This is a genomic window from Streptomyces sp. NPDC004111 (assembly GCF_042874215.1).
In the GTDB taxonomy this organism is placed as follows: domain Bacteria; phylum Actinomycetota; class Actinomycetes; order Streptomycetales; family Streptomycetaceae; genus Streptomyces.
In genome coordinates, this window is record NZ_JBIAMU010000014.1 from 1 (window position 1) to 54,269 (window position 54,269).

Below are 54,269 nucleotides of genomic sequence, written 5' to 3' on the forward strand. Positions count from 1 at the left end.
GGGATCCGGCACCCCGAAGTACCACGGGCGCCCCCCGCCGTGACCGCCACGCCAAACCTGCCCCCGCGGCCGCCACCGGCGGGGGCGCCGGCCCCCCCCCCCCGGGGCCGCCCCCGCCCCCACGGCAGGTGCCGAACGGACTCTAGAAGTCGTCGTCGAAGCCCACGGTGCCCTCCACCGCGACCTGGTACGCCGACGGGCGGCGTTCGAAGAAGTTGGTCAGTTCCTGGACGCCCTGGAGCTCCATGAAGGAGAAGGGGTTGGCGGAGCCGTAGACCGGGGCCAGGCCCAGGCGGGTCAGGCGCTGGTCGGCGACGCACTCCAGGTACTGGCGCATGGACTCGGTGTTCATGCCGGGCAGGCCGTCGCCGCACAGGTCGCGGCCGAACTGGAGCTCCGCGTCGACCGCTTCCTTGATCATGTCGGTGATCTGCCGGCCGAGCTCGTCGTCGAAGAGGTCCGGCTCTTCCTTGCGGACGGTGTCGACGAACGCGAAGGCGGCGTCCATGTGGCAGGTTTCGTCCCGGAACACCCAGTTGGTGCCCGTCGCCAGCCCATGCAGCAGCCCCCGCGACCGGAACCAGTACACGTACGCGAACGCGCCGTAGAAGAACAGGCCCTCGATGCAGGCCGCGAAGCAGATCAGGTTGAGCAGGAAGCGGCGGCGGTCGGCCTTCGTCTCCAGGCGGTCGATCTTCTCGACCGAGTCCATCCACTTGAAGCAGAACTGCGCCTTCTCGCGGATGGAGGGGATCTCCTCGACGGCGTCGAACGCGGCGGCGCGGTCGTCCGGGTCGGGGAGGTAGGTGTCCAGGAGCGTCAAGTAGAACTGGACGTGCACGGCCTCCTCGAAGAGCTGGCGCGAGAGGTACAGGCGCGCCTCGGGGGAGTTGATGTGCTTGTACAGGGTGAGGACGAGGTTGTTCGAGACGATCGAGTCGCCGGTCGCGAAGAACGCGACGAGGCGGCCGATCATGTGCTGCTCGCCCGGGGTGAGCTTGGCGAGGTCGGCGACGTCCGAGTGGAGGTCGACCTCCTCGACGGTCCAGGTGTTCTTGATCGCGTCCCGGTAGCGCTCGTAGAAGTCCGGGTAGCGCATCGGGCGCAGGGTCAGCTCGAAGCCGGGGTCGAGGAGGTTCTTCTCGGAGTTGGTGGTGCTCATTACTGGCAGGCCTCGCAGGACTCGGGGTTTTCCAGGGAGCAGGCGAGCGCTTCGGCGTCGGTGGCCTGCTGGACGGGGATGGGGGCGGTGGCCGCGGCCTGGGAGCCGGCGGCGCGGGCGATCCGGGTGGCCGGGCGCGAGCGCAGGTAGTACGTCGTCTTCAGGCCCTTCTTCCAGGCGTACGCGTACATCGAGCTGAGCTTGCCGATGGTGGGCGTTTCCAGGAAGAGGTTGAGGGACTGCGACTGGTCGAGGTACGGGGTGCGGGCCGCCGCCATGTCGATCAGGCCGCGCTGCGGGATCTCCCACGCGGTGCGGTACAGGTCGCGCACCTCCTGCGGGATCCAGTTGAAGCCCTGGACCGAGCCGGACGCCTCACGCAGCGCCTCGCGGGTCTGCGCGTCCCAGACGCCCAGTTCCTTGAGGTCGCGCACCAGGTAGGAGTTCACCTGGAGGAACTCGCCGGAGAGGGTCTCGCGCTTGAAGAGGTTGGAGACCTGCGGCTCGATGCACTCGTACACGCCCGCGATGGACGCGATGGTGGCGGTCGGGGCGATGGCCAGCAGGAGCGAGTTGCGCATGCCGGTCCGGGTGATGCGGGCGCGCAGGGCGTCCCAGCGCTCGGGCCAGGCGGACTCGACACCGTAGTGGTCGGGGTGCAGGACGCCGCGGGCGGTGCGGGTCTTCTCCCAGGCGGGGAGCGGGCCGCTGCGCTCGGCGAGGTCGCAGGAGGCCTCGTACGCGGCGAGCATGATGCGCTCGGCGATCCGGGTGGAGAGCGCCGCCGCCTGCGGGGAGCCGAAGGGGAGCTTCAGCTGGAAGAAGACGTCCTGGAGGCCCATGGCGCCGAGGCCGACGGGGCGCCACTTCGCGTTGGAGTTCCCGGCCTGCTCGGTCGGGTAGAAGTTGATGTCCACCACGCGGTCGAGGAAGGTGACGGCGGTGCGGACGGTCTCGTCGAGGCGGTCCCAGTCGAGGTCGCCGGCGGCGGTGTCGACGAACGCGCCGAGGTTGACCGAGCCGAGGTTGCAGACGGCGGTCTCGCCGTCGTCGGTGACCTCCAGGATCTCGGTGCAGAGGTTCGAGGAGTGCACGGTGTGGCCCGGCTCCGCCGTCTGGTTGGCGGTGCGGTTGGAGGCGTCCTTGAACGTCATCCAGCCGTTGCCGGTCTGCGCGAGGGTGCGCATCATGCGGCCGTACAGCTCGCGGGCCGGCATCGACTTCTTGGCGAGCCCGGCGGCCTCCGCCTCGCGGTAGGCGGCGTCGAACTCCTCGCCCCACAGGTCCACCAGCTCGGGGACGTCGGCGGGGGAGAAGAGCGACCAGGTGCCGTCCTGGTCCACCCGGCGCATGAACTCGTCCGGGATCCAGTGGGCGAGGTTCAGGTTGTGGGTGCGGCGGGCGTCCTCGCCGGTGTTGTCGCGGAGTTCCAGGAACTCCTCGATGTCGGCGTGCCAGGTCTCCAGGTAGACCGCTGCGGCGCCCTTGCGCCGGCCGCCCTGGTTCACGGCGGCGACGGAGGCGTCGAGGGTCTTGAGGAACGGCACGATGCCGTTGGAGTGGCCGTTGGTGCCGCGGATCAGGGAGCCGCGGGCGCGGATGCGGGAGTACGAGAGCCCGATGCCGCCCGCGTGCTTGGAGAGCCGCGCGACCTGGTGGTAGCGGTCGTAGATCGAGTCCAGCTCGTCCTGGGGGGAGTCGAGGAGGTAGCAGGACGACATCTGGGGGTGGCGGGTGCCGGAGTTGAAGAGCGTGGGGGAGGAGGGGAGGTAGTCCAGCCGGCTCATCAGGCGGTACAGCGAGGCGACCTCGGCGAGCGCCCGCTCGCTGTCGTCCTCGGCCAGGCCGGAGGCCACGCGCAGCATGAAGTGCTGGGGGGTCTCGATCACCTTGCGGGTGATCGGGTGGCGCAGCAGGTAGCGGCTGTAGACGGTGCGCAGGCCGAAGTACTCGAACCGGTCGTCGCCGGCCAGGTCGATCAGTGCGTCGAGCGCCTGGGCGTGCCGGGCGACGAAGTCCGCCGTGCGGTCCGCGATGAGCCCTTCGCGGTGGCCGACGGCGACGGAGCCGGAGAAGGCGGTGACGCCCTGGCCGGCCGCCTCGTCGCGGATGGTGCGGGTGAGGAGGCGGGCGGCGAGGCGGGAGTACGCCGGGTCCTCGGAGATCAGTCCGGCGGCGGACTCGGTGGCGAGCTCCCGCAGTTCGGCGGCGTCCGAGCCCGCGTGGCGGCCGCGCAGGGCGGCGGCGGCGACCCGGCCGGGGTCGGTGTCGGGCAGGTCGGCGGTCAGGTCGGTCAGGGTGCGCAGGAGGGCGGTGCCGGGGGCGTCCTGACCGTCCTGCTCCTGGCCGCGGGGCTGACTCCGCTCGGCGGTGGCCGGGTCGACTGGCGCGATGGTCACGTGGGGGCTCTCCCTCGCTCGGCGCCGTGCCTGCGGGGGGAACGAGGGCGCGCGGGCGCACGGCTGCCCGGCAGGGGGCGCACGTCGCCTGGCGTCCACTGGCCCTACCGCGAGGCCCGGACGTATCGGTGTCCGGATCGGTCGAACCGGACGCGCTGTCGGCAGGTCCTCGGACTTTGGCGGTACGCAAAAGCGCACAGGGCATACCGTTGCGGGACAGTTCCGGATTCGCACCGGATTCCCCTGCGGCGACAGCGAGGACGAGCATACATGTGGGGGGTGGTTCGTGGCGCACCCACCACATGTTGTGTCGCGTGCCGCGGCCGTGAGCCGCCGGAGAGGCTCTAGAGAGCCTTCTCGTATGTGAAGAGGCCCAGTCCCGGCACCGGTTCCCAGTCCCTGCCGGGGGTCCGTACGAAGCCCAGGCGCTCGTAGATCCGGTGCGCGCCGCGCATCGCCGGCTGGGTCGACATCACCAGCCGTACGACCCCTTCCTCGGCCCTCGCGCGGGCGATGCAGGCCCGTACGAGGCTCTCGCCGGCCCCGCGTCCGCGGCCCGCGTGGGCGACCGCGAGCATCCGGAACTCGGCCTCGCCGGGGACGGCGATGTCCTGGAGGGGGCTGCCCTGGGGGGCGTAGGTGACGGTGCCCAGGAGGGTGCCGTCGGCGTCGACGGCGACCAGCAGCTCGGCCTGTGCGGCCCTGGAGGCGGCGTCGCGCAGTACGCCGAGGTACGGGTCCTGCGCGCCCCCGGAGAGGAGGCCGTCGTCGAGGTAGGCGCGGGCGGTGATGTCGCCCACTTCGGAGTGTTCGGCGGGTTCGGCGGGGCGGATGTGAATGTCCATGCCGGTGAGTGTGCAACGGCGAAGGCCCGGTGTCCCAGCCCTTTGTGAGGGGCGGGACACCGGGCCGGAGCGCCCGGGGAGGTCCGGCGCCGTCGTGGGCGGGGGACCTCCGGGCGAGGCGGCTCAGCAGCAGCGGAAGCCGTCGCGCGGGTCGCCCTCGCGGGCGTCCGTGCGGCTGCGCTCGAAGGCGCGGCGGCTCATCACGGGTGCGTCGGGGTCGTGGGCCGCGGCGTGTGCGACGTAGCGGTCGTACGCCGCCTCGCCGGTCAGCTCGCGCACGTACCAGCGCAGCCGGCCGAGGCGGTGGCGTACCGCCGAGGTGTTCACGGTCATGCGTGCTCCTCGCTCCTGCGCGGGCCGCCCTCCGGTCCGACGCCCGCCGCGGCCAGTTCCGCCTTCTCCTCCTTGGTGGCGATCAGGGAGGCGGGGGCCACGTACCGGGACTCCACGTACGGCGTCTCGCTGAGCTTGATGCCCTCGGGGTGGCGGATCGCCTTCAGGATGGCACGGCCGGCCTCGAAGAGCACGACCAGGATGAGGACGGCGAACAGGATCGAAAGGACGCCGTCCACCGTGGAGTTGGTGACGATGGTCTCCATCTGGTCGCGGTTCTTGGCGAGTCCGACCTTGTCGAGGCCCTTGTCCAGGGCGCTCTGGTAGACGTCGCGCTGGGCGAAGAAGCCCACCTTGGGGTCGGCGGAGAAGATCTTCTGCCAGCTCGCGGTGAGGGTGACGGCGACGTCCCAGAGCAGCGGAACGGCCGTCACCCAGGCCCACTTGAGGCGGCCGGACTTGACCAGGAGGGTGGTGCAGACGGCGAGTGCGACGGCGGCGAGGAGCTGGTTGGCGATGCCGAACAGCGGGAAGAGCTGGTTGATGCCGCCGAGCGGGTCGTGGACGCCGACCCACAGGAAGTAGCCCCAGGCGATGACGACGATGGCGCTGGAGATCCAGATGCCGGGCTTCCAGCTGACGTTCTTGAACGGCTTGTGGAGGTTGCCCAGCATGTCCTGGAGCATGAAGCGGCCGACCCTGGTGCCGGCGTCGAGCGTCGTCAGGATGAACAGCGCCTCGAACATGATGGCGAAGTGGTACCAGAAGGCCTTCATGGCGGTGCCGCCGAACGCGGCGGAGAAGATCTCCGAGAGGCCGAGCGCGAAGGTGGGCGCGCCGCCGGTGCGGTGCAGCAGGCTGGCTTCCTCGACGTCCTTGGCGGCCTGCGCCAGGTCGTTGGGGGAGATGGTGAAGCCGAGGTTGCCGACCGCCTGCGAGGCGGCCTGCACGGTGTCACCGACCACGCCCGCGGGCGAGTTGACCGCGAAGTAGAGGCCCGGGTCGATGATGCAGGCGGCGATCAGCGCCATGATCGCGACGAACGACTCGACGAGCATCGAGCCGTAGCCGATCATCCGGATCTGGGTCTCCTTCTGCACCATCTTGGGCGTGGTGCCCGAGGAGATCAGCGAGTGGAAGCCGGAGAGGGCTCCGCAGGCGATGGTGATGAAGACGAACGGGAAGAGCGAGCCGGCGAAGACCGGGCCGGTGCCGCTGGTCGCGAACTGGGTGATGCCGTCCATCTTGAGCGTCGGCAGGGCGATGAGCACGCCGATCGCCAGCAGCGCGATCGTGCCGATCTTCATGAAGGTGGACAGGTAGTCGCGCGGGGCGAGCAGCATCCACACCGGGAGGACGGAGGCCAGGAAGCCGTATCCGACCATCCAGATGACGAGGGTGCCGGGCTCCAGGGTGAAGGTCTCCGCCCAGGAGGACTCGGCCACCCAGCCGCCCGCGACGATCGCCAGCAGCAGCAGGGCGACCCCGATCACGGACACCTCGGTGACCCGGCCCGGTCGCAGGACGCGCAGGTAGAGGCCCATGAAGAAGGCGATCGGGATGGTCATGCCGATGGAGAAGACGCCCCAGGGGGACTCGGCGAGCGCGTTCACGATGATCAGGGCGAGCACCGCGAGCAGGATGATCATGATGGCGAAGACGGCGATCAGGGCCGCGGCTCCGCCGACCGCGCCGATCTCGTCCCGGGCGATCTGGCCGAGCGAGCGGCCGTCGCGGCGGGTGGAGAAGAACAGCGTGACCATGTCCTGGACGGCACCGGCGAAGATGACGCCCGCCACGATCCAGATGGTGCCCGGCAGGTAGCCCATCTGCGCGGCGAGCACCGGGCCGACCAGGGGGCCCGCGCCGGCCACGGCCGCGAAGTGGTGGCCGAAGAGGACGCGCCGGTCGGTGGGGTGGAAGTCGACGCCGTCGTTGAGGCGTTCGGCCGGGGTGGCGCGGGTCTTGTCGACCTTGAGGACCCGGTTGGCGATGAACTTGGAGTAGAAGCGGTAGGCGATGGCGTACGAGCCGAGGGCCGCGGCCAGCATCCAGGCCGCGGACACCTCTTCGCCGCGGGACAGGGCGAGCACGGCCCAGCCGACCGCGCCGACCACTGCCACCAGGCCCCAGATCAGCATGGACTTCGGGGTCATCCTGGCGCGCGGGATCCCGCCGCCGGGGCCAGGCCCGGCCCCTGTCTCGATGTCGGCTGTCGGTCTCGGCTCTGTCATGGCGATCCGTCCCCTCGCGCGATCTTCCCTCGTGACGTGCGCGAAATCTAGGGGCTGCGACCGCGCCGCGTAACCCCCTGTCCGCATATCGGTACGGAAACGGGGCGACCACCGCAGGTCAGAGGCGTACCAACGTCAACCGGCCGGGCCGGGCCGGGCATCGGCGGACGGCCGTGCGGCGACGCGGCGCGACGGGTGCGACGAGGGCCCCGACGATTTCAGGCATACCTGTCCACGGACGGAGGGCCGGAAGGGTTCACCGCGGGGGCGGTTTTCGGCAGACGGGCTCGCGTTTCGGCAGACGGGCTCGCGGCGGGGCGGGCGGCGGCGGGGTCGGGCGGCTGTCGGGCCGGGCGACGGCGGGGTCGGGCGACGGTGGGGCCCGGCGACGGCGGGGCCGGGCGACGGCTGGGCCCGGGGCGGGTGGCCCGGGGTCCCGGACGCGCCGCCCGCACCGTCCGGCCGGTCAGTCCTGCGGGCGCTGGAGCCTGGCGACGAACTTGTAGCGGTCGCCGCGGTAGACCGAGCGCACCCACTCCACCGGCTCGCCGCCGCGGTCCAGCGAGTGCCGCGAGAGCATCAGCATCGGCAGCCCGACGTCGGTGCCCAGCAGTCCCGCCTCGCGCGGGGTGGCCAGCGAGGTCTCGATGGTCTCCTCGGCCTCGGAGAGGTGGACGTCGTAGACCTCGGCGAGCGCGGTGTAGAGCGAGGTGTACTTCACCAGCGAGCGGCGCAGCGCCGGGAACCGCTTGGCGGACAGGTGGGTCGTCTCGATCGCCATCGGCTCGCCGCTGGCCAGCCGGAGCCGCTCGATGCGCAGCACCCGGCCGCCGGTGGTGATGTCCAGCAGGCCCGCGAGGGTGTCGTCGGCGGTGACGTACCCGATGTCCAGCAGCTGGGAGGTGGGTTCGAGGCCCTGGGCACGCATGTCCTCGGTGTACGAGGTGAGTTGGAGCGACTGTGAGACCTTCGGCTTGGCGACGAAGGTGCCCTTGCCCTGGATGCGCTCCAGCCTGCCCTCGACGACCAGTTCCTGGAGGGCCTGGCGGACCGTGGTGCGGGAGGTGTCGAACTCGGCTGCCAGAGTGCGCTCCGGCGGCACCGGGGTGCCGGGCGGCAGGGTCTCGGTCATGTCGAGCAAGTGCCGCTTGAGGCGGTAGTACTTGGGGACGCGGGCGGTGCGGGTGGGCGCGCCCGTGGTGGGCGCCGGGTCGCTCTCGGTGACCGTGCCGGTCCCGGCGGCGTGGCTGATCGGCGTGCCTTCCACGGTCCCCGTGCCTTCCGTGCTTCCCCCGTCGGTGGTCATGGTGCTCCGCCTTCCCGGTTCCTGCGCTGCTGCCGTCACCGGCTCCTCCGTCTGTCGCGGCTCAGAGCGATCGGCACACGGGGGTCGGTCTCCCGTGTGCCGGCCGGTCTCTCATGGATGGTGGCACGGTCCGCCGCGCGGAGCTCGGGCTCCGCGCGATTCCTTCTTATACACCGCGTCGCCCGGGGACGCGGTGGCCGCAGGGGCCTGTGGGGCCTTCGGCGACACCCCAGGTGTCGGTCCGATAACGGACGCATCGCGGCGTCTTACTCACCCTTGACACCCCAAAAGGTCTAGGCCAAGCTCCGGGTACTGGTCTAAACCATTAAAGACCAGGTCCCAGTCCCACAGGCCGTACTTCGTGCGTTGTCCTCGCGGTGGGCAGGGGGTTTCAGGCATCCCTGAGCAGGAGAGTGGCGTAATGAAGCGCAAGCTCATCGCGGCGATTGGCGTCGCCGGCATGTTGGTCAGCGTCGCGGCGTGTGGCGGTACGGACAGCAAGGACGACGGCAAGAAGGCCGGCGCCGACGGCTTCAAGGGCGAGACCCTCACCGTCTGGGCCATGGACGGTTCGACCCCGCCGAACTGGACCAAGGACCTCACCGCCGAGTTCGAGAAGAAGACCGGCGCCAAGCTGAAGTTCGAGGTCCAGAAGTGGGAGGGCATCCAGCAGAAGCTGACGACCGCCCTCTCCGAGGAGAACCCTCCCGACGTCTTCGAGATCGGCAACACGCAGACCGCCGCGTACGCCAAGACCGGCGGCCTGGCCGACCTGGGCGACCTCAAGAAGGAGATCGGCGCCGACTGGGCCGAGAACTTCAACAAGGCCTCGGTCGTCGACGGCAAGCAGTACGCCGCCCCGTGGTGGTTCGCCAACCGCGTCGTGGTCTACAACAAGGCCGTCTTCAAGGAGGCCGGTGTCACCGAGGTCCCCAAGACCCGTGACGAGTTCTTCAAGGCGCTCGACAAGATCAAGGCCAAGGGCAAGGCCGAGCCGCTCTACCTGCCCGGCCAGAACTGGTACTTCTTCGACGGCATCACCATCGGCAAGGGTGCTGACCTGATCAAGAAGGACGGCGACAAGTGGGTCTCCAACCTGGACGACCCGAAGATCGGCGAGGCCGCCGAGCTGTACAAGAAGTACCAGGCCTACTCCAAGGCCCCCAAGGACAAGGACGAGGCCACCCCGCAGCAGGCCGACGTCTTCGCCAAGGGCAAGACCGGCGCCTTCATCGGCATGGGCTGGGAGGCCGGCACGGCCGTCAAGGCCAACCCGGCGCTGGAGAAGGACATCGGCTACTTCACCATTCCGGGTGAGACCGCCGACAAGCCCGAGGGCGTCTTCCTCGGCGGCTCGAACTTCGCCGTGGCCGAGGGCAGCAAGAAGCAGGCGCTCGCCAAGGAGTTCCTGAAGCTGGCGCTCTCCGACAAGTTCGAGGGCGCGCTCGCCAAGGAGTCCGGGGTCATCCCGAACAAGGAGTCGCTCAACTCCAACCTGACCGGCAACCCGGTGGCCGAGGCCGCCGCGCCGTCCGCCAAGTTCGGTGGCACCACCCCGCTGATCCCCGAGTGGGCCGCGGTGGAGAACAACCCGAACCCGATCAAGACCTACCTGACGGCGGTCCTGAACGGCAAGACCCCGGCCGAGGCGGCCAAGCAGGTCGAGGGCGAGCTCAACAAGCGTCTCTCGCAGAAGCAGTAATCCTCCTGCCGGGTCCCGGTCCCGCCGTGCGCGCGGGACCGGGACCCGGCAGTCAGCCGTGCGCCTCCCCGCCCGGCTGTGTCCCGCAGTGCCCTCACTGCGTCCTGCAGTGCGCCTAGGAAGAGATGGCGAGCATGACCGTGCAGACCGAACGGCCGCCCTCCGGTCCGACGGAGATCCACAAGGAGGCCGGCGCAGCTCCGGCCGAGCCGGGGAGGCGGCGCAGAGCCGGTTCCCTGACTCCCTATCTGCTGCTGTTGCCCCCCGTGGCCGCGGTGCTGGTCTTCCTGGGCTGGCCACTGCTCAAGAACGTCCTCATCTCGTTCCAGAACCTCAACATGAGGCAGCTGATCCAGCACCTCACGGAGTGGAACGGCACCGACAACTACGGTGAGGTTCTCAGCAGCAAGGAGTTCTGGAGCGTTACCGGGCGCTCGATCGCCTTCACGGCCGCCAACGTCGTGCTGATCATGGTGATCGGCACCCTGATGGGCCTGTTGCTGGTACGTCTCGGCAAGCGCATGCGGGTCGTGTTGATGATCGGGCTGGTGCTCGCCTGGGCGATGCCCGTTGTCGCCGCGACCACCGTTTACCAGTGGCTCTTCGCCCAGCGCTTCGGCGTCGTCAACTGGGTGCTGGACGCACTCGGCTTTCACTCGATGGCCGACTACAACTGGACCGGCAGCCAGCTGTCCACCTTCTTCGTGATCATGGTCCTGATCGTCTGGCAGTCGATCCCCTTCGTGGCACTCAACCTGTACGCCGCGAGTACGACCATCCCCAAGGAGCTGTACGAGGCAGCCGCGCTGGACGGCGCAGGCTCCTGGAAGAGCTTCACCCAGGTCACCCTGCCGTTCCTGAAGCCCTTCCTTTTCGCCACGACGTTCCTCGAGATCATCTGGGTCTTCAAGGCGTTCGTCCAGGTGTACGCGATCAACGCGGGCGGCCCCGACCGCCTCACCGAGATTCTGCCCGTCTACGCCTACATCGAAGGCATGGGCAACCAGCACTTCGGCATGGGCTCGGCGATCTCCGTCCTGACCATCCTGATTCTGCTGCTGCTCACCGCGTACTACCTGCGGATCGTTCTTAAGCAAGAGGAGGACGAGCGATGAAGCGCTCTCTGCTCGGCCGCATCTGGCCCAACGCGACGGCAGCCCTGCTCGTCATCGGTCTTGTCTTCCCGGTCTACTGGATGTTCGCGACGGCGTTCAAGAAGACGCCGGACATCGTCTCCGACACCCCCGTCTGGTTCCCGACGGACATCACCTTCGAGCACTTCAAGACCGCGATCGACGCCGAGAACTTCGGTGTCATGGTGCGCAACTCGCTCACCGTCACGATCCTCGCGGTGGTCTTCTCGCTGATCCTCGCCCTGGCCGGCTCCTTCGCGCTCGCCCGGATGCGGTTCAAGGGGCGGCGCGGCTTCATCATCGGCTTCATGGTCGCGCAGATGGCGCCCTGGGAAGTCATGGTCATCGCGATCTACTTCATCGTGCGCGACGCCGACATGCTCAACAGCCTGATCCCGCTGACGGCCTTCTACATGGTCATGGTGCTGCCCTTCACCCTCCTGACGCTGCGCGGCTTCGTCGCCGCCGTGCCCAAGGAGCTGGAGGAGTCCGCGATGGTCGACGGCTGCACCCGCCGTCAGGCCTTCGTGAAGGTGATCCTGCCGCTGCTGGCCCCCGGCCTGATGTCGACCTCGCTGTTCGGATTCATCACCGCCTGGAACGAAGTCCCCATGGTGCTTGTCCTGAACAAGCAGGCCGAGTTCCAGACCCTGCCGTTGTGGCTGACGCAGTTCCAGACGCAGTTCGGCGACGACTGGGGCGCCACCATGGCAGCCTCCTCGCTGTTCGCCATCCCGATCCTCATCCTCTTCGTCTTCCTCCAGCGCAAGGCGGTCAGTGGTCTGACCGACGGCGCGGTGAAGGGATAAGCAGCCATGACGACGCTCATCAGCCGCACGGACACCCTCACCCGGGACGCCCTCGCCGTCCTCCAGCCCGGATTCACCGGCACCACCGCCCCCGACTGGCTGCTGCGCAGCGTCGCCGAAGGGCTCAGCTCGGTGGGCCTGTTCGGCCGCAACATCGCCTCCCCCGAGCAGCTGGCGGCGCTCACCGCCCGGCTGCGGGCCGAGCGGGACGACGTCCTGGTCGCCATCGACGAGGAGGGCGGCGACGTCACGCGCCTGGAGGTGCGCGGCGGCTCCTCCTTCCCCGGCAACCTCGCCCTCGGCGCCGTCGACGACACCGCGCTGACCCGCGACGTGGCCCGCGAGCTGGGCCTGCGGCTCGCCGAGTGCGGCGTCAACCTGAACTGGGCGCCGTCCGCGGACGTCAACTCCGACCCGGGCAACCCGGTCATCGGCGTACGGTCCTTCGGCGCGGACCCGCTGCTGGTGGCCCGGCACACCGCCGCGTACATCGAGGGACTCCAGTCCGCCGGTGTCGCCGCCTGCACCAAGCACTTCCCCGGCCACGGCGACACCGCCGTCGACTCGCACCACGACATGCCCCGGATCGATGTGGGCCTGGACACACTCCACGCCCGTGAACTGGTGCCTTTCCGGGCAGCCATCGCCGCGGGTTCCAAATCGGTCATGAGTGCGCATATTCTTCTCCCTGCGCTCGACCCCACCCGTCCCGCGACTCTCAGCCCGCAGATCCTCACCGGTCTGCTGCGCGAGGAGCTGGGCTACCAGGGGCTGATCATCACGGACGGCATGGAGATGCAGGCCATCTCCGCGACGTACGGAATCGAGCGCGGCTCCGTGCTGGCGATCGCCGCGGGCGCCGACGCGATCTGCGTGGGCGGCGGCCTGGCCGACGAGGGGACCGTTCTGCGGCTGCGCGACGCGCTGGTCGCCGCGGTCCGCTCCGGCGAACTGTCACAGGAGCGGCTGGCCGACGCGGCGGCCCGGGTTCGTGCCCTGGCCACGTGGACGCAGACGGCCCGGACTTCGGGGCCGGGCGCGGAAGTGCAGGAGGGGACCGCGCCCGGCAACGAGACCGGACGCGACCGTGAGGTGGGCCTCACCGCGGCCCGCCGTGCCGTGCGCGTCACCCGCGCCCCGGGCGCCCGGCCCGTCACTTCCGCCGCGTACGTGGCGGCCCTCACCCCCGTCGCGAACATCGCGGTGGGCGACGAGACCCCGTGGGGCGTCGCCGCCGATCTGGCCCGGCTGCTGCCGGGCACCGAGACGGGCGTCTTCGACGCCTCGACGGGCTCCGCGCAGGCCGTGCTGGCCGCCGCGGGCGAGCGCCGGATCGTCGCCGTCGTGCGCGACGAGCACCGGCACCCGTGGATGGCCGCCGCGCTCGACGCGCTGCTGGCCGCCCGCCCCGACACCGTCGTGGTCGAGATGGGCGTGCCCCAGTCGGCCCCGCGCGGTGCGCTGCACGTCGCGACGCACGGCGCGGCAAGGGTCTGCGGCCAGGCGGCCGCAGAGGCGATCACCGGCCGCTGAGCGGCCGGCGCACCGCGAAGGGCCGGGTAACCCGTGGGGGGTTTGCCCGGCCCTTCGTGGTGCCGCGGTGGGGGAGGGGGCGGTTACAGCCCCTGCCACACCGGCTTGTTGACGTAGGTGTGGCGGAAGTAGTCGGCCAGCTTCAGCTTGGAGGCCGCCGCCTCGTCGACGACGACCGTCGCGTGCGGGTGCAGCTGGAGCGCGGAGGCCGGTACGAGCGCGGAGAGCGGGCCCTCGACGGTCTGCGCGACGGCCTCGGCCTTGCCCTCGCCGGTGGCCAGCAGCACCAGGTGGCGGGCGTCCAGGATGGTGCCGATGCCCTGGGTGATGACGTGCCGCGGGACCTGGGCGGTGTCGCCGTCGAAGAAGCGCGCGTTGTCGTCGATGGTCTGCTGGGTCAGCGTCTTGATCCGGGTGCGCGAGGCGAGCGAGGAGCACGGCTCGTTGAAGCCGATGTGGCCGTCGGTGCCGATGCCCAGCAGCTGGAGGTCCACGCCGCCGGCCTCGCCGAGCGCCTTGTCGTACGCCTCGCAGGCCGCCTGGACGTCCTCGGCGGACCCGTCGGGGCCGAAGAACGACGCCTCGGTCAGCCCGAGCGGCTCCACGACCTCGCGCAGCACGGTGGCCCGGTAGGACTCCGGGTGCCCGGCCGGCAGGCCCACGTACTCGTCCAGCTGGCAGATGCGGGCCCGGGAGGCGTCCACCTCGCCGGCCGCCACCTTGGCGGTCAGCGCCTGGTAGATCGGCAGCGGGGACGAACCCGTGGCCACACCGAGCAGGGCGTCGGGCTTGCGGCCCAGCAGGTTCACGATGCTCTGCGCGATGAGCTCGCCGCCTGCCTTGGCGTCCGGAACGATGACAACTTCCACGCTGATGCCTGCCAATCTGGAAGAGGGGGTGCGGGTGGGGAAGGGGAGCCGAAAACGATCTGTGGTATAGACCAATCTAGCAGAGGAGACCCCTTCTCAGCTGCTCTCCCACCAGTCCCGCGGGCGACGATCCGCGGAACTCTCCGCCCCTCCATCGTCAACCGTCCCCCGCCCTCCGGCACCTCGGCACCCGGCCCGCCGGCGGCGGCCCGGCCGCACCTCAGCCCAGCGAGCCGCCCGTGGCGTCCAGCCAGTGCCCGGTGACCCAGCGGGCGTCGTCGGAGGCCAGGAAGGCCACCACGTCCGCGATGTCGGAGGGGGTGCCGACCCGCCCCAGGGCCGAGAGCGCCGCCGCGCCCGCCCAGGCCTCGTCGCTCGCCCGCAGCCAGCTCGCGTTCACGTCCGTGTCGACGACCCCGGGGGCCACCGAGTTGACCGTGATGCCGCGCGGGCCGAGCGTCTTGGCCAGGTCGCGGGTGAAGACCTCCAGGGCGCCCTTGGTCATGGAGTACGCGATCAGGTCGGGCATCACGGCGGAGTGCGCCAGCCCGGTGGAGACGTTGACGATCCGGCCCCCGTCGCGCAGCCGCCCGGCGCCCTGCTGGGCGAGGAAGAACGGCGCCCTGGTGTTCACCGCGAAGAGCCGGTCGAAGTCGCTCTCGCCGATGTCGGCGAAGGAGTCCGAGGCGCCGATGCCGGCGTTGTTGACCAGGATGTCCAGCCCGTCCGCGTGCCGGTCGAACGCGGCCCACAGCCCCGCCACGTCCCCCGGGACCCCCAGCTCCTGTCCGATCGCGAAGGCCGAGCCGCCCGCCGCCCCGATCGTCTCCACGACCTCCTTGGCCGCCGCCTCGTTCGAGCCGTAGTGCACGGCGACCCGCGCCCCGTCCCGGCCCAGCCGCTCGGCGATGCCGCGCCCGATGCCCCGGCTGCCGCCCGTGACCAGTGCCGTCCTGCCCTCAAGACGCTTGAGCGTGCTCATGGCTGCGCCCCCTCTTTCCGTAGTGGTCGTTACAGAAAGGACCGTAGCAGATAATTTAACGACCGCTATAGAATTGGGCGCATGGCGACGAAACAGCGCGGCAGGCCCCGGTCCTTCGACCGCCAGGAGGCCCTGGAGAAGGCCACGCTGGCGTTCTGGGAGCACGGCTACGAGCCGACCTCCCTGACCCAGCTCACCCGTGCGATGGGCATCAGCGCGCCCAGCCTGTACGCCGCCTTCGGCGACAAGGAGGCGCTCTTCGGGGAGGTGGTGAGCGCCTACGCCCGGACCCACGGGGCCTTCGCGTCCCGCGCCCTGGAGGAGGAGCCCACCGCCCGCGCCGCGATCGGCCGGATGCTGCACGAGGCCGCCGCCGCGTACACGGACCCCGCCCACCCGCGCGGCTGCATGGTGATCTCGGCCGCCACCAACTGCGCCACGGCCGGTGTGGAGGAGGCCCTGCGCGAGCGCCGCAACGCCAACCTCGCCGCCTTCGAGTCCCGGATCCGCGCCGACATCGCCTCCGGCGAACTCCCGGCCTCCATCGACGCCGGGGCCCTGGCCCGCTTCTCCGGCGCCGTGCTCCAGGGCATGTCCCAGCAGGCCCGGGACGGCGCGGGCCGGGAGGAACTGGAAGCGGTGGCGGCCCTGGCGATGACGGCCTGGCCGTAGCGGCGGCGCGGGGGCGCGGGGAGAGCGGCGTCGCGGCCCGCGAAGGGTCCCGAAACGCCCGCGGCCCGGGGGAGGAGCCCCCGGAAATACCCGCGGGCCACGGCGCCCGGTGGGACCCTCAGCCCACCCGGCACCGCAGCCCGGAGTTGCATCGGCCGGCGGCGTGCGGTGCCTCCGGCCGTGTGGAGGGGGCGGGCGCAGTCAGGGCAGAGAGCGCCGCGTCCCTCGGTTTCACCCTCCTGTGCGGGGAGGATGAAGTTCTTTGCCCGGCCATTGTGGACTAGACCACTAAGCCCTGTCTACGGGAAGCGCACCACCGGTTGTCAACGAGGTTACGGGTATGTTCGTGCCCGTGCCCTCCATGAACGATCTCGTACGCCAGCACACCGCCCTCAGCGAGTCCGACCTCGAATGGCTCCACCTGCTGGTTTCGGAGTGGCAGCTGCTCTCCGACCTGTCCTTCGCCGACCTCGTGCTGTGGGTCCCGACCCTCGACGGCACCCGTTACGTGTCGGTGGCACAGATGCGGCCCAACACCGGGCCCACCTCGTACCACGACGACATGGTCGGCCACCTCGTGCCGCGCGGCCGGCGCCCGCTGCTGGACGCCGCCCTGGACGAGGGGCGGATCGTGCGCGAGGGCGACCCGGAGTGGCGCGAGGAGGTCCCGGTCCGGGTGGAGTCCATCCCGGTGCGCCGCGAGGGCCGGGTGCTCGGCGTCATCGGCCGCAACACCAACCTGCTCACCGTGCGCACCCCGAGCCGCCTCGAACTCACCTATCTGCAGAGCGCCTCCGACCTGGCCCAGATGATCGCCGCGGGCTCCTTCCCCTTCCCCGGCCAGCAGGTCGACATGGACGCCTCCCCGCGCGTCGGCGACGGCCTCATCCGGCTCGACGCCGACGGGATCGTCCAGTACGCGAGCCCCAACGCGCTGTCCGCGTACCACCGCCTCGGCCTCGCCACCGACCTCGTCGGCCACCACCTCGGACAGGCCACCGCCGAACTCGCGCCGTCCCGCGGCCCGGTGGACGAGGCCCTGGTCAAGCTGGCCAGCGGCTACGCCCCGCGCGAGACGGAGGTCGAGGGCGGCGGGGGAGTGATCCAGCTGCGCGCCATCCCGCTCAAGCCCAAGGGCACCCGGATCGGCTCCCTGGTGCTCTGCCGCGACGTGACGGAACTCCGCCGTCGGGAGCGGGAGTTGATCACCAAGGACGCCACCATCCGGGAGATCCACCACCGGGTGAAGAACAACCTCCAGACGGTGGCCGCACTGTTGAGACTCCAGTCCCGGAGGATGGACTCCGAGCAGGGCCGCGAGGCGCTCAACGAGGCGGTGCGCCGGGTCGGTTCGATCGCCATCGTCCACGAGACGCTGTCCCAGAACCTGGACGAGCGGGTGGAGTTCGACGAGATCGCCGACCGGGTGCTGGCGATGGTGGCCGAGATCTCCCCGGGCAAGGTGAGCTGCCGGCGCACCGGCCGCTTCGGCATCCTGGACGCGGAGGTCGCCACCCCGCTCTCCATGGTGCTCACCGAGATCCTGCAGAACGCCCTGGAGCACGGCTTCGCCCAGGGCGAGCAGGGCAGCGTCGAGGTCTCCGCCCTGCGCGGCGGCACCTCGGCCGAGGCCCGGCTGCTGATCACGGTGCTCGACGACGGCCGCGGCCTGCCCGAGGGCTTCGACCCGAAGCGGGCCGGGAACCTCGGACTCCAGATCGTCCGGACCCTGGTGGAGGGCGAGTTGGGCGGCACCTTCGACATGCTCCCCGGCCCCGAGCGCGGCACCCGCGTGGTGCTGGACATACCGGTACGGCCGCAGAAGTAGCCGTCGCGGCGCAAAGCTATGCACGCCGCACAGCGAAGAGCCCCGGACCGAGGTGACGGTCCGGGGCTCAACTGCTCACGCTTTACTGCGCATTGGGGGGTACTGCGCGCTGCGATTCGGGGGCGGTGACTGCATACGCGCTGTATGCGCCGCCGAGCAAAGGCTCGAAGCAGGGTGGGGTCAGGCGGTCGCGTTGCGAGCCCGGTTGCGAGCGGCGCGGCGCTTCATCGCGCGGCGCTCGTCCTCGCTGAGGCCACCCCAGACGCCCGAGTCCTGGCCGGACTCAAGCGCCCACTGCAGGCACTGCTCCATGACGGGGCAGCGGCGGCAGACGGCCTTGGCTTCCTCGATCTGCAGCAGCGCAGGACCGGTGTTGCCGATGGGGAAGAACAGCTCCGGGTCTTCCTCACGACAAACGGCGTTGTGACGCCAGTCCATGGCTGCTACCTCTCCTTGTGTCAAACACGTTGCTTGTGAATGTGAACGCTTTCACGAATCCCCTCACGAGGGAAGGCCCGACTTCCAGCGAACACTGGTTGTGGTCTTGAGTGTGAGGAGGGATTCTGGTTCTCAGGGAGGCCGGTGTTGCGGGCCGTCCCGATCGCCATGAAGAGACTCGCAAACCTCGACGGCGGATACAACCCCTTCCGGCAAGTTTTTTTTGATTCCTCGGTGTCGGCTAGGTCACAGCCGTACTTCTACAGGGTGGATGGCAGTCCGTACGTTCGAGATAAAGGACTTTGGGCCCTTCCACTCACACAATCACACGCAGTGCACGGCGAACGCCTGTGAACGCAACGCTCGTACGGAGCCCCAGGTGGTCACCGTCCATTTGAAGGGGCAGTGGGACCTTCGAATGCAAGGTGAAGTCTGTGAGGTCATGCAGCGTTACCGCGTGCTTACCGTGCGGGCCGCGTTCCGGGGTCGAAGTGAGCAGCTGAGTGGCGTACCGGGTGACCGCCGGAGTGGAGAGCCGGCTCAGTCCGAGGACGTCCAGAGCGGTTTCGAAGGACGCCTCGGGGGAGGCGTACAGCGGACGATTGCCCAGGTAGGTCCAGGGAGAGGTGTTGCAGACTATCGACAGGACCAGGTCGGTCACCGGGTCGTGGCCGGGGCGCTCCAGCGTGATCACCCCGTGCCTGCGGTGCGGCTCGTCGAGGAACTGCCGTACCACCTGGCGCAGATAAAGGGCGTGCGTCGAACGCTTTCCGCGTTCCCGTTGCTGTTCGACCCGGCCGATGACTCCGGCGTCGAATCCGAGTCCGGCGCAGAAAGTGAACCAGCGTTCCGGAACTGCTTCGTCCTCCGTTCCCGGTACGCCCTTTGTGAGCCCGAGGCTCACTGTCCGTTCGCTTCCGGTACGCAATGCGTCGAGAAGGGCACCGGTCGCTTCCACGGCGTCATTGGGAAGGCCGAGCGCACGGGCGAAGACATTCGTGGAACCGCCGGGGACGACCGCGAATCCGGGCACCCGCTCGGGGTCCGGGCCGTGGTGCAGGAGGCCGTTCACGACCTCGTTGACCGTGCCGTCGCCGCCGAGGGCGACGACCAGCTCGACGTCCTTGCTCTCGGTGGCCCTGCGGCCCAGGTCGCGGGCGTGGCCGCGGTACTCGGTGGTGACCGTCTCCAGCTTCATCTCGCTCGCGAGGGCGTGGATGAGGACGTCCCGGGTGCGGGCACTGGTGGTGGTTGCTGCTGGATTGACCACGAGAAGTGCGCGCATGCGCAGCAGATTACCGGCCGCCAGTGCGCGGGTCGTCCTCCGGTACGACCGGCCGGTGTGCGGCGGCCGGCTCCGGCGCGACCGCCCGGTGGCCGCCGACCGGCGGCCGTTACCCTGCAAGGGTGAGTAAAAAGCCCGCCAAGAAGCCCGCCAAGAGGCCCGAGCCGCAGGCCGACCCCCTGCCCGAATCGCCGGCCGTGCCGCACCCGGCCGAGCCCCGTCCCGCCCGCCTCGGCGCCGCCGCCGCACTGGTCGCGCTCGAAGGGCTCGCCCTGGTCCTGGTCGGCGTCTCCATGCTCGTCATGGGACTCTTCGGCGACCCGGACCGCCCGGAGCAGGCCGAGATGGGCGGACTCACGCTGATCGCGCTGGCCGTGCTGCCGCTGCTGGCCGCCAACGGTCTGCGGCTGCGGCGCAGCTGGAGCCGGGGCCCCGCGGTGATCACCCAGCTGATGGCGCTGCCGGTCGCGTACACCCTGCTGACCACCGACGCCGGCTGGGCGATCCCCTCCGGCATCGTGCTCGCCGCGACCGCCGTCGTCTCGCTGGTGCTGCTGCTGAACCCGGCAGTCGTCGACGCCCTGGGCATCAAGCGGGGCCCGCGCGGCGCCTGAGCGGCGCGACACGGGCCCCGTACCTCCCCGGAGGGCTCGTCTACTCCTCGACCAGCAGCTTCTCGCGGAGCTGGGCCAGGGTGCGGGCCAGCAGCCGGGAGACGTGCATCTGGGAGATGCCGACCTCCTGGGCGATCTGCGACTGGGTCATGTTCCCGAAGAAGCGGAGCAGGAGGATTCGTTTCTCTCGCGGCGGCAGGTCCTCCAGCAGCGGCTTGAGCGACTCGCGGTACTCCACGCCCTCCAGCGCCACGTCCTCCGCGCCCAGGGTGTCCGCCACCGCCGGGGACTCGTCGTCCGTGTCGGGGACGTCCAGGGACAACGTGGAGTACGCGTTGGCGGACTCCAGGCCCTCCAGGACCTCCTCCTCGGAGATCGCGAGGCGCTCGGCCAGCTCGTGCACGGTCGGCGAGCGGCCGTGCTGCTGGGAGAGCTCCGCGGTCGCCGAGGTGAGCGAGAGCCGCAGCTCCTGGAGCCGGCGCGGCACCCGCACCGCCCAGCCCTTGTCCCGGAAGTGCCGCTTGATCTCGCCGACCACGGTCGGGGTCGCGTACGTCGAGAACTCGACCCCGCGCTCCGGGTCGAACCGGTCGACCGACTTGATCAGCCCGATCGTGGCGACCTGGGTCAGGTCGTCCAGCGGCTCCCCGCGGTTGCGGAAGCGCCGCGCCAGGTGCTCGACCAGCGGCAGGTGCATCCGCACCAGCCGGTTGCGCAGCTCCGCCTTCTCCGGGGACCCCTCGGGCAGCTCGCGCAGCTCGATGAACAGAGCCCGCGCACCGCTGCGGTCCCGTGGGTTGTGCGGGAGCTCGTGCTCCTCGCGCTCCGTGTGCACGTTGCTGTGCTCGTCGCTCATCTGCTTCGCCGCCCGCTCCGCCGCCCGCGCCGCCTGGGCCTTCGCCGCCGTTGTGACGCCGGCGTCGCCCGCCGCCGTGTCGGCGGTGGCTTCGCCGGCCTTTTCCGCAGCCTCGTACGCCGCGCCGCCGCCGTCCACCGGGTGCGGGCGGGCCTGCTGCTCAGGAATCCCCTCCAGCGCCTGCTTGCTGCGCTCGTCGTCCCGCACCGGCCCGTTCCCGTTCACGCCGGACCGGGTCCCGCGCCGCGCTGTTTGTACAGGCTGATGCTGACCGTCCGGTCGTCGGCCACGGTCGCGTCGACCTTGCCGGCGAGTGCGGAGAGCACCGTCCACGCGAAGGTGTCGCGCTCGGGGGCGCGGCCGTCGGTGGTGGGGGCCGTGACCGTCACCTCCAGCGAGTCGTCCACCAGGCGGAACACACAGCTGAGGACGGAGCCCGGCACGGCCTGCTGGAGCAGGATCGCGCAGGCCTCGTCGACCGCGATGCGCAAGTCCTCGATCTCGTCGAGGGTGAAGTCCAAACGCGCTGCGAGACCGGCCGTGGCCGTACGCAGCACCGACAGGTAGGCACCCGCAGCGGGCAGCCGGACCTCCACGAAGTCCTGGTTCCCGGGCTCGCCTGCGATAGGGGACACCCTCACCTCCAAGGTGGCACAAGCGGTACGTCTGATACGTCTATCGCCGGTGACGCTACCGTGATCCGCCGTTCCGTGTCGCCAGGCCCCCTGCCCGGCGGACTGTCACTCATGGTAGGCACATGGGTACGCACAGTGGCTAGAGCTGTGCGGAGCCCAATTGGACGGCGCCGACGAGGGGTTGACGTACCCCGGCCTCGTCCCGCTGAACCGCGTCCGGCGAGGTCGAACCGCCTGCGGGGCGATCTTCGCCGCACCGCTCCGGGCGATTCCACCCGTACGGACCGGCCGCCCGGTCAGACGATCGCACCGTCGGCGAAGCACCAGCGCCAGCTCTCGCCCGGCTCGTAGCTGCGCATCACCGGATGGCCGGTGTCGGTGAAGTGCCCCGTGGCGTGCCGGCCCGCCGAGGAGTCGCAGCAGCCGACGTGCCCGCACTCCAGGCAGATCCGCAGCTGCACCGGGTGCGTCCCGGCGGCCAGGCATTCGAGGCAGGTGTCGCTCAGCGGGTCCGGCTGCGGCCGGGGCAGCTTCTCGACGTGCGGGCATGGGCTCATGCTGTCCATTGTTCATGAAGCGGCGGGATGCGCCGCCGTACGGATCGCACCGGGCCCGGGGTCCGGGCAGCAGGGACAGGGGACCGCAGACCGATGGACGCAACACCGCTGCTGGCCATGATCGCGGTCAGTGCGGCCGTCGCCGGGATGGCCAGACGCACCCCTGTCCCGGCGCCGCTGCTGCTGGTCGCGGTGGGCATCGCGGCCTCGTTCGTACCGTGGGTGCCCGACTTCACCCTCGACCCGCACATCGTGCTGCCGCTGCTGCTGCCGCCCCTGCTGCACACCGCCGCGCTGGAGAGCTCGTACCTGGACCTGCGGGCCAATCTGCGGCCCGTCGCCCTGCTGTCCGTGGGGTACGTGCTGTTCGCGACCGTGGCGGTCGGCTGGCTGGTGAGCCTGCTGGTGCCGGGGCTGCCGCTGACCTCGGCCCTGGTGCTCGGCGCGGTGGTGGCGCCCCCGGACGCGGTGGCGGCCACCGCCATCGCCCGCCGGCTCGGGCTGCCGCCCCGGATCACCGCGATCCTCCAGGGCGAGTCGCTGGTCAACGACGCCACCGCCATCACCGCGTACAAGGTGGCCCTCGCGGCGGCCGTCGGGGCGGGCGCGAGCTGGGGCGAGGGGCTGCGGGAGTTCCTCGTCGCCTCGGTCGGCGGGATCGCGGTCGGCCTGCTGCTGATGGTGCCGATCCACTGGATCCGGATGCGGCTGACCGAGCCGATCCTGCAGAACACCCTGTCGCTGCTCATTCCCTTCGTTGCTTATGCGACGGCCGAGTACGTGCACGCTTCCGGGGTGCTCGCCGTCGTGGTGGTCGCCCTGCACCTCGGGCACAAGTCCTGGAAGGTCGACTTCGCGACCAGGCTCCAGGAGGACGCGGTGTGGAAGATGGTGTCCTTCATCCTCGAATCCACCGTGTTCGCACTGATCGGGCTCCAGCTGCCGGTGGTGCTCTCCGGGCTCGGACCGTACGGCGGATGGCAGGTCTGGTGGTACGCGGCCGTGGTGTTCCTGCTGGTGGTGGCGGTGCGGTTCGTCTGGGTGTTCCCGGCCACGTACCTCCCGAGGTGGTTGTCGGACCGGATCAGGGACCGGGAGCCGGACACCACCTGGAAGGCCCCGCTGATCGTCGGCTGGGCGGGCATGCGCGGGGTGGTCTCGCTGGCCATCGCCTTCTCGATCCCGCTGACGGCGGACGGCGAACCCTTCCCCGGGCGCAATCTGATCCTGTTCCTGACGTTCACGACCGTGATCGGCACGCTCGGTGTGCAGGGGCTGACCCTGACCCCGCTGATCCGCGCGCTGAAGCTGCCGGGACGCAACGAGTACGAGACGACGCTCGCCGAGGCCCAGGCGCAGAGCGAGGCGTCCGACGCGGCCGAGGCCCGGCTGGACGAACTGCTCGCGGACGAGCGCAACGCCCTGCCCGGCCCGCTGGCCGACCGGCTGCGCACGGTCCTGGAGCGGCGGCGCAACGCGGTGTGGGAGCGGCTCGGCACGGTCAACGAGGTGACCGGCGAGTCCGCCGACACCACCTACCGGCGGCTCTCGCGCGAAATGATCGACGCGGAGCGGGCGGTCTTCGTCGAACTGCGCGACGCCCGCCGCATCGACGACGAGATGATGCGGGTGCTGCTGCGCCGCCTCGACCTGGAGGAGGCGGCGGGCTGGCGGGAGACGGAGTAGCGGAGCGGCGGGCGGCCCCGGGCGGTCAGGGGCGGCCGGTGATCACCGCGGCCAGCCGGGTGCCGCGCGGGAACGTCCCCGCCGCCGTCAGCTCCGTCAGCGCGTACAGCAGCTTCGCCACGTACAGCCGCTCCACCGCCAGCCCGTGCCGCTGCCCGAAGTCGGCGGCGAAGTCGACCAGCTCCGGCGGGGTGCGTGCGTAGCCGCCGAAGTGGAACCCGTCCGCCAGCGACCAGGAACCCGCCGGGCCGCCGAACGCCGCGACTTGGAGCGCCCGCACCTCCGCCCCCAGGAAGCCGCCCTTCAGTACCGGAACGCCGATCGCGCGCTGCCCGGGGGCGAGTCCGGCCGCCAGTCCGGCGAGCGTGCCCCCGGTCCCGCAGGCCACCGCGGCCACGTCCGCCGCGCCGCGCAGCTCCCGGCCCAGCTCCGCGCAGCCCCGGGCGGCGGCGGCGTTGCTGCCGCCCTCGGGGACGACGTACGCCCCGGGAAAGGGGGTGGTGGGCAGCAGCCGGGCGAGGAAGCCGGGGTCGGCGCGGCGGCGGTAGTCCGCACGGGAGACGAAGCACAGGTGCATGCCGTCGGCCGCGCACCCGGCGAGCGAGTCGTTGAGCGGGCGTCCGGCCAGCTCGTCGCCGCGGACCACGCCCACGGTGGGGAAGCCGAACAGCCGGCCCGCGGCGGCGGTGGCCCGCAGGTGGTTGGAGTAGGCGCCGCCGAAGGTGAGCAGCGGGCGGCCCGCCGCCGCGCGGAGGTTGGGGACCAGCTTGCGGTACTTGTTGCCGGGCAGGTCCGGGTGGATCAGATCGTCGCGCTTGAGGAACAGCCGCACCCCGTGGCGGGTGAAGCGCGCGTCGTCCGCCTCGGTGAGGGGCGAGGGGAGCAGCGGGCGCGGCGGGTCGGACGGCATCCGTTCATTGTGCCGGGGGGGCCGTCCGGGCCGCGCCGCCGCTCCCACCCGCGCGACCTGCTACTTCAGCCGGTCCCTGACCCGCTCGCGCAGCCAGTCCATGGTGAAGCCGCGCGGGTCGACCTTGCCGGGCTGCCACTCCCGGTGGCCGATGACGGAGCGCTCGGTCCAGGAGTGGGAGCGGCAGATGGCCGCGGAGACCCGCTCGATGGCCCGGAGCTGGGCGTCCGGCCAGGGGTCCTGGCCGTCGCCGAGGTTCTCGCACTCGAAGCCGTAGAAGTGCCGGTTGCCGTCCGTGTTGGCCTCGTTGTCCGGCGGCAGGCGCTTCTCGGCGATGACCGCGCGCAGGACGTCGTCGTCGCCGAGCCCGGCGTGGTTGGCCCGCCCGTAGCCGACCAGGTGGACCCGCCCGTCCTTGGCGATCACTCCTTGGCAGAGCGGCCCCGGCAGGTCGGCGTGGCCGTCGCGGCAGATCCGGACGGTGGCGTCGGTGCCCTTGGTGACGGTGTGGTGGATCATCACGCCGTGCACCGGTCCCCAGGGGCCGTGTCCCGCCCGGTTGTGGTTGCGCCAGTCGCCGACTTCGACGACGGTCACCCCCTCGGCGCGCAGGCTGGTCAGGAAGGCATTGGCGGAGAGCGGGTTGGCCATGCTGTCTCCTCGTCCGGAGGCCGGGTCACGGCCGAGGCCGGTGACTGTGTGTACTGCTTGTACCGGAGACACCGCCTCCGCTACACCCCGTTCGCACACTGTGCGAGCCGATCCGGACAGTGCTCGTACGGTTGGACGACCGAGCGTGCATCCGACCCGGCCCCCGGACGGCGAGCACTCCCGCGACCGCGACCGCGCCCGGTCCGGCCCGACCCGGCCCCGGACTCAGCTCGCCAGCCAGAGGTCCGGTCCGAACACCTCGTAGTGGATGTCCGAGGCCGGCACCCCCTTGGCCAGCAGCTGCTCCCGCACCGACCGCATGAAGGGCAGTGGACCGCACAGGTAGGCGTGCGTGCCCGGGGCGACCTCGATGCGGGAGAGGTCGACCAGTCCGGTCAGCCCCGCCGGGTGTCCCTCCCGGGGGTGCTCGTAGAAGAAGTGGGCCGAGGCGTCGGCCAGCTTCTCCGCCAGTGCCCCGTGGTCGTGCCGCATCGGGTGCGCGGCGGGGGAGCGGTCCGCGTGCACGACCGTCACCGGCGCGCGGTGCCCGGTGTCGGCGAGGTGGGCGAGCATGGACAGCATCGGGGTGCAGCCGATGCCGGCCGAGGCGAGCAGTACGGGCGCCTCGCCGTCGTGCAGGACCAGGTCGCCGTACGGTGCCGAGACGCGCAGCCGGGACCCCTCGCGGACGTGTTCGTGCAGGTGGCGGGAGACCTCGCCGTCGCCGATCCGCTTCACCGCGATGGTGCTGACCGGCGCGCCGGGTGCGCAGCTGAGGCTGTACTGCCTGATCTGCCGTGCCCCGTCGGCGAGTTCGACCTGTACGGAGACGTACTGGCCGGGCCTGTGCCGCGGGGCCGGGCGGCCGTCGGCGGGCCGCAGCTGGAAGGTGGCGACGTCGGCGGTCTCCTCGATCCGGCCGGCCACCTCCCAGTCGCGCCAGGTGTCGCCCTTGAGGACGCCCTGCTCGGCGTACAGGCGCTGCTCCAGGGCGATCAGGGCGCCCGCCATCAGCCAGTAGACCTCGTCCCAGGCGGCGGCGACCTCGGGAGTGACGGCGTCGCCCAGCACTTCGGCGATGGCCTCGAAGAGATACGTGTGGACGATCCGGTACTGCGGTTCGGTGACGCCGAGCGAGGCGTGCTTGTGGGCGATCCGGCCGAGCATCACGTCGGGGCGGGTGTCCGGGTGCTCGACCAGGTGGGCGGCGAAGGCGGCGATGGAGCCCGCGAGGGCCAGGCGCTGGGTGCCGGCCGCCTGGTTGCCCCGGTTGAACAGGTCCCGCAGCAGCTCGGGATGGGCGGCGAAGAGCTTGTCGTAGAACAGCCCGGTGATGTCCTCGACGGCCGCACCGACGGCGGGGAGGGTGGCGCGGACGGTCACGACGGCGGTCTCGGAGAGCATTCCGGGGCTCCTTGGGAGTGAGTGGCGCAAGTTAATTGGAATTTAAGAGTCGCATTTTGAGGCAGCGGGCGGAGGGCGAGGGGTGGGCGCGAGGGGGAGTGCGGGCAGGGGGGAGGGGCGGGGAAGGCGGCCGGAAACAGCCGTCGTGGGTCTGCGGATACGTGGTCGAAGCGGGGCCGGTACGGGTCAGTCGTGACGGCGCGTAGCCGAGAGCCCCAGCAGCAGCGGACCCGTGGGGGCCTCGGTCAGCTCGTCCACCGTCAGCGGGTCCAGCGCGGCGAAGAACGCCTCCTGGGCCTTGCGCAGCGCCCCGCGCAGCGCGCACGCGGACCGCAGCGGGCAGGGTGTGTCGCCCTCGCACTCCACCACGTCGTCCGGGCCTTCGAGGGTGCGGACGAGTCCGCCGACCGACGCGGACCGCCCCTTCGCCGTGAGCGCGAGCCCGCCGCCCCGCCCCCGGCGCGCCTCGATCATCCCGAGGTGCTGGAGCCGGGCGACCACCTTGGCGGTGTGCGTGTACGGGATCGCCATGGCCGTCGCCACCTCGCGGGTGGTGGGTGTCTCGCCCTTCTCGACGGCAAGGCGCATCAGGACGCGCAGTGCCAGATCGGTGAACCTCGTCAGCCGCATGGCTTCACGCTATTTAAGTTGCATCTCAAATGCAACTTTGGATGGGTCAAGCCGGGCGCGCGCTCTTCCCCCTTCTCCGGTGATCTAGTCACACTCTTTTGTGTAATGGCGCGCCAACTCCCCGTGCTGCAAGGCTACTTCCGCAGGTCAGCACATGATCGAGAGCAGGATCGAAAGGGAGACAGATGTCGGTCGAGGCAGGTTCCGAAGTCCGCGATACGCAGCCGCCGCAGCAGAGTCTCGGTACGGCCGCCGCGCGGAACTTGGCGACCACCACCAAGTCCGCCCCGCAGATGCAGGAGATCAGCTCCCGCTGGCTGCTGCGGATGCTGCCCTGGGTACAGGTCCAGGGCGGTGCGTACCGGGTCAACCGCAGGCTCAGCTTCTCGGTCGGTGACGGACGCGTCACCTTCGTGCAGACCGGCAGCGAGGTGACCGTCATCCCCGCCGAGCTGGGCGAACTGCCCGCGCTGCGCACGTTCGGCGACACCGAGGTGCTCCAGGAGCTGGCGCAGCGCTGCCGGCAGCGCGAGTTCGCCGCCGGAGAGGTGATCGCCGCCCAGGGGGACGGGGCCGACACCGTCTACCTGCTGGCGCACGGCCGCGTCGAGAAGGTCGGCTCCGGCCCGTACGGCGAGGAGCAGGTGCTCGGCGTCCTCGCCGACGGCTCGTTCTTCGGCGACCAGGCGCTCGTCGAGGAGGACGCCAGCTGGGGCTACACCGCCAAGGCCGCCACCGCGTGCACCGTACTGACCCTGACCAGGGACGACGTACTCACCCTCGCCGACCGGGCGGACTCGCTGCGCGACCACCTCGCCGCGGTCCGCTCGCTGCCGCGCCAGCGCACCAACCAGTTCGGCGAAGCGCCCATCGACCTGTCCGCGGGCCATGTCGGCGAAGCCCTCGTACCGCACACGTTCGTGGACTACGACGCCTCGCCGCGCGAGTACGAACTGTCCGTCGCGCAGACCGTACTGAAGGTCCACACCCGCGTCGCGGACCTCTACAACACTCCGATGAACCAGACCGAGCAGCAGTTGCGGCTCACCGTCGAGGCGCTGCGCGAGCGCCAGGAGGACGAGCTGGTCAACAACAAGGAGTTCGGCCTCCTCGCCAACTGCGACTACGGCCAGCGCCTGCAGCCGCACGACGGCGTGCCGAGCCCGGACGACCTGGACGAACTGCTGTCGCGGCGGCGCGGCAACAAGTTCTTCCTGGCGCACCCCCGGGCGATCTCCGCGATCGGCCGCGAGTTCAACAAGCGGGGCCTCAACCCGGACACCGTCGAGATCTCCGGCAACCGCATCCCCTCCTGGCGCGGCGTGCCGATCTTCCCGTGCAACAAGATCCCGATCAGCGACGCGCGCACCACGTCGATCATCTGCATGCGCACCGGACTGGAGGAGCAGGGCGTCATCGGGCTCCAGCAGACCGGCATCCCGGACGAGATCGAGCCGAGCCTCTCGGTGCGCTTCATGGGCATCGACGAGCAGGCCCTCATCTCGTACCTGGTGACCGCGTACTACTCGGCGGCCGTGCTCGTGCCGGACGCGCTCGGCGTGCTGGAGAACGTCGAGATCGGACGGTGGAGGTAGCCGCACCGGGAAGAAGCACGGGGACAACAGGGGAACCGGCGGACGGGGAGCCGGGCGAGCAGGAGGGGACGGCCCGAGGGGGTAAGGGGTGTGCGGGGGAGTGGGGCAATGAGCAACACCCCCCAGTACGGAGGGAGTTGGCATTGACCATGACCACGACCCACGCGACGGGCGGCAGGGGGGACGGCGCGGGTGCGGCCGGCCTCCTCGCCCGCACCAGGACCGCAGTCGACCCCCGGCTCAGGGCGACGGTCGAGTCGTTGCCCGGCCAGGTCCGCAGGATCGCCCGGTACCACTTCGGCTGGGAGCAGGCGGACGGCACCCCGTCCGAGGGGACGGCGGGCAAGGCCATCCGGCCCGCCCTCGTCCTGGCCGCCGCCCAGGCCCTCGGCGGCGACCCCCAGCAGGCCGTCCGGGCCGCCGCGGCGGTGGAGCTGGCGCACAACTTCACGCTGATGCACGACGACGTGATCGACGAGGACCCCACCCGCCGCAGCCGCCCCACGGTCTGGACGGTCTTCGGCATACCGGACGCGATCATCACGGGTGACGCGCTGTGCGCGCTCGCACTGCGGCTGCTCGCCGAGGACCCGCACCCGGCCTCCGCCAAGGCCGCCTCGCGGCTCTCCGCCTGCGTCATCGAGCTGTGCGAGGGCCAGCAGTCGGACTGCGCGTTCGAGCAGCGGGCACCGCAGGACGTCACCATCGACGAGTGCCTGACCATGGCCGAGGCCAAGACGGGCGCACTGCTCGGCTGCGCCTGCGCGCTCGGCGCGCTGTACGCGGGGGCCGGGGAGGAGGAGGTGGACGCGCTCGACGCGTTCGGCCGGGAGGCGGGCCTCGCCTTCCAGCTGATCGACGACCTGATCGGCATCTGGGGCGACCCGGCGCACACCGGCAAGCCCGCCGGCGCCGATCTCGCCTCGCACAAGAAGTCGCTGCCCGTGGTGGCGGCGATGGCCTCCGGCTCGTCCGCCGCCGACGAACTCGCGGAGCTCTACCGGGGCCCCGCGATGGACGCCTCGGCGGTGCGCCGGGCCGCCGACGCCGTGGAGCGGGCCGGGGGGCGGGACTGGGCGCAGGGGCAGGCGGCCGACCGGATGGCCAGGGCGGTGCAGCACCTCTCGCGGGCGGTGCCCGACCTGACGGCGGCGGACGAACTGCTGGCGCTGGCGGAGTTCGTGACGCGGCGTACGCGCTGAGGGCGTGGCGCCGCGGGTGCCCCGTGCCGGGGTGACGGGCCCGCGACGGCTTCGCCGACGTGCGCGGGGCCGCGGGACGTGGTCCGGGCCCGGCGGGGCACTCCCGCCGGGCCCTTCCCCGTACCGCCCGAAAACCGTCCCCGACCCCCAACTCTAAGATCGCGTATGACAGTTGTGGGTCACGGAGACGGAGACGGGCATGGGCGTACATATACGGCAGGCGGGCGAGGAGGACCGGGGTGAGGCGCAGGACGTGCTGCACCGGGCGTTCCACGACGACGCGGTCAGCTCCTGGGTCTTCCCCGACCTGGAGCAGCGGTCGCGGGTGCACCCGCAGATGATGGGCGCCTTCTTCGACGTGGTGCTCGCCCACGGCCGGGTGGACCTGGCGGCCGAGGGCGGCGTCGCGCTCTGGCTGGACACCCCGGCGGGCGCGCCGGAACCCGACGACGGCGCCGCGCGACTCCGCGCGGCCCTCGACCCGGACAACGAGCGCATCGAGCTGATCGGCAGCCTCACCGCGGCCGTCCACCCGCACCACGAGGCGCACCTGTACCTGTGGATGATCGGCGTGCACCCGGACCGGCAGGGCGAGGGCCTCGGCTCCGCGCTGATGCTGCCCGTGCTGGAGCAGTGCGACCGCGACGGCAGGGCCGTCTACCTGGAGGCGAGCACCGCGCGCAGCCGCGAGCTCTACCGGCGGCTGGGCTTCGAGGACCACGGGACACCGCTGCGGCTGCCCGAGGGCGGGCCGCTGATGTACCCGATGTGGCGGGCCCCGCGGGGCTGAGCGACGCCGCTCCCTCGGGTGCCGCCGCGCCCACCGGTGGAGCTGCTCCTCCGTCGCCGCTACTTCTCCGGAATGGTGCGCTCCACCACCCGTTCCACCAGGGCGTCCAGCTCCTCGGGGGAGCCGGTCATGATGTCCGGCAGGGTGAAGTACTCCAGCAGCAGCCCGGTCATGGCCAGGAAGAGCACCTGGACGTCCTGGGCGTCGCCCGGCAGCCCGGACTCCACGTGGAACCGGATGTTGCTGTGGAAGTCCGCACCCAGCGTCCGGCTCAGCGCCTCGCGCAGGGCCGGACGCCGGGTCGCCTCCAGGCGCAGTTCCAGCACCGCGAGATAGCCGGACCGCTCTGCGGTCATCCGGCGCACCAGATCGTGCATGAATCCCTTGACCTGGTCCCGGGACGGCTTCATGGCCAGCAGGTCGCCGAACTCCGCCGCATCCGGTGTCATCCGCTCGTGCACCCGGCCCGCGATCTGCCCGAACAGGGTGTCGCGGTCCGCGAAGTAGTTGGACGCCGTACCGGTGGGCACTCCCGCGCGGGCGTCCACCGCGCGGAACGTCAGCCCGCGCGCGCCTTCGGCGGCGAGCATCTCGATGGCGGCGTCCAGCAGGGCGGTGCGGCGTTCGGGGTTCCTGGCCACGGCGGGTTCCTCTCGTTCCTCTTCCGGCTCTCCCGGAATTCTCCGGCAAAGGGTCTTGCGCAACCACTACACCTGAAGCACTATAGCTGTCGTGGTTACGGCGCCGGTCCGCCACACACCCGGATCCGCGCACCACGACTCACCGATCACCGAGAAGAAGGACTTCGCTTGCGCAAGCTCGCGTACTACGTCGGAATGTCCATCGACGGCTTCATCGCCGCCCCGGACCTCAGCATCGACGCCTACCCGGTCAGCGAGGAGTTCCTGCGGGACTTCCTGGTCGGGGAGTACCCGGAGTGCCTGCCGACCCACGTCCGCCGCCACCTCGGCGCCGACGACACGCCCAACAAGCACTTCGACACGATGCTCCAGGGCCGCACCACCTACCAGGCCGCCCTCGACATCGACATCCCCAGCCCGTACGCGCACCTGCGCCAGTACGTGGTCTCCCGCACCCTCGCCGAGGCCGGCTCGCCGTCCCCGGACGTGGAGATCCTCTCCGGCGACATCGCCGCGAAGGTACGGGAACTGAAGGCCGAGGAGGGCGGGCTCGGCATCTACCTCGGCGGCGGCGGCGAGCTGGCCGGCCAGCTCGTCGAGGAGATCGACGAGATCGTCCTCAAGCTCTACCCGGTCGTCCTGGGCGACGGAGTGCGGCTCTTCACCGCCGAGTTCGGCGTGCATTCCTTCTCGCTCGACTCGATGCGCACGTTCGCCAACGGCACCGCCGTACTGACCTACTCCCGGCTGAAGGGCTGACCGCCTTGCGCAAGCTGACCTACTACATCGCCTCCTCCCTCGACGGCTTCATCGGCGAGCCGGACACGGGCGACGGAGCGTTCTTCGAGAAGTTCGCGACCGGCGAGTTCCACCGGTTCATGTTCGACGAGTTCGCCGACACCCTGCCCACCTTCGCCCGCAAGCACCTCGGCATCGACGACCGGCCGCTGACCCGGTTCGACACCGTCGTCCAGGGCCGCCGGAGCAACCAGGTGGCCTACGACCAGGGCGTCACCAGCCCGTACGCGCACCTGCGCCAGTACGTCGCCACCCGCACCCTCACCGAGTACCCCGACCCCGCCGTCGAACTGATCCGGGACGATCTGGTCGGAAAGGTGCGGGAGCTGAAGGCGGAGGACGGTGAACTCGGCATCTACCTCTGCGGCGGCGGCGAGATCGCCGGACAGCTCGCCGACGAGATCGACGAGCTGATCATCAAGACGTACCCGGTCCTCGTGGGCTCCGGCGTCCCCATGGCGTCGGCCGGATTCGCCCTGCGCCAGTACGAGTTGGCCGAGTGCCGGACCTTCGACAACGGTGCGATCGTCGCGACGTACCGCAAGAAGCGGTGACCCCGTGCCGGGACGGCCGCCGCGAGTCCCTCCCCGCGGTGGCCGTCCTTGATCGGCGCCCCTCGCCGACGCGTTAAAGTCCCGCCCATGACAGGAGAGTCATGGGTCGGCTGGTACCGCGATCGCACCGGTACCCAAGCCCTCACCATCAGCACCGACGGGCACCACCTGCACGCCCGTATCAGGGACGTGGAGTTCACCGGCGCGAGCTTCGACGCGCTGCTGCCGTCGGAGGAACCGCCGCCGGACGGAACCGGCTTCACCCTCACAGGCGAGGGCGCGCTGTGCGGCTGCGTCCTGGAGTGGGACATACCGATGCCGGTGTACGACGACGGGACGGTGCACCGGGCCGCCCTGCGCTGCCTGCTCACCCTCGGCCGCCCCGACCCGGCCGGCGGGCCCGACCGCACACACCTCGGCCTCGCCCTGCACTTCGACGGCGCGCTGTACGAGTCCGGGCACGCGTCCGGCGACTTCGAGGGGGCGCTCGCCGACATCCAGCGGCAGCTCCCGGCGGGCTCCTACCTCAAGTCCTGCCTCTCGTGCGCCTTCTCCGACTACTTCCCGGCCGCCGGGATTCCGCTGCTCGGCGGGCTCGGCTGCTTCCGCGACGCCAAGGACGAGTACCGCGCGGCCGAGGGCAAGGACGGCGTGCTCCAGGTGTGGGACCGCAGTTCCGGCTTCGTTCAGGAGACGCACCGCTGCCCGGACTTCGAGCGCCGCCCGGACGGAGAACGGGGCACCGGCCACCGCGGCCCCTTCCCGCCGCCGCAGGTCGAACTGATCCACGTACAGGGCGACTTCAAGCCACCGCAGACGGCGGCCTCGGCCGGCTGACACCACGGGCCCGCACCGCGGGCGGCACCCGCGCGGGCACCCGTGCCGGCACAAGTACGGGCACCCCTCCACCGCTCCGGTGAGCGGCGAAGGGGTGCCCGTGGTGAGGCCGTGCGGGTGGTGCGGGTGGTGCGGGGAAGCGCGGCGGATCAGCGCGCGGCGTTCACCACGCCGGTGAGGCCGTTGGCCCACAGCTGGTTGACGCGGGCACGCTCCTGCGCGTTCGGGTTGGCGTTCTGGCAGGAGGTGCCGGGGCCGCCGCCCGACATCAGCTCGCTGCACGGGCCGGAGTAGTGGTCGGGAAGACCGAGCACGTGACCGGTCTCGTGGGCGGTGACGCGGGTGGAGTTGTACTGCTGGTTCTGCCGGTAGTCCAGGAAGATGTAGCCGCGGCCGTGGCCGTCGGTGCTGGCGTACGAACCGCGCGAGTCATTGCCCTCGCGGTACGAGAAGCTGGCGCCCGACGTGCTCTCCTGGAGCTTCACATTGGTGACCGAGCTGTTCCAGATCTGCGTGGAGCGGGCTATCTGGGTGCGGAAGGTCGGTGCGCTGGAGGCGTTGTAGCGCACGGTGACGACCTGGATTCCCGGGTTCGCGGCCCGCTGCTTGGCGACCTCCTTCCACACGGCCTGCTGGAAGGCCTTGGTCGCCGCGGCGTTCTCCTGCGACTGCTGGTACGCGGAGACGGAGGCGTACGAGGAGACCGGCGCGGAGGCGGACTGTGCGGGGGCGGCGCTGGCGACGGGCGCGGCGGCGACCGCGGCGAGGCCGAGTCCGAGAGCGGCGGCGAGGAGGGTGCGGGGGTGTCTCATGTGGGGGTGTCTCCCTAGCTGGTCCGTTGTCCGGTGGGTCCGGGCGGGGATGGGGACGTGCGAGTGGGACTGGGGAGAGTGTGGGGGAGGGCCGGGCGGCTGCGGATGATGTCAACCGGTGATAGCGCGGTCGTATCCCCCCGGTGAAGGGGCCCTGAAGGGCGCGCCAACTCCGTTCGTACGAGGCTGGGTTCGGCTATTGCGCGCCCACGTCGCGCCGGACTCCCCGCGCCCCGCCGAACACCCCCGCGGTGCCGGTCCGCACGCCCTCTCCGGGTCCGCCCCGCGCCCTGTGCGGTGTCGGTCCGCACGCGCCCTGTGGTGCCGGTCCGCGAACCCTCTACGGTGCCGCCTCGCGAACCCCCTGCGGTGCCGGTCCGCACGCCCTCTCCGGGTTCGCCCCGCGCCCTGTGCGGTGCCGGTCCGCACGCGCCCTGCGGTGCCGCCCCGCGAACCCTCTGCGGTGCCGGGCCGCACGCCGTCTCTGGTGCCGCCCCGCGTGCCCTGTGCGGTGCCGGTCTGCACGTGCCCTGCGGTGCCGCCCCGCGCACCCCCTGCGGTGCCGGGCCCTGCCCGTGGACCGTGCCGGTCCGCATCCCGGGACGGTGCCGTCGCTGTCACCGTGACCCGCGTGTCCGCTTCCGTGCTGGTCCGGGCAGGTACGGTCCCGGTGACCGCCGGACGAAATCCGGCCACTTGGCTCTCCCGCGCACCGGCGTCATCTGGTGCCTCCGGGGGGCCCGCTCTACCCTCTGCCCCATGGAGCTCGAAGTGAGACACCTTCGTGCACTGTGCGCGATAGCCGACGCGGGCAGCCTGCACAAGGCGGCGCGCGTGCTCGGCATGAGTCAGCCGTCCCTGACCACCCAGCTGCGCCGCATCGAGAACTCCCTCGGCGCCGAACTCTTCTCCCGCCGCCGCACCGGCTGCCGCCCCACCCCGCTCGGCCAGTCCCTCCTCAGCCGGGCCCGCCCGCTCGTGGACGGGATGAGCACACTGATCGCGGAGACCCGCGCCGAGGCCGCCCTGAGCGCCCAGGAGGGCCCCGCCCTGCGCATCGGCTCCACCGCGAGCCGGGTCGTGGCCGGCTGGCTGCGAAGACTCCGCCTCGGCCTCCCGGAAACCGACACCACGCTCCACGTCGACGTCTCCGCGAACGCGCTGCTGCGGATGGTGGCGGAGGGTTCCCTGGACGTGGCGTTCGTCCACGAGGTCGAGGGCTGCCCGCTGCACCTGCCGCCTGGCCTGGAGATCCGGGTGCTCCTGGACCGGGAGCCCCAGTTCGTCTCGCTGGCCGTCGACCACCCGGCGGCGTCCGCCCCCGTGGTCGACCTCGCCGACCTGGCCACCGACCGCTGGATGGTCGACCCCAGCGTCGACGGCGAACGCGACGGCCTGCGCCGGGTGTTGGCCGCAGCGGGACTCAACCCGCCGCTCCTGCACGGCGATTACCTCACCGCTTCGTCCCTCATCGTCATAGGGGAAGCGGTCGCCCCCTGCCAGCCCACCTCGGGCCCCCGCGACGACATGGCCATCCGCCCCCTGCGCGACGACCCGCTGGGCGTCCGCCTGCTGCTGGCCGCCCGCCCCGGATTGGCCGAATTCCCCCTGCTGTACGCCGACTTGGAGACCGCGTACCGGGACGCGGCACTGCGGGCGGCGGGCTACCGGGAGTGGCTGCGCCGCACGGGCAGCCCGCTGCTGGAGACGGCACCGGCCTGAAACCCCCGGCGGGCGCGCCCCGGGCGGATGGCAAACGAAAAGGGCCCCGCCGCGACGGGGGAGCGCGGCGGGACCCTCGCACACTCGCGTGCCCCGGGAGCGGACGGGTATGCGCGGTGCGGTCCAACTTCTTTTCGGCGGTCGGTGATTACCCCCGTGAACTGGGACTATCCGTCCGTCTCGGAGTCCTTGTGGCCTTCCAGGATGTCGTTGATGACATTGGCCTTGCGAACCGCGTCCGCGTACTCCTGACCGTACTGGTCCTTCGAAAGCCGGTCGCAGGAAGCCGGTTTGGCGACTTCCTGCTCGGCGTCCTTCCGCTTGCGCAGCTCCTTGCCGAGAGCGTCGGCACACGCCTGGGCGGCGGGGCTCTTCTTCTCCGGGCTGGGAGCGGGGCTGGGCGTGAAGGCACTGCCGACTTCGGCGGGCGGAGCGGGAGTTTCAGCGGAACAGGCGGTTGCCAGGGCGGCCAGAAGGAGAGCCGCGACAGCGGTACGTGGGGTGCGCATGGGGGAGATTCTGCCTGCGGGAACACCGTTTGTACTTCGGTTGATCATCCTTGACGAGGCTGTGGCCGGGTTGTGATGGAACGGGGCGCTCCGGGGGCGTCAGGGCTCGCGCAGCAGGGTGATTCCGTCCTGCGAGGTGACCTCGACGTAGCCGTGCTCGCGGTAGAGCCGGAGCATCCGCTCGGTGCGGGCCGTCGGGCAGGGGACCTTGACCGTCGGGTCGGTACTGTCCACCACCACCCACTGCGGCGGATCGGCAGGCAGGGCGGTCGGGTTCGCGGGGTCGGGGCCGGTTCCGTAACAGACCAGGCTGACCGTGGTGCGCGAAGTGAGCATCGGGGCGAGGCGGTTGGAGGAGGCCACCGTGTCGCCGTCCGGGATGCGGTCGAGGATCTCGCGGGCGACGGTGACATGGCGCGGGGTCTGCCAGGCCGACGGCAGAACCAGGTCGTGCAGCGGGTAGACCGCCGCGGTGACGGCGGTGAAAGCGGCCGAGAAGGCGAGCGCACGGCGCCTGCGCCGGCCGCCGAGGAGGTCCTTGCGGCGGCTCAGTACGTCCACGAAACCGGCGAAGAGCACCGGCATCAGCAGGGCGCTGTAGTGGAACCCGGGCTGCCAGTAGTGCTCGTTGCCCGCCACGAACCGCCAGCCCAGCGTCGGCACGCACAGCAGCACGAGCGGCGAACGCACCCCGAAGAAGGCGACCGGCGCCGCCAGCATGAGCAGCAGCAGCCATTTCATCGGCGGCCAGAAGAGCCCGAGCGCGAGCTGGAGCACATTCCCGGACCCCGAGACTTCGTCGCCCGGTATCTGGTTCCAATAGGCGAATGCGCCGCTGGGATTCATCGCCGGGAGCAGCACGAGCATTTCCACCGCGGTTCCCGCCGCACCGAGCACGACGACACCGATTCCCAGCGAAAGACGGGACCGTGTTCCGTCCGGCTCCCGTTCCCCGGCCCGTGCTGTCCTCCGCTCCTTGCGCCGCGCACGCCGGTCCAGGAGGGCCTGGAGGGCGATGTACGCGCCGACGGCGGCGAAGGTCAGCCCGAGGTCCTCCTTGACGAGCAGCAGCGGGGCCGCCCAGAGCGCACCCGCCCACCAGCGCCGCTGCGCCAGCGCGGTCGCGCTGAACGCCAGCAGCGGCACCGCGAAGGCTATTTCGTGGAAGTCCTTGGCCGCCGCCGAGACGATTCCCCAGGAGGCGCCGACCCCGCACCCCACCACCAGCGCGGCGACGGGCCCCACCGCGCGGTGCGCCCACCGGGTCAGCGGGTAGCAGGCCAGCGCCAGCAGCGCCGACTGCACGACGAGCAGGGTGACACCGCTGGGGAACAGCCGGTAGAAGGGGGCGACCAGCGCGAGGATCGGGTGGAAGTGGTCGCCGAGGAGGTTGAAGCCGGGGCCCTTCAGCTCGACGACCGGGGCCTCGCCCCGCGCGTACGCGGCGATGGCCTGCTCGAAGATGCCGAGGTCGAATCCGGCGTTGAGCATCCGGTTGTTGCGGAGAATCGCGACCGCGGAATACAGCACGAAGAAGAGAACGGTCAGGGACCAGGCGAGCGCGCGGGGGCCCGGAAGGCGCTTTCGCAGTACGGATATCCGGTCGTTCGGTGTACGGCCGACCGCCCACGAGGGTATTCGTGCGGCCCGCGCACCGCTTTCCCGTACCGCTGCTGCCACCGTTGTCTCCATCTGGTTCTCCGCCGTGTCCCGCCCGGCGGTCAACGTACGGCGGGGCCCGAAAGGTTTCCAAGTTCCCCGGGGCACGCTACGGCGGCCGGATTCCCGGCCCGGCGGCGGGCCGTCATTCCGGCGGCGGGCCCCCGAGATAGCGCCCCGGCGACGTGCCGACCACCCGCCGGAACGCGGCGAGGAACGAGCTGGCCGTCGCGTACCCGACGGCGTGCGCCACCCGGGAGACGGGCTGCCCCTCGGCGAGCGGGCCGAGCGCCGCCCGCAGCCGGGCGTGGGTGCGCCACCGGTCGAAGCTCATCCCGGTGTCCCGTACGAACAGCCTGCTCAGGGTGCGCCTGCTCACCCCGACCGCCCGCGCGTGCGCCTCCAGGCCGCGCGGGTCCGACGGGTCGGCGAGCAGGGCGTCGGCCACCGCCCGCACCCGCTCGTCGACGGGACGCGGCACCATGACCGGTGTGCTCGGCAGCGGACGCAGCACATCCAGGACGACGCCTTCGGCGCGCAGCCGCGCGGCCTCGGTGAGGTCTTCGCGGCCGAGGTACTCGACGAGCCGGGCGAGCAGCCCGTCCACCCCGACCGGCGTGGGCTCCGCCCAGTCCCGTACCGGCAGGGCGGTGCGCTCCGGCTCGAAGTACAGACTGCACAGCACCGCGTCGCGGGTCGCACCCGTCCGGTGCACGACCCCGGCCGGCAGCCACAGCGCCCGGGTCGGCGGCAGCACCCAGTAGGCGTCACCGACCACGACCCCGAGCACTCCGCGCCGCGCCCACGCCAGCTGGTGCTGCGGGTGGCTGTGCGGAACGAACCACTGGCCGGTCGCCAGCGGAAAGGTCCCGACGACGATGGCGCCGACGCCGGGAGGGACGGGGCCGTGCAGTACCGCGGTCATGCGGGCGACCCTACGCGCGGGCGCGGGCTCCCGACCGGCCCCGGCGGCGCCCGGTCGCGGACGGCCGTGTCCCCAACCCGCTATTGCCCGGCCCCGTAGCGGATCGCGGCCGGACCGGACGGGCGCCTAGCGTCGGCACATGACCATCCCCTCCTCAACCACCCCGCCCACCAGACCAGTTGGGCAGCCGTACGGCCGCCGCAACGCGGCACTCGTCGTGCTGTGCCTCGTCCAGTTCATGCTCGTGCTCGACGACAACGTCGTGAACGTCGCGCTCCCCGCCATCCGTGACGAACTCGGCTTCTCCGCGAGCGGACTGAGCTGGGTCGTCAACGCCTACTTCCTGGCCTTCGGCGGGCTGCTGCTCCTGTTCGGCCGGGCGGCCGACCTGTTCGGCCGGCGGCGGGTCTTCCTGAGCGGGGTGGCGCTGTTCGGCGCGGCGAGCCTGCTGTGCGGACTGGCGCAGGAGCCCTGGCAGTTGGTCACGGGGCGCTTCGTGCAGGGGGCGGGATCGGCCATGGCGAGCCCCGCCGCGCTCGCCCTGATCGCCCTGCTCTTCCCCGGCCCCGGCGAACGCGCCAGGGCCTTCGGCATCTGGGGCGGCATCGCGGCCCTGGGCGGCACGACGGGCCTGGTCGTCTCGGGGGCGCTGACCGGACTCGCCTCCTGGCGCTGGATCTTCCTGATCAACCTGCCGGTCGTGCTCGCCGCCGTACTCCTGCTTCCCCGGCTGGTCCCGGAGAGCCGGGCCGCCCGCCCGGTCCCGCTAGACGTGCCGGGCGCGGTGCTCGGCACCGGGGCCCTGGTGTCCCTGGTGTACGGCCTGCTGCACAGCGCGGAGTCGAGCTGGGGCGACCCGGGCACCCTCGTCCCGCTGGTCCTGTCCGCACTCCTGGCGGCCGTCTTCGTGGCCGTCGAGTCGCGCACCGCGGCCCCCCTGGTCCCGCTGTCCTTCCTCGCCCACCGGACCCGGGCGGTGGCGGGCGCGGCCACGCTGCTCTTCTCGGCCGCGATGTACGCGATGGCGTTCCTGCTGATGGTGCACCTCCAGACGGTGCTGGGATACCGCCCGCTCGCGGCGGGCCTCGCCTATCTCCCGTACGGCTGCGGAATCCTCGCGGGCATGTGGCTCTCCGCCCGCGCGGTCGCCCGGTTCGGCACCCGCCGGGCCCTGACCCTCGCGATCCTCCTCACCGCGGCGGGCCTCCTCCTGCTCGCCACCATCGACGCGGGGGACGCCTACCCGACCGGGGTCCTTCCCGGCCTGCTCGTCACGTCGCTCGGCTGCGGCCTGAGCCTGCCCGCGCTGACGGTCGCGGCCCTGACGGACACCACCCAGGAGGACGCCGGGCTGGGCTCCGCCCTCCTCAACTCGGTCCAGCAACTCGGCGGGGCGCTGGGCCTGGCCACCCTGATCACCCTCGCCGCGCACCGTGCCACCCCGACGGCGGGCTTCTCGTACGCCCTGACGGCCGCCGCGGTCCTCCTCGCGGCCTCGGCCCTGCTGCCCGCGACCCTCCTGCGCCCCACCCCCCGCCTGACGGGGCGGCACCCGCACACAAAGACCGCACCCGGTCCGCCGTGAACGCCTAATTCGGCGTCCTGCGGACTGTGTGCGGACTGGGTGAGGAGACACGTGGCCAGGCTCGCGGTGGCTGACGTCAGCTTTCAAGCGAGAGGTTCTGCAGGGTAGACCGTGCTGTGTGAAACGCGCCCCTGTTGACCCGATACCAGGCTGGTGCGATCTCGTCGCGCTCGCGCGCCGTCCCCGCTGCCGTGTCCGTGGTGAAAACGGCTACTTCCTGGTCGGAGTCCGGAGCGTCGGAAGGCGGAAGATCAGCCTGCCGGCGACCGTCAGATCCTGCTCGACCGCGACCAGCGACGACTCCTCCTTTGTCCCCGGGAGGTGAGTTGGTCCGTCAGATACCGCAGGCGCTGCTGGACAGGGCTCAGTGATGATTGCGGTTGCCCATCAAGGCCCACGGGAAAGCGAATCCCACCACTGCGGCAGCGACGGCCCCTATCGCGGCGGACAGGGCAACAGTCCAATCCACTCCAGAACCCACAAGCCTTGCTGTCCCGGCGGCCGTCGCGCCCAGAATTCCGGCCAACGCCGCTCCCCGGATGCGCAGTTGAATGGTCGGGGCACTCTTCTTGATCACTGCTGCTCCCGGGCTGATCTAGCGCTGTGGGGCGCGCGAGCCGCACGCCCCACAGCAACGATGTACTACTCTGCCGAGGCCGTAACTGACTGCGCGGTCGCCTGCGGCGCCACCCATGAAGCCGTTGACGAAGGCGTCCTTTCGGCCGCCGGCATCTCCGCCGCCGAGAGCTGATCCGGTCGCTCCTCCGGAACCAGAGCCCAAGCCGACCAGGACCGCAGCGACGACGAGGCATCCGCTGCCAGCGGGCACGGCACAGAATGCTCCGGTCGCAACAGCACCCAGCACGGCACCTATGGATGCACCCAGCGTCTCGGTGAAGTCCGAGAAGCCCCATAGCCCGCTGGGGTCGATCATGTTGGTGGGGTCGCCGGAAGCGTACAGATACGGGTTGGCCTCCAGCGGGCGCAACGTCTACGACGTACTCGTACGCCTGATGACGGCAGCCGTCGACGGCAAGGCGATCTCCGTAACACCCTGTCGTCGGACCACCCTTCCTGTACCGGCGGACGAGAAGAACACCGCGTCCACCGTCGCGCAGGTGGAGGCGATGGTCGAGGTAGAAAGCCGCTCAACGACCGACGGTGGAAGACGGAGTGGAACTGCGCCCGCAGGGCACTCCAGGCGGCGGAGAAAGAGGCGGCCGAGCGTGAGGATCGCAAGCCCGTCGAGCTGCCGCACATGGTGACCCACGACCTGCGGCACTTCTTCGCCTCCGCGCTATTCGCGGGCGGGGTGTGCGTCAAGCAGGTGCAGATGGTCCTCGGTCACGCGTCCGCCGTCATCACGCTGCGGATCTACGCACACCTGTGGCCGGGCGAAGAAGACCGCACCCGCTCCGTCATGGACGCCGTGCTCGGCGGCCTGCGGACCGGGTGCGGACAGGTAAGCGATCTGACTGGCGAAACCGCAGGTCAGACAGGCTGACCAGAGATCAAGCCTTCTTGGTCTCCCAGAAGATGCGGTCGATCTCGGCGATCAGCTCGAGGGCCTTCTCGCCGGTCTTCGGGTCCGTCGAGCCCTTGGCGGCCGACAGGGCCTTCAGGGTGTCGTTGACCAGCTGGTGCAGCTGCGGGTACTTCTCGAAGTGCGGGGGCTTGAAGTAGTCGCTCCACAGCACCGAGACGTGGTGCTTGGCGAGCTCCGCGCGCTGCTCCTTGATGACGACGGCGCGCGCCTGGAAGTGCGCGTCGTCGTTCGCGGCCATCTTCTCCTGGACGGCCTTGACCGACTCGGCCTCGATACGGGCCTGGGCCGGGTCGTACACGCCGCAGGGGAGGTCGCAGTGGGCGCTGACCTTGACCTTGGGGGCGAACAGGCGGGAGAGCATGTGCATCGCATCCTTCCTCGTGATCGTCTTCTCAAGGGGGAGATTACTCCGTGAGGAAGGGCTTTTCGCGAGTGCCCCTATGGGCTTACGTCAAAAGTCCCGGGTCACTATGGGACCAGGGGGCGGTGCGAACAGGAAGCGGGAGGTGCCGCAGATGACGGAGAGCGGGCGGGCGCGGGACGGGCTGGAGCAGCGGGAGCCGCCGCCCCCGGGGCAGGAGGCCGGGGCGCTGCTGGGGATCGCCGAGGTGATGGGCCATTCGATGGTGCCCACGCTGCTGCACCGGGACCGGGCACTGGTCCACTACGGCGCCCAGGTCCGGCCGGGTGACGTGGTGATCATGCGGCACCCGTTGCAGCAGGACCTGCTGGTCGTGAAGCGGGTCGTCGAGCGCAGGGAAGGGGGGTGGTGGGTGCTCGGGGACAATCCGGACGCCGAGGTGGTCGACTCGCGGGCGTTCGGCGCCGTACCGCCCTCGCTGGTGCTCGGGCGGGTGCGGGCGCGGTACCGGCCGGTGCAGGCGGGGCGTCAGCGGTCGGTGGCGACGGTGCTGTCCTGGCTGGTCTCGGCGGTGCGGCCGGTGCTGGCCGACCGTTCCGTCTCCAGGCGCTTGCGGGCACGGTAGGCGGCCACGTTGGCGCGGGTGGCGCAGCGGTCCGAGCAGTAGCGGCGCGAGCGGTTGGTGGAGGTGTCCAGATAGGCGTTGCGGCACGGCGGCGCCTGGCACAGGCCCAGCCGTTCGGCGCCGTGCTCGGTGAGGTGGAACGCCAGCCCCATCGAGGCGATGGCCGCGAAACCCGCGGTCGCGTTCGAGGGGTGGTCGGCGAGGTGCATGTGCCAGTCCGGGCGGCCGTCGTCCTTGCGGGTCTCGTGTCCGGAGATCTGCGGGCTCACCGGGAATTCGAGCAGGAGCGAGTTGAGCAGGTCGACGGAGAGGGTCTCGTCGCCGGTGTCCGCCGCCTCGAAGACCGCGCGCAGCCGGGCCCGTACCGAACGGAAGCGGGTCACGTCCGCGTCGGTCGCGCGCCGTGCCGCCTGCTGGTTGGCGCCGAACAGGTCGCGCACGGCCTCCACCGTGGTGAGGGCGTCCTTGTTGCGGGCGGGCTCCTCGCTGTTCACCAGTCGTACGGCATAGTCCGCGTAATAGGCCAGTTCCACTTGTAGTCCTTACTGGGGCGGTCTAGTCTCGGCGCGAGCGTCTAGTAATGGGCGGTTATCGGTCGAGGGTATTACGAGAGTGGGTGGATTCCATGGCGGAAGCGGTGGGCGCTGCGGACTGGGCCGGGTGGCAGGCCGGCTGGGACCGGCAGCAGGAGTGGTACATGCCCGACCGGGAGGAGCGGTTCCGGGTCATGCTCGACATGGTCGAGGCATTCGTGGGGACCGAGGCCCGGGTGCTGGACCTCGCGTGCGGTACGGGAAGTATCACGGGCAGGCTGCTCCGGCGGTTCCCGGCGGCCACGAGTACCGGTGTCGACCTCGACCCGGCGCTGCTGACCATCGCGCGCGGCACCTTCGAGGGCGACGGGCGGGTGGAGTTCGTGACCGCCGACCTGATGGACCCGCAGTGGCGCTCCAAGCTCCCGTACGACAGCTACGACGCGGTGCTGACCGCCACCGCCCTGCACTGGCTGAGGCTGGGACCGCTCGCCACGCTGTACGCGCAGCTCGGTGAACTGGTGCGCGAGGGCGGGGTGTTCATGAACGCGGACCGGATGAAGGACACCACGACGCCCCGTATCAACGCCGCCGAGCGGGCGTTGCGGCACGCGGGGATGGAGCGGGCGAGGACGGACGGCGCGGTGGACTGGGCCCAGTGGTGGCAACTGGCCGCCGCCGACCCGCTGCTGGCCGCGCCGACCGCCGAGCGGTTCGAGATCTTCGGCGAGCACGCGGACGGCGAGACCCCTTCGGCGGAGTGGCACACGGCGACGCTGCGGGCGGCCGGCTTCGCGGAGGCCCGCGCGGTGTGGTCGTCGCCCTCGGACTCGCTGGTGCTGGCCGTCAAGTAGGCCGACGGGAGGGCGGATACGCGTGGGGGGCGGTACGGAGATCCGTACCGCCCCCCACGCACGCACCGGCTACAGCACCTTCGAGAGGAACGACTTCGTGCGGTCGTGCTGCGGATTGGTCAGCACGTCCCGCGGGTGACCCGCCTCGACGACGACGCCCTCGTCCATGAAGACCAGGGAGTCCCCGACCTCCCGGGCGAAGCCCATCTCGTGGGTCACGACGATCATCGTCATGCCGTCCTCGGCCAGCGAGCGCATCACGTCCAGGACGTCGCCCACCAGCTCGGGGTCGAGCGCCGAGGTCGGCTCGTCGAAGAGCATCAGCTTCGGCTCCATCGCCAGCGCCCGCGCGATGGCCACGCGCTGCTGCTGGCCGCCGGAGAGCTGGGAGGGGTAGTTGGACGCCTTGTCGCCGAGGCCGACCCGGTCCAGGAGCCGGCCGGCCCGCTCCCGGGCACCGGCCTTGTTCTCGCCCTTGACCTGGACGGGCGCCTCCATGACGTTCTCCAGCGCCGTCATGTGCGGGAAGAGGTTGAAGCGCTGGAAGACCATGCCGATGTCCCGGCGCTGGAGGGCGACCTCGCTGTCCTTCAGCTCGTACAGCTTGTCGCCCCGCTGCCGGTAGCCGACCAGCTGGCCGTCGACCGAGAGGCGGCCCGCGTTGATCTTCTCCAGGTGGTTGATGCACCGCAGGAAGGTGGACTTGCCGGAGCCGGAGGGTCCGACGAGGCAGAACACCTCACCGGTGGCGACCTCCAGGTTGATGCCCTTGAGGACCTCTACGTGGCCGAACGACTTGTGGACGTTCTCGGCCTTGACCATCGTGCTCATCGGGTCCTCCCGCTGCCGCTGATGTTGAGCAGGTTCGCCTTGACCTTCTGCCAGGGGGTGGCGGGCAGCGAGCGCAGCGAACCCCGGGCGTACCGCCGCTCCAGGTAGAACTGGAAGACGGTGAACACGCTGGTCATGACCAGGTACCAGATCGCGGCGACGAAGAACATCTCCATCACGGCGTACGACGTCGAACCGATCGCCGACGTCGAGCGCAGCAGTTCGTTGTACGTCACCGCGTACACCAGCGCCGAGGTCTTCAGCATGTTGATGAACTCGTTGCCGGTCGGCGGCACGATCACCCGCATCGCCTGCGGGATCACGATCCGGCGCAGCGTCTTGGCCTGGCTCATGCCGAGCGCCTGGGAGGCCTCGGTCTGGCCCTCGTCGACGGCCAGCAGACCGGCGCGGCAGATCTCCGCCATGTACGCGGCCTCGTTCAGGCCGAGGCCCAGCAGCGCGCACAGGAACGGGGTCATCACGTCGGTCATCTCGTCCTTGTAGATCGGACCGAGATTGAGGACGGGGAAGATCAGGGCCAGGTTGAACCACAGCAGCAGCTGGAGGTAGACCGGCGTGCCGCGGAAGAACCAGATGTAGAGCCAGGCGACACCGCTGGTCACCGGGTTCTTGGAGAGCCGCATCACGGCCAGCACGATGCCGAGCAGGACGCCCATCACCATGGCCAGCACGCTGATCAGCAGGGTGCGTCCGGCGCCCGCGACGACCGTGTCGTCGAAGAGCTTGTCGGTGACGGCGCTCCACTGGATGTCGCCCTGCGAGAACGAGTACCCGAGCAGGAGCAGCAGCGCGATCACGATCACGCCGCTGATCCAGCGCCCGTAGTGGCGCACCGGGATGGCCTTGATGGTCTCGGCGGGCCCGGACGGCGGGATCACCGTCGTCGAGGCCGGGGCCGGGGAGCCGCCGGGAGTGGCGTCGGCGGGCTCCTTGCTGAACTTCTCAGTCATGACGACTGCCCTTCGGTGATGCTCGGAGGTACGGCGCGGCCGGCGCCCGCCAGGGGCGCGGGGCACAGGTGCCCCGCGCGGCGGTGCGCCGTCGTGCCGACCCGGGGGAGACCGGTCACTTGCCGCCGTTGATGGCCGAGGCGTCGATCGCGCCGGTCTGGGCGCCCCACTTCTCCAGCACCTTCTTGTAGGAGCCGTCCTTCATGATCGCGTCGAGGGCTTCCTTCACCGCGTCGCGCAGCTTGGTGTTCTTCTTGTCGACGGCGATGCCGAACGGGCCCGCCTCGAACTGCTCGCCGACGACCTCGAATGTCGAGCCGTTGCCCGCCTTGCGGGCCAGGTCGGCCGCCACCGGGTAGTCGTTGACACCGGCCGCCACACCGCCGGACCGCACCCGGGTCTGGGCCTCGGTGTCGTTCTCGAAGGACTTGATGTCGACGGCCTTCTTGCCGCCGTCGGTGCACTTCTTGGACTGCGTCTTCAGGGCGGTCTCGTAGGTGGTGCCCATCTGCACCGCGACCTGCTTGCCGCACAGGTCGTCGAAGGACTTGATGCCCTGCGGGTTGCCCTTCTTGACGTAGACGGCGGTACCGGCCACGAAGTAGTCGACGAAGTCGACGCCCTGGCCGAGCTTCTTGCCCTTGTCGTCCAGGCCCTCCTGGCGGGCCTTGGTGTCCGTGATGGAGGACATCGCCAGGTCGTAGCGGCCGGTGTTGACACCGGTGATCAGGGTGTCGAACTTGGCGTCGGTGAACTTGACCTTGACGCCCAGCTTCTTCGCCAGCTCGGTGGCGATGTCCGGGTCCACACCGATGATCTCGCTGCCCTGCTTGGACTCCATCGGGGCGTACTCGGCGTTGGTGCCGATCTCCAGCGTGCCCTTCTTCTGGATCGCCTCGGGGAGCTTGGCGAAGAGCGCGTTGCCGCTGCTCGCCTTGTCGCCGCCGCCGCTCTTGCTGTCGTCGGCGGCACCGGTCTGGTCGCCGCAGCCGGTGAGAACCAGTGCTCCGGCGACCGCGAGCGCGCCGACCGCGGCTATCCGGGAACGAGCGGCCGTGCGGCGGGGGGTGCGTGCGGTCATGGGGGTCCTCCGGCAGATGAGGGTGTGACGTACGGGGCGCCCGGGGCACTTTTTCCGGGCTTTTCGCCCGGTTCCTCCGGGCTGGGCGCGACGGTCGAGCACGCGGCTCTGGGTGGCACGACCGGGGCACGACCAGGTGTGATGACGGCATCTTGCCATTCGGACCCGTTCATTAAGGGCGCCGGTCATGTCAAAATCAGATAACGGGTGATCCCCGTTCCCTTGTAGGCCGGTACATCAAGGCCGGACCTTCTGCGGGGAGTTGGTGACACGGCAGGAAAATCTGCGGTTCGTCTCGCGATGTGGATGCGTCTCAAGTCGCGTACTAGGACAAGCCCAGGACTTGTGGGTAGTTTGTCCGACATCGCGCCATGAGTCATCCCACATCGCCCCGATGAGCTGCCCGTATTCGGTCACGGCACCGATACGGACTCGTCGCCGATGTGCTCGGTCCGGTAAGAAGGACCCTTACACCCCTCATCCGGGGCCCAGGGCGCGTGTGCGGCGCGCCCGCGCGTTCGTACCTCCCCCCGCCGGGACGGGCCAACCGTCCCGACGGGGCACGGACGCGGACCCGCCCACCCCTCCTCAACCAGGAGTGGCCACCCTCAACTGATGAAGAATTAAGGGGTAAAAAGAAAATGGCAGCGGAGATCGTCAATCCCGAGACCGGCACGGGCGCTGGGCTGGATGAGCCCTTCGACCCGGCCTTCGCGCTCCACCGGGGCGGCAAGATGGCCATCGAGGCCACCGTCCCCGTGCGCGACAAGGACGACCTGTCCCTCGCTTACACACCCGGTGTCGCCAAAGTGTGCACCGCCATCGCCGAGCAGCCCGAGCTGGTCAACGACTACACCTGGAAGTCGAACGTCGTCGCCGTCGTGACGGACGGCACGGCGGTCCTCGGCCTCGGCGACATCGGCCCGGAGGCCTCGCTCCCGGTCATGGAGGGGAAGGCCATCCTCTTCAAGCAGTTCGGCGGCGTGGACGCGGTGCCGATCGCGCTCGCCACCACCAGCACCGACGAGATCGTCGAGACCGTGGTCCGGCTCGCCCCCTCCTTCGGCGGGGTCAACCTGGAGGACATCTCGGCGCCGCGCTGCTTCGAGATCGAGCGCCGCCTCCAGGAAGCCCTGGACATCCCGGTCTTCCACGACGACCAGCACGGCACCGCCGTGGTCACCCTGGCCGCCCTGCGCAACGCCGCCCGCCTCACCAAGCGCGAGCTGGGCGACCTGCGCGCGGTCATCTCCGGCGCGGGCGCCGCGGGCGTCGCCATCGCCAAGTTCCTGCTGGAGGCGGGCCTCGGCGACGTGGCCGTCGCCGACCGCAAGGGCATCGTGAGCACCGACCGCGACGACCTGACCCCGGTCAAGCGCGAGCTGGCCGAGCTGACCAACAAGGCGGGCCTGTCGGGCTCCCTGGAGTCGGCCCTGGCCGGCGCCGACGTCTTCATCGGCGTCTCCGGCGGTACGGTCCCGGAGGCCGCCGTCGCCTCGATGGCGCCGAACGCGTTCGTGTTCGCCATGGCCAACCCGAACCCCGAGGTGCACCCGGACGTCGCCCACAAGTACGCGGCGGTCGTCGCCACGGGCCGCTCGGACTACCCGAACCAGATCAACAACGTCCTCGCCTTCCCCGGCATCTTCGCGGGCGCCCTCCAGGTGCGGGCCTCGCGCATCACCGAGGGTATGAAGATCGCCGCGGCGAACGCGCTGGCCGACGTCGTGGGCAACGAACTGGCCGCGGACTACGTGATCCCCTCGCCGTTCGACGAGCGCGTCGCCCCGGCGGTCACCGCCGCGGTCGCGACCGCCGCACGCGCGGAGGGCGTGGCGCGCAGGTAGCCGCCGCCGCACTTCGGTACGTGTACGGGCCGGGCCCGTGCCCCTGGTGTCACCGGGGCACGGGCCCGGCCCGTCGTGCGGCCCCGCTGCCGCCCGTGCGGGACGCCCCGCCCGTCCTCGTACGGCCCGGTCCCGGCGGCCGGGGCCCGGCCGACGCGGTGCGCGTCACACCCCGTCGCTGTTCCGCCGCGCCTCGCATCCGGCCTATCGTCGGCTCCATGTTCGCCGCATACGCAGCCCGTATCGACCGTGACCAGCCGCTCAGCGGTCTTGAGCTGGGGGAGCGCCCGGAGCCGGAGAACCGGCCCGGGTGGACCACCGTGACCGTCAAGGCCGCCAGCCTCAACCACCACGACCTGTGGTCGCTGCGAGGGGTGGGAATCGGCGAGGAGACGCTGCCGATGATCCTCGGCTGCGACGCGGCCGGCATCGACGCCGACGGCAACGAGGTGGTCCTGCACTCCGTGATCGGCGAGAGCGGGCACGGCGTGGGCCCCCGGGAGAAGCGCTCCATCCTCACCGAGAAGTACCAGGGCACCTTCGCCGAGCGGGTCACCGTCCCCGAGTGGAACGTGCTGCGCAAGCCCAGGGAGCTCAGCTTCGAGGAGGCGGCCTGCCTGCCCACCGCGTGGCTCACCGCGTACCGGATGCTGTTCACCAACGCGGGCGTGCGTCCCGGCGACGCGGTCCTCGTGCAGGGCGCGGGCGGCGGTGTCGCGACCGCCGCGATCGTGCTCGGCAGGGCCGCCGGGCTGCGGATGTACGCCACCAGCCGCGACGAGGCCAAGCGCAAGCGGGCCGTCGAACTCGGCGCGGTCGAGGCCTTCGAGCCGGGCGCCCGGCTGCCGCAGCGGGTGGACGCGGTGATCGAGACGGTGGGGGCGGCCACCTGGTCGCACTCCGTGAAGTCGCTGCGGCCCGGCGGGACGCTGGTCATCTCCGGGGCGACCAGCGGACCGAACCCGCCGGCCGCCGAACTGAACCGGATCTTCTTCCTGGAACTGAGGGTCGTCGGCTCGACGATGGGCTCGAAGGACGAGCTGGAGGACCTGCTGGCCTTCTGCGCCGCGACCGGGGTGCGGCCGGTGATCGACCAGGTGCTGCCGCTGGACCGTGCCCGCGAGGGCTTCGAGCGGATGGCCGGCGGCGACCTCTTCGGAAAGATTGTGCTCACCGGGTCTTGAGAGTCGGGTGGGGCGCTGTTTGGATCACGGGCACCTGACTGTCCGTCGGTTTCTCTCCGGCCGACGGCCCCGGCCCGAGGAGCGCCCCATGCGCCGCACGTCTGCAAGTGCCCGAATCGGACTCGCCGCGGTGCTGGGCGGGGTGCTGCTGACGACCGGCGTCGTCGCGGCACCGGCCGCGGGGGCGGTGCCCGCCGCGGGGCCGCCCGCCGTGTCCGCGCCGGGTCCGGCCCGTGCCGGGACCCCCGCCGCGTCCCCGGCCTCCGGCATCCCCCGGCTCACCGACGAGCACGGCCGTGCCCTCACCCTGCGCGGCTGGAACGTCGAGGACAAGGCCAACCGCGGTGACGCCGCGCTGAGCGCGATCACCGAGAAGCACTTCCGCGACATGAGCCGGCAGGGCTTCAACTTCGCCCGCCTGCTGGTGTTCTGGGACGACATCGAGCCCCGGCGCGGCCAGTACAGCAAGCCGTACCTGCGCAAGGTCGAGCGGATTCTCGGCTGGGCGCACAAGTACGGCGTACGGGTGCTGATCGACGGGCACCAGGACGTCTTCGGCCCCGCCTTCGGGCACCGCGGCGTGCCGGAGTGGGCGACCCGCACCGACGGCCTGCCCTTCACGCCCAACCCCGACGACTGGTTCTCCGAGTACTTCCAGCCCGCCGTGCAACGGGCGTTCACGCACCTGTACGAGGACGCCGATCTGCGACGCGCCCAGGCCGACCTCTGGAAGCTGCTCGCCGACCGCTTCGGCGACCACCCCGCGGTCCTCGGCTACGACTTCCTCAACGAGCCCATGGGCGAGCTGAAGGAGGGCGAGGACCTGCCGACGGCGGCCCGCCGGATCGAACGCGACCAGGTGACCCCGATGTACAACCGGCTCACGGCGGCGGTCCGTTCGCAGGACCGGCACACCTGGCTGTTCGTCGAGCCGACCCCGATCGTGGGGGAGGGCGTGCCGACCGGCCTCGGCGAGGTCAAGGACCCCCAGCGGAAGGTCGTGTACGCGCCGCACTTCTACAACACCGCGATGGAGGCGGGCGCGGACTACGACCCGGCGGCGGGCTGGATCGAGGCGTACGAGGCGGCGGTGACGGCGTACCCCAGGCAGTACAAGGTGCCGGTGGTGGTCGGCGAGTGGGGTCCGCTCAACAACGACGGCCCCAATATGGCCCGCTTCTACGAGGACGCGCTCGCCTCCTTCGCCCGCTACAGCTCGGGCTGGGCGGGCTATGTGTGGTGCTACGGCGGCGGGTACTGCGCGGTGGACGGCGCGGGGCGGCTGCGCGGGCACAAGGCGCGTACGTCGGAGCCGTACGCGGCGGCGGTCGCGGGCCGCACGGTGTCGAGCACGTACGACGCCGCCGCCGGCCGCTACACCCTCACCTACGAGGCGGGCCGGGGCGCGGCCGGCACCGTGAGCGAGGTGTCCCTCCCGCCGAGCGCGACGGGGTGGAGGGTGAGCGTGCGGGGGGCGGCGTGGAGCGGGACGCGGTGGGTGGGGCCGGGGAGGGCGGAGCGGGTCCGCGTCTGGGCCCTGCCGGGCACCACCCCCACCCTCACCGCCCACCGCTGACCCCTGTGCCCGCGTAAGGCGGGCGGGGCAGGGGTGGCCGCTGTGTCCGCGGAGGGCCGGTCGCGACGTCAATGAGGGTTGACGGGGCGGGTGTGTCAACGTACGTTGACGGTATGAGCGAAGCAACCGACCTCGCCGCCAGGGCAGGAGACCGCGACCCCCGCGTCGGCCTGCGCGCCGTTGCCGCCCTGCGGCGGCTGCTGGAGCAACTGGAAGCCGTACAGGTCCGCGGCGCGAGGAACCAGGGCTGGTCGTGGCAGGAGATCGCGGCCGAACTGGGCGTCAGCAAGCAGGCCGTGCACAAGAAGCATGGAGGGCGATGATGTTCGAACGGTTCACGACGGAAGCGCGGAGTGTGGTCGTCGAGTCGCAGGTCCACGCGGCTCGGCTCGGCTCCGACACCATCACCGAGGAGCACCTCCTGATCGCCCTGCTCGCGGGGGCCGGCGAACCGGGAGCCACCGGGCGCGCCGCCGGCGCCCTCGCGTCCCTCGGCCTGGCCGGGCGCCGGCCGGAGATCGAGGGCGCCCTCGCCGAGACGCGGCGGCGCGGCGGCGTCTCGCAGGCGGAGGCGGACGCCCTCGCCGGGATGGGCATCGACATCGACGCCATCGTCGCGAAGGTGGAGGAGGCGCACGGGGAGGGCGCGCTGAGCCAGGGCGGCCGGGTGAAGCGGCGCCTGACGAAGGGGCACCGGCCGTTCACGCCCGCCGCGAAGAAGGTCCTGGAGCGGTCGCTGCGGGTGGCCCTCGGGCACGGCGACAAGCACATAGGCGAGGAGCACCTGCTGCTGGCGCTGGTGACCGGACCGGGGGCGGTGTCCGAGGTCCTCGGCGACTTCGGGGCCGGCTACGGCGAGGTGGAACGGGCCGTCTACGGCACCGTGAAGTGACCCCGGGCACCCCGGGGTACCGCCCCGGGGGCATCCGGTCACTTCGGCGACGCGGAAGGCCGCCACGCGTTCCTCGTCGCCGGACGGCAGGGCTCCTGCGGGGCGGGCTGCGGGCCGGCGGTCGTCAGCCCGCAGCCCCGTAACACCCGAAAACCGGGCCGTCCCGGTGGCGTGAAGGTGCCACCCGGGCGGCCCGGCGAGCGCCGATCGGTGAGGGGCGAGGAGGGGCGGGCGGACGACCGCCCGCCCCTCCGTGCCGGTTACTGCTTCGGGCCGCTCAGCAGCCGGTGGATGCGCGCCGCCGTGGCGGCCAAGTGGGCTCGGGCCTCCGTCAGCTGGGCGTCCGTGACGCCGTGGTCGCGTGCCGTGTCGCGGACGCCGTCGCGGAAGCGGTCCAGCAGGCGGTCCAGTTCGCGGGCCGGGTCCGTGCCGGGGGGCGTGTCCTCGTGGGCCCAGTCCGGCAGTGACTCGGCCGGAACCGCGTCCTGCGGTCCGGTGGTCCGCTCCGCGCCCGACGGCTTCTTCAGGTCCGTGCGCTCCACCGTGATGTCGGGCGCCTCCGTGGGCGCCTCCGCCGGGCGGCCCCAGCGGCCGAAGTCCTTGCCGAAGTCCCGGCCCAGATCACGGCCGATCTCGCCGAGCACGTCCCGTACGGTCGAGGGCCAGTCGCCCTTCGACATGTGCGCGCGCACCTGCTCCTCGACCTTGCGGGCCGCCTGCTGCATGTGTTCGCGGGCCCGCTCGGAGGCCTCCTTCGCCTGGCGGCGGGCCTCCTGGGCGTCCTCGCGGGCCCGGCGGGACTCGTCCTTGGCGCGGCGCGCCTGGTCCTTCCACTCCTGGCGGGCCCTGCGCATCTCCTCCTTGGC

Annotated in this window: 51 protein-coding genes, 1 pseudogene and 1 riboswitch (1 of these 53 running past the window's edge); of the genes and pseudogenes, 24 read left to right on the forward strand and 28 right to left on the reverse strand. The window is 71.1% G+C overall.

Annotated elements, in window-relative coordinates; genetic code table 11:
• Positions 1-142 precede the first annotated feature (142 nt).
• From ACFYVL_RS25925 to ACFYVL_RS25950, 6 genes are all read right to left on the reverse strand, one after another.
• Positions 143-1,162, reverse strand: coding sequence for a ribonucleotide-diphosphate reductase subunit beta (locus tag ACFYVL_RS25925; protein ID WP_389248772.1), 1,020 nt, complete (start codon positions 1,160-1,162; stop codon positions 143-145).
• Positions 1,162-3,561 (reverse strand): ribonucleoside-diphosphate reductase subunit alpha, encoded by a 2,400-nt coding sequence (locus ACFYVL_RS25930; RefSeq protein WP_389248774.1) that lies wholly within the window; start codon positions 3,559-3,561, stop codon positions 1,162-1,164. The genes ACFYVL_RS25925 and ACFYVL_RS25930 overlap by 1 nt, the downstream gene beginning before the upstream one ends.
• A 142-nt stretch (positions 3,562-3,703) precedes the next feature.
• Positions 3,704-3,846, reverse strand: a riboswitch (cobalamin riboswitch).
• Positions 3,847-3,905: 59 nt separating this feature from the next.
• A complete protein-coding gene (locus tag ACFYVL_RS25935; protein WP_389248776.1) occupies positions 3,906-4,406 on the reverse strand; it encodes a GNAT family N-acetyltransferase in 501 nt (166 codons plus the stop codon).
• Positions 4,407-4,529: 123 nt separating this feature from the next.
• Complete coding sequence (locus ACFYVL_RS25940; protein WP_389248778.1) at positions 4,530-4,739, reverse strand: YbdD/YjiX family protein; 210 nt, start codon at positions 4,737-4,739, stop codon at positions 4,530-4,532.
• The gene (locus tag ACFYVL_RS25945) at positions 4,736-6,895 is read right to left on the reverse strand and encodes a carbon starvation CstA family protein (RefSeq protein ID WP_389249205.1); all 2,160 of its coding nucleotides are present in this window, start codon (positions 6,893-6,895) and stop codon (positions 4,736-4,738) included. The genes ACFYVL_RS25940 and ACFYVL_RS25945 overlap by 4 nt, the downstream gene beginning before the upstream one ends.
• Positions 6,896-7,439: 544 nt before the next feature.
• Positions 7,440-8,279, reverse strand: coding sequence for a GntR family transcriptional regulator (locus ACFYVL_RS25950; RefSeq protein ID WP_389248780.1), 840 nt, complete (start codon positions 8,277-8,279; stop codon positions 7,440-7,442).
• Between the two features lie 421 nt (positions 8,280-8,700).
• Between ACFYVL_RS25950 and ACFYVL_RS25955 the strand changes: the two genes are divergently transcribed.
• The 4 genes from ACFYVL_RS25955 (at position 8,701) to ACFYVL_RS25970 (ending at position 13,456) form a co-directional block, all read left to right on the forward strand.
• On the forward strand, positions 8,701-9,981 hold the full coding sequence (locus tag ACFYVL_RS25955) for an extracellular solute-binding protein (protein WP_389248782.1): 1,281 nt from the start codon (positions 8,701-8,703) through the stop codon (positions 9,979-9,981).
• Between the two features lie 134 nt (positions 9,982-10,115).
• Positions 10,116-11,096: a carbohydrate ABC transporter permease gene (locus ACFYVL_RS25960; protein ID WP_389248784.1), complete on the forward strand. Its 981-nt coding sequence runs from the start codon at positions 10,116-10,118 to the stop codon at positions 11,094-11,096.
• Positions 11,093-11,923 (forward strand): carbohydrate ABC transporter permease, encoded by an 831-nt coding sequence (locus tag ACFYVL_RS25965; RefSeq protein ID WP_389248786.1) that lies wholly within the window; start codon positions 11,093-11,095, stop codon positions 11,921-11,923. The genes ACFYVL_RS25960 and ACFYVL_RS25965 overlap by 4 nt, the downstream gene beginning before the upstream one ends.
• Before the next feature lie 6 nt (positions 11,924-11,929).
• Positions 11,930-13,456 carry a glycoside hydrolase family 3 protein gene (locus tag ACFYVL_RS25970; RefSeq protein ID WP_389248788.1) on the forward strand — a complete coding sequence of 509 codons (1,527 nt, stop codon included), beginning with the start codon at positions 11,930-11,932 and terminating at the stop codon, positions 13,454-13,456.
• An 83-nt stretch (positions 13,457-13,539) separates the two neighbouring features.
• On the opposite strand, the gene nagB is transcribed toward ACFYVL_RS25970, so the two are convergent.
• Together nagB and ACFYVL_RS25980 are read right to left on the reverse strand one after the other, a co-directional pair.
• Positions 13,540-14,325, reverse strand: coding sequence for a glucosamine-6-phosphate deaminase (nagB, locus tag ACFYVL_RS25975; protein WP_389248790.1), 786 nt, complete (start codon positions 14,323-14,325; stop codon positions 13,540-13,542).
• 220 nt (positions 14,326-14,545) lie between these two features.
• Positions 14,546-15,307 (reverse strand): SDR family oxidoreductase, encoded by a 762-nt coding sequence (locus ACFYVL_RS25980; RefSeq protein ID WP_389248792.1) that lies wholly within the window; start codon positions 15,305-15,307, stop codon positions 14,546-14,548.
• A gap of 81 nt (positions 15,308-15,388) precedes the next feature.
• Here ACFYVL_RS25980 and ACFYVL_RS25985 point away from each other — a divergent pair, with 81 nt between their 5' ends.
• On the forward strand, positions 15,389-15,979 hold the full coding sequence (locus ACFYVL_RS25985) for a TetR/AcrR family transcriptional regulator (RefSeq protein ID WP_389248794.1): 591 nt from the start codon (positions 15,389-15,391) through the stop codon (positions 15,977-15,979).
• A gap of 361 nt (positions 15,980-16,340) precedes the next feature.
• The gene (locus ACFYVL_RS25990; RefSeq protein WP_389249206.1) at positions 16,341-17,807 is read left to right on the forward strand and encodes a sensor histidine kinase; all 1,467 of its coding nucleotides are present in this window, start codon (positions 16,341-16,343) and stop codon (positions 17,805-17,807) included.
• 180 nt (positions 17,808-17,987) lie between these two features.
• Here the strand turns inward: ACFYVL_RS25990 and ACFYVL_RS25995 are convergent, their stop codons facing one another.
• A complete protein-coding gene (locus ACFYVL_RS25995; protein WP_004937597.1) occupies positions 17,988-18,245 on the reverse strand; it encodes a WhiB family transcriptional regulator in 258 nt (85 codons plus the stop codon).
• 316 nt (positions 18,246-18,561) lie between these two features.
• A complete protein-coding gene (locus tag ACFYVL_RS26000) occupies positions 18,562-19,530 on the reverse strand; it encodes a diacylglycerol/lipid kinase family protein (RefSeq protein WP_389248796.1) in 969 nt (322 codons plus the stop codon).
• Positions 19,531-19,709: 179 nt separating this feature from the next.
• Between ACFYVL_RS26000 and ACFYVL_RS26005 the strand changes: the two genes are divergently transcribed.
• On the forward strand, positions 19,710-20,144 hold the full coding sequence (locus ACFYVL_RS26005; RefSeq protein ID WP_389249208.1) for a hypothetical protein: 435 nt from the start codon (positions 19,710-19,712) through the stop codon (positions 20,142-20,144).
• A gap of 40 nt (positions 20,145-20,184) precedes the next feature.
• On the opposite strand, the gene ACFYVL_RS26010 is transcribed toward ACFYVL_RS26005, so the two are convergent.
• The 3 genes from ACFYVL_RS26010 to ACFYVL_RS26020 all read right to left on the reverse strand — a co-directional run bounded on the left by ACFYVL_RS26010 (position 20,185) and on the right by ACFYVL_RS26020 (position 22,192).
• Positions 20,185-21,225: an RNA polymerase sigma factor SigF gene (locus ACFYVL_RS26010; protein WP_389248798.1), complete on the reverse strand. Its 1,041-nt coding sequence runs from the start codon at positions 21,223-21,225 to the stop codon at positions 20,185-20,187.
• The gene (locus ACFYVL_RS26015) at positions 21,222-21,635 is read right to left on the reverse strand and encodes an anti-sigma regulatory factor (RefSeq protein WP_185032869.1); all 414 of its coding nucleotides are present in this window, start codon (positions 21,633-21,635) and stop codon (positions 21,222-21,224) included. Before ACFYVL_RS26015 ends, ACFYVL_RS26010 begins: the two co-directional genes overlap by 4 nt.
• Before the next feature lie 296 nt (positions 21,636-21,931).
• A complete protein-coding gene (locus tag ACFYVL_RS26020; protein WP_389248800.1) occupies positions 21,932-22,192 on the reverse strand; it encodes a UBP-type zinc finger domain-containing protein in 261 nt (86 codons plus the stop codon).
• A 93-nt stretch (positions 22,193-22,285) separates the two neighbouring features.
• Between ACFYVL_RS26020 and ACFYVL_RS26025 the strand changes: the two genes are divergently transcribed.
• A complete protein-coding gene (locus ACFYVL_RS26025; protein WP_389248802.1) occupies positions 22,286-23,878 on the forward strand; it encodes a Na+/H+ antiporter in 1,593 nt (530 codons plus the stop codon).
• A 25-nt stretch (positions 23,879-23,903) separates the two neighbouring features.
• Here the strand turns inward: ACFYVL_RS26025 and ACFYVL_RS26030 are convergent, their stop codons facing one another.
• The 4 genes from ACFYVL_RS26030 to ACFYVL_RS26045 form a co-directional block, all read right to left on the reverse strand.
• Positions 23,904-24,788 (reverse strand): 1-aminocyclopropane-1-carboxylate deaminase/D-cysteine desulfhydrase, encoded by an 885-nt coding sequence (locus tag ACFYVL_RS26030; protein ID WP_389248804.1) that lies wholly within the window; start codon positions 24,786-24,788, stop codon positions 23,904-23,906.
• 60 nt (positions 24,789-24,848) lie between these two features.
• Positions 24,849-25,439 carry an N-acetylmuramoyl-L-alanine amidase gene (locus ACFYVL_RS26035; protein ID WP_389248806.1) on the reverse strand — a complete coding sequence of 197 codons (591 nt, stop codon included), beginning with the start codon at positions 25,437-25,439 and terminating at the stop codon, positions 24,849-24,851.
• Positions 25,440-25,664: 225 nt separating this feature from the next.
• Positions 25,665-26,843 (reverse strand): globin domain-containing protein, encoded by a 1,179-nt coding sequence (locus ACFYVL_RS26040; protein WP_389248808.1) that lies wholly within the window; start codon positions 26,841-26,843, stop codon positions 25,665-25,667.
• A 186-nt stretch (positions 26,844-27,029) separates the two neighbouring features.
• The gene (locus ACFYVL_RS26045; protein ID WP_389248810.1) at positions 27,030-27,473 is read right to left on the reverse strand and encodes an RrF2 family transcriptional regulator; all 444 of its coding nucleotides are present in this window, start codon (positions 27,471-27,473) and stop codon (positions 27,030-27,032) included.
• A gap of 185 nt (positions 27,474-27,658) precedes the next feature.
• Here ACFYVL_RS26045 and ACFYVL_RS26050 point away from each other — a divergent pair, with 185 nt between their 5' ends.
• The 3 genes from ACFYVL_RS26050 to ACFYVL_RS26060 all read left to right on the forward strand — a co-directional run bounded on the left by ACFYVL_RS26050 (position 27,659) and on the right by ACFYVL_RS26060 (position 31,060).
• A complete protein-coding gene (locus ACFYVL_RS26050; RefSeq protein WP_389248812.1) occupies positions 27,659-29,068 on the forward strand; it encodes a family 2B encapsulin nanocompartment shell protein in 1,410 nt (469 codons plus the stop codon).
• Positions 29,069-29,217: 149 nt separating this feature from the next.
• The gene (locus ACFYVL_RS26055) at positions 29,218-30,270 is read left to right on the forward strand and encodes a family 2 encapsulin nanocompartment cargo protein polyprenyl transferase (protein ID WP_389248814.1); all 1,053 of its coding nucleotides are present in this window, start codon (positions 29,218-29,220) and stop codon (positions 30,268-30,270) included.
• A 199-nt stretch (positions 30,271-30,469) separates the two neighbouring features.
• Positions 30,470-31,060: a GNAT family N-acetyltransferase gene (locus tag ACFYVL_RS26060; RefSeq protein WP_389248816.1), complete on the forward strand. Its 591-nt coding sequence runs from the start codon at positions 30,470-30,472 to the stop codon at positions 31,058-31,060.
• Between the two features lie 59 nt (positions 31,061-31,119).
• Here the strand turns inward: ACFYVL_RS26060 and ACFYVL_RS26065 are convergent, their stop codons facing one another.
• Positions 31,120-31,701, reverse strand: a complete 582-nt coding sequence (locus ACFYVL_RS26065; RefSeq protein ID WP_389248818.1) for a TetR/AcrR family transcriptional regulator — start codon at positions 31,699-31,701, stop codon at positions 31,120-31,122.
• A gap of 168 nt (positions 31,702-31,869) precedes the next feature.
• Between ACFYVL_RS26065 and ACFYVL_RS26070 the strand changes: the two genes are divergently transcribed.
• The 3 genes from ACFYVL_RS26070 (at position 31,870) to ACFYVL_RS26080 (ending at position 33,890) form a co-directional block, all read left to right on the forward strand.
• Positions 31,870-32,460: a dihydrofolate reductase family protein gene (locus ACFYVL_RS26070; protein WP_389248820.1), complete on the forward strand. Its 591-nt coding sequence runs from the start codon at positions 31,870-31,872 to the stop codon at positions 32,458-32,460.
• A gap of 5 nt (positions 32,461-32,465) precedes the next feature.
• Positions 32,466-33,053: a dihydrofolate reductase family protein gene (locus ACFYVL_RS26075; RefSeq protein WP_389248822.1), complete on the forward strand. Its 588-nt coding sequence runs from the start codon at positions 32,466-32,468 to the stop codon at positions 33,051-33,053.
• An 87-nt stretch (positions 33,054-33,140) separates the two neighbouring features.
• Positions 33,141-33,890 carry a DUF6304 family protein gene (locus ACFYVL_RS26080; RefSeq protein WP_389248824.1) on the forward strand — a complete coding sequence of 250 codons (750 nt, stop codon included), beginning with the start codon at positions 33,141-33,143 and terminating at the stop codon, positions 33,888-33,890.
• Positions 33,891-34,039: 149 nt separating this feature from the next.
• Here the strand turns inward: ACFYVL_RS26080 and snpA are convergent, their stop codons facing one another.
• Positions 34,040-34,702: a snapalysin gene (gene snpA, locus ACFYVL_RS26085; RefSeq protein WP_389248825.1), complete on the reverse strand. Its 663-nt coding sequence runs from the start codon at positions 34,700-34,702 to the stop codon at positions 34,040-34,042.
• A gap of 759 nt (positions 34,703-35,461) precedes the next feature.
• On the opposite strand from snpA, the gene ACFYVL_RS26090 reads away from it, so the two are divergent.
• Positions 35,462-36,424, forward strand: coding sequence for a LysR family transcriptional regulator (locus ACFYVL_RS26090; protein WP_389248827.1), 963 nt, complete (start codon positions 35,462-35,464; stop codon positions 36,422-36,424).
• Between the two features lie 167 nt (positions 36,425-36,591).
• Here the strand turns inward: ACFYVL_RS26090 and ACFYVL_RS26095 are convergent, their stop codons facing one another.
• The 3 genes from ACFYVL_RS26095 to ACFYVL_RS26105 all read right to left on the reverse strand — a co-directional run bounded on the left by ACFYVL_RS26095 (position 36,592) and on the right by ACFYVL_RS26105 (position 39,517).
• Entirely contained in the window at positions 36,592-36,933 is a 342-nt protein-coding gene (locus ACFYVL_RS26095; RefSeq protein ID WP_389248829.1) for a hypothetical protein, read from the reverse strand.
• A 99-nt stretch (positions 36,934-37,032) separates the two neighbouring features.
• Entirely contained in the window at positions 37,033-38,625 is a 1,593-nt protein-coding gene (locus ACFYVL_RS26100; RefSeq protein WP_389248831.1) for a DUF2079 domain-containing protein, read from the reverse strand.
• 112 nt (positions 38,626-38,737) lie between these two features.
• Positions 38,738-39,517, reverse strand: a complete 780-nt coding sequence (locus ACFYVL_RS26105) for an AraC family transcriptional regulator (protein WP_389248833.1) — start codon at positions 39,515-39,517, stop codon at positions 38,738-38,740.
• Between the two features lie 139 nt (positions 39,518-39,656).
• Between ACFYVL_RS26105 and ACFYVL_RS26110 the strand changes: the two genes are divergently transcribed.
• Together ACFYVL_RS26110 and ACFYVL_RS26115 are read left to right on the forward strand one after the other, a co-directional pair.
• On the forward strand, positions 39,657-41,102 hold the full coding sequence (locus ACFYVL_RS26110) for an MFS transporter (protein WP_389248835.1): 1,446 nt from the start codon (positions 39,657-39,659) through the stop codon (positions 41,100-41,102).
• A 977-nt stretch (positions 41,103-42,079) separates the two neighbouring features.
• Positions 42,080-42,606 (forward strand): annotated as a pseudogene (locus ACFYVL_RS26115) (tyrosine-type recombinase/integrase); the annotation flags it as partial.
• Positions 42,607-42,613: 7 nt separating this feature from the next.
• Here ACFYVL_RS26115 and sodN read toward each other — a convergent pair.
• Positions 42,614-43,009, reverse strand: coding sequence for a superoxide dismutase, Ni (sodN, locus tag ACFYVL_RS26120; protein ID WP_389249210.1), 396 nt, complete (start codon positions 43,007-43,009; stop codon positions 42,614-42,616).
• A gap of 154 nt (positions 43,010-43,163) precedes the next feature.
• Between sodN and sodX the strand changes: the two genes are divergently transcribed.
• A complete protein-coding gene (sodX, locus tag ACFYVL_RS26125; protein ID WP_389249212.1) occupies positions 43,164-43,634 on the forward strand; it encodes a nickel-type superoxide dismutase maturation protease in 471 nt (156 codons plus the stop codon).
• Here sodX and ACFYVL_RS26130 read toward each other — a convergent pair.
• Complete coding sequence (locus ACFYVL_RS26130; protein WP_389248837.1) at positions 43,538-44,167, reverse strand: CGNR zinc finger domain-containing protein; 630 nt, start codon at positions 44,165-44,167, stop codon at positions 43,538-43,540. The genes sodX and ACFYVL_RS26130 overlap by 97 nt on opposite strands.
• Before the next feature lie 92 nt (positions 44,168-44,259).
• Between ACFYVL_RS26130 and ACFYVL_RS26135 the strand changes: the two genes are divergently transcribed.
• On the forward strand, positions 44,260-45,021 hold the full coding sequence (locus tag ACFYVL_RS26135) for a class I SAM-dependent methyltransferase (protein ID WP_389248839.1): 762 nt from the start codon (positions 44,260-44,262) through the stop codon (positions 45,019-45,021).
• 69 nt (positions 45,022-45,090) lie between these two features.
• Here ACFYVL_RS26135 and ACFYVL_RS26140 read toward each other — a convergent pair whose 3' ends face one another.
• The 3 genes from ACFYVL_RS26140 to ACFYVL_RS26150 form a co-directional block, all read right to left on the reverse strand.
• Positions 45,091-45,852: an amino acid ABC transporter ATP-binding protein gene (locus tag ACFYVL_RS26140; RefSeq protein WP_389248841.1), complete on the reverse strand. Its 762-nt coding sequence runs from the start codon at positions 45,850-45,852 to the stop codon at positions 45,091-45,093.
• Positions 45,849-46,823: an amino acid ABC transporter permease gene (locus ACFYVL_RS26145; protein WP_389248843.1), complete on the reverse strand. Its 975-nt coding sequence runs from the start codon at positions 46,821-46,823 to the stop codon at positions 45,849-45,851. Before ACFYVL_RS26145 ends, ACFYVL_RS26140 begins: the two co-directional genes overlap by 4 nt.
• Before the next feature lie 115 nt (positions 46,824-46,938).
• Positions 46,939-47,904, reverse strand: a complete 966-nt coding sequence (locus tag ACFYVL_RS26150; protein ID WP_389248845.1) for an ABC transporter substrate-binding protein — start codon at positions 47,902-47,904, stop codon at positions 46,939-46,941.
• Between the two features lie 641 nt (positions 47,905-48,545).
• Between ACFYVL_RS26150 and ACFYVL_RS26155 the strand changes: the two genes are divergently transcribed.
• The 5 genes from ACFYVL_RS26155 (at position 48,546) to ACFYVL_RS26175 (ending at position 53,403) form a co-directional block, all read left to right on the forward strand.
• Positions 48,546-49,751, forward strand: a complete 1,206-nt coding sequence (locus tag ACFYVL_RS26155; protein WP_389248847.1) for an NADP-dependent malic enzyme — start codon at positions 48,546-48,548, stop codon at positions 49,749-49,751.
• A gap of 218 nt (positions 49,752-49,969) precedes the next feature.
• Entirely contained in the window at positions 49,970-50,935 is a 966-nt protein-coding gene (locus tag ACFYVL_RS26160) for a zinc-binding dehydrogenase (protein WP_389248849.1), read from the forward strand.
• An 88-nt stretch (positions 50,936-51,023) separates the two neighbouring features.
• On the forward strand, positions 51,024-52,511 hold the full coding sequence (locus tag ACFYVL_RS26165) for a cellulase family glycosylhydrolase (RefSeq protein WP_389248851.1): 1,488 nt from the start codon (positions 51,024-51,026) through the stop codon (positions 52,509-52,511).
• A 113-nt stretch (positions 52,512-52,624) separates the two neighbouring features.
• The gene (locus ACFYVL_RS26170; RefSeq protein WP_389248853.1) at positions 52,625-52,834 is read left to right on the forward strand and encodes a helix-turn-helix domain-containing protein; all 210 of its coding nucleotides are present in this window, start codon (positions 52,625-52,627) and stop codon (positions 52,832-52,834) included.
• Positions 52,834-53,403, forward strand: a complete 570-nt coding sequence (locus tag ACFYVL_RS26175) for a Clp protease N-terminal domain-containing protein (RefSeq protein ID WP_389249214.1) — start codon at positions 52,834-52,836, stop codon at positions 53,401-53,403. The genes ACFYVL_RS26170 and ACFYVL_RS26175 overlap by 1 nt, the downstream gene beginning before the upstream one ends.
• 260 nt (positions 53,404-53,663) lie before the next feature.
• Here the strand turns inward: ACFYVL_RS26175 and ACFYVL_RS26180 are convergent, their stop codons facing one another.
• Positions 53,664-54,269: the 3' portion of a helix-turn-helix transcriptional regulator gene (locus tag ACFYVL_RS26180; RefSeq protein ID WP_389248855.1), read on the reverse strand. Its footprint extends 474 nt past the window's final position; only the last 606 of its 1,080 coding nucleotides appear in the window; the start codon falls outside the window, past its right edge; it ends in the stop codon at positions 53,664-53,666.

What these genes read in the sequence shown, in the direction of transcription:
- ACFYVL_RS26020 (WP_389248800.1), bottom strand. Translation starts at nt 22,192, where the DNA reads ATGAGCCCATGCCCGCACGTCGAGAAGCTGCCCCGGCCGCAGCCGGAC.
- ACFYVL_RS26100 (WP_389248831.1), bottom strand. Translation starts at nt 38,625, where the DNA reads ATGGAGACAACGGTGGCAGCAGCGGTACGGGAAAGCGGTGCGCGGGCC.
- ACFYVL_RS26160 (WP_389248849.1), top strand. Translation starts at nt 49,970, where the DNA reads ATGTTCGCCGCATACGCAGCCCGTATCGACCGTGACCAGCCGCTCAGC.
- ACFYVL_RS25955 (WP_389248782.1), top strand. Translation starts at nt 8,701, where the DNA reads ATGAAGCGCAAGCTCATCGCGGCGATTGGCGTCGCCGGCATGTTGGTC.
- ACFYVL_RS25995 (WP_004937597.1), bottom strand. Translation starts at nt 18,245, where the DNA reads ATGGACTGGCGTCACAACGCCGTTTGTCGTGAGGAAGACCCGGAGCTG.
- sodN (WP_389249210.1), bottom strand. Translation starts at nt 43,009, where the DNA reads ATGCTCTCCCGCCTGTTCGCCCCCAAGGTCAAGGTCAGCGCCCACTGC.
- ACFYVL_RS26135 (WP_389248839.1), top strand. Translation starts at nt 44,260, where the DNA reads ATGGCGGAAGCGGTGGGCGCTGCGGACTGGGCCGGGTGGCAGGCCGGC.
- ACFYVL_RS26175 (WP_389249214.1), top strand. Translation starts at nt 52,834, where the DNA reads ATGTTCGAACGGTTCACGACGGAAGCGCGGAGTGTGGTCGTCGAGTCG.
- ACFYVL_RS26090 (WP_389248827.1), top strand. Translation starts at nt 35,462, where the DNA reads ATGGAGCTCGAAGTGAGACACCTTCGTGCACTGTGCGCGATAGCCGAC.
- ACFYVL_RS26045 (WP_389248810.1), bottom strand. Translation starts at nt 27,473, where the DNA reads ATGCGGCTGACGAGGTTCACCGATCTGGCACTGCGCGTCCTGATGCGC.
- ACFYVL_RS26110 (WP_389248835.1), top strand. Translation starts at nt 39,657, where the DNA reads ATGACCATCCCCTCCTCAACCACCCCGCCCACCAGACCAGTTGGGCAG.
- ACFYVL_RS25950 (WP_389248780.1), bottom strand. Translation starts at nt 8,279, where the DNA reads ATGACCACCGACGGGGGAAGCACGGAAGGCACGGGGACCGTGGAAGGC.
- ACFYVL_RS25935 (WP_389248776.1), bottom strand. Translation starts at nt 4,406, where the DNA reads ATGGACATTCACATCCGCCCCGCCGAACCCGCCGAACACTCCGAAGTG.
- ACFYVL_RS26170 (WP_389248853.1), top strand. Translation starts at nt 52,625, where the DNA reads ATGAGCGAAGCAACCGACCTCGCCGCCAGGGCAGGAGACCGCGACCCC.
- ACFYVL_RS25940 (WP_389248778.1), bottom strand. Translation starts at nt 4,739, where the DNA reads ATGACCGTGAACACCTCGGCGGTACGCCACCGCCTCGGCCGGCTGCGC.
- ACFYVL_RS26155 (WP_389248847.1), top strand. Translation starts at nt 48,546, where the DNA reads ATGGCAGCGGAGATCGTCAATCCCGAGACCGGCACGGGCGCTGGGCTG.
- ACFYVL_RS25945 (WP_389249205.1), bottom strand. Translation starts at nt 6,895, where the DNA reads ATGACCCCGAAGTCCATGCTGATCTGGGGCCTGGTGGCAGTGGTCGGC.
- ACFYVL_RS26150 (WP_389248845.1), bottom strand. Translation starts at nt 47,904, where the DNA reads ATGACCGCACGCACCCCCCGCCGCACGGCCGCTCGTTCCCGGATAGCC.
- ACFYVL_RS25980 (WP_389248792.1), bottom strand. Translation starts at nt 15,307, where the DNA reads ATGAGCACGCTCAAGCGTCTTGAGGGCAGGACGGCACTGGTCACGGGC.
- ACFYVL_RS26105 (WP_389248833.1), bottom strand. Translation starts at nt 39,517, where the DNA reads ATGACCGCGGTACTGCACGGCCCCGTCCCTCCCGGCGTCGGCGCCATC.
- ACFYVL_RS26050 (WP_389248812.1), top strand. Translation starts at nt 27,659, where the DNA reads ATGTCGGTCGAGGCAGGTTCCGAAGTCCGCGATACGCAGCCGCCGCAG.
- ACFYVL_RS26025 (WP_389248802.1), top strand. Translation starts at nt 22,286, where the DNA reads ATGGACGCAACACCGCTGCTGGCCATGATCGCGGTCAGTGCGGCCGTC.
- ACFYVL_RS26060 (WP_389248816.1), top strand. Translation starts at nt 30,470, where the DNA reads ATGGGCGTACATATACGGCAGGCGGGCGAGGAGGACCGGGGTGAGGCG.
- ACFYVL_RS25925 (WP_389248772.1), bottom strand. Translation starts at nt 1,162, where the DNA reads ATGAGCACCACCAACTCCGAGAAGAACCTCCTCGACCCCGGCTTCGAG.
- ACFYVL_RS25965 (WP_389248786.1), top strand. Translation starts at nt 11,093, where the DNA reads ATGAAGCGCTCTCTGCTCGGCCGCATCTGGCCCAACGCGACGGCAGCC.
- snpA (WP_389248825.1), bottom strand. Translation starts at nt 34,702, where the DNA reads ATGAGACACCCCCGCACCCTCCTCGCCGCCGCTCTCGGACTCGGCCTC.
- ACFYVL_RS26035 (WP_389248806.1), bottom strand. Translation starts at nt 25,439, where the DNA reads ATGGCCAACCCGCTCTCCGCCAATGCCTTCCTGACCAGCCTGCGCGCC.
- ACFYVL_RS25960 (WP_389248784.1), top strand. Translation starts at nt 10,116, where the DNA reads ATGACCGTGCAGACCGAACGGCCGCCCTCCGGTCCGACGGAGATCCAC.
- ACFYVL_RS26095 (WP_389248829.1), bottom strand. Translation starts at nt 36,933, where the DNA reads ATGCGCACCCCACGTACCGCTGTCGCGGCTCTCCTTCTGGCCGCCCTG.
- ACFYVL_RS26030 (WP_389248804.1), bottom strand. Translation starts at nt 24,788, where the DNA reads ATGCCGTCCGACCCGCCGCGCCCGCTGCTCCCCTCGCCCCTCACCGAG.
- ACFYVL_RS25970 (WP_389248788.1), top strand. Translation starts at nt 11,930, where the DNA reads ATGACGACGCTCATCAGCCGCACGGACACCCTCACCCGGGACGCCCTC.
- ACFYVL_RS25985 (WP_389248794.1), top strand. Translation starts at nt 15,389, where the DNA reads ATGGCGACGAAACAGCGCGGCAGGCCCCGGTCCTTCGACCGCCAGGAG.
- ACFYVL_RS26055 (WP_389248814.1), top strand. Translation starts at nt 29,218, where the DNA reads ATGACCACGACCCACGCGACGGGCGGCAGGGGGGACGGCGCGGGTGCG.
- ACFYVL_RS26040 (WP_389248808.1), bottom strand. Translation starts at nt 26,843, where the DNA reads ATGCTCTCCGAGACCGCCGTCGTGACCGTCCGCGCCACCCTCCCCGCC.
- ACFYVL_RS26145 (WP_389248843.1), bottom strand. Translation starts at nt 46,823, where the DNA reads ATGACTGAGAAGTTCAGCAAGGAGCCCGCCGACGCCACTCCCGGCGGC.
- ACFYVL_RS25990 (WP_389249206.1), top strand. Translation starts at nt 16,341, where the DNA reads ATGAACGATCTCGTACGCCAGCACACCGCCCTCAGCGAGTCCGACCTC.
- ACFYVL_RS26140 (WP_389248841.1), bottom strand. Translation starts at nt 45,852, where the DNA reads ATGAGCACGATGGTCAAGGCCGAGAACGTCCACAAGTCGTTCGGCCAC.
- ACFYVL_RS26080 (WP_389248824.1), top strand. Translation starts at nt 33,141, where the DNA reads ATGACAGGAGAGTCATGGGTCGGCTGGTACCGCGATCGCACCGGTACC.
- ACFYVL_RS26165 (WP_389248851.1), top strand. Translation starts at nt 51,024, where the DNA reads ATGCGCCGCACGTCTGCAAGTGCCCGAATCGGACTCGCCGCGGTGCTG.
- sodX (WP_389249212.1), top strand. Translation starts at nt 43,164, where the DNA reads ATGACGGAGAGCGGGCGGGCGCGGGACGGGCTGGAGCAGCGGGAGCCG.
- ACFYVL_RS26000 (WP_389248796.1), bottom strand. Translation starts at nt 19,530, where the DNA reads ATGCGCGCACTTCTCGTGGTCAATCCAGCAGCAACCACCACCAGTGCC.